This window comes from Microbacterium sp. M4A5_1d, assembly GCF_053345465.1.
Map to the genome: position 1 here is coordinate 559,145 of NZ_JBKFAD010000003.1, position 56,042 is coordinate 615,186.

General features: G+C 70.2%; 53 protein-coding genes and 1 riboswitch (1 of these 54 cut by a window edge). Of the genes, 35 read left to right on the forward strand and 18 right to left on the reverse strand.

The genetic code is table 11. The annotated features are described in order from the left end of the window. Positions 1-381, forward strand: partial view of a hypothetical protein gene (locus ACLBWJ_RS14540; RefSeq protein WP_447660621.1) — the 3' portion only. 72 nt of this gene lie to the left of the window's left edge; the window shows 381 of its 453 coding nt (coding positions 73-453); its start codon lies beyond the left edge, outside the window; the stop codon is at positions 379-381. 109 nt (positions 382-490) lie between these two features. Here the strand turns inward: ACLBWJ_RS14540 and ACLBWJ_RS14545 are convergent, their stop codons facing one another. Next, a complete protein-coding gene (locus tag ACLBWJ_RS14545; RefSeq protein WP_114588564.1) occupies positions 491-1,954 on the reverse strand; it encodes an NAD(P)H-quinone dehydrogenase in 1,464 nt (487 codons plus the stop codon). A gap of 68 nt (positions 1,955-2,022) precedes the next feature. On the opposite strand from ACLBWJ_RS14545, the gene ACLBWJ_RS14550 reads away from it, so the two are divergent. The 3 genes from ACLBWJ_RS14550 (at position 2,023) to ACLBWJ_RS14560 (ending at position 5,303) form a co-directional block, all read left to right on the forward strand. Further along, the gene (locus ACLBWJ_RS14550) at positions 2,023-2,856 is read left to right on the forward strand and encodes a purine-nucleoside phosphorylase (protein ID WP_112617398.1); all 834 of its coding nucleotides are present in this window, start codon (positions 2,023-2,025) and stop codon (positions 2,854-2,856) included. A gap of 80 nt (positions 2,857-2,936) precedes the next feature. Further along, positions 2,937-4,583 carry a phospho-sugar mutase gene (locus ACLBWJ_RS14555; protein WP_447660669.1) on the forward strand — a complete coding sequence of 549 codons (1,647 nt, stop codon included), beginning with the start codon at positions 2,937-2,939 and terminating at the stop codon, positions 4,581-4,583. A gap of 150 nt (positions 4,584-4,733) precedes the next feature. Continuing rightward, entirely contained in the window at positions 4,734-5,303 is a 570-nt protein-coding gene (locus ACLBWJ_RS14560) for a GNAT family N-acetyltransferase (RefSeq protein WP_274178911.1), read from the forward strand. Between the two features lie 10 nt (positions 5,304-5,313). Here ACLBWJ_RS14560 and ACLBWJ_RS14565 read toward each other — a convergent pair whose 3' ends face one another. After that, the gene (locus tag ACLBWJ_RS14565) at positions 5,314-7,233 is read right to left on the reverse strand and encodes a BglG family transcription antiterminator (protein WP_112617400.1); all 1,920 of its coding nucleotides are present in this window, start codon (positions 7,231-7,233) and stop codon (positions 5,314-5,316) included. A gap of 107 nt (positions 7,234-7,340) precedes the next feature. Here ACLBWJ_RS14565 and ACLBWJ_RS14570 point away from each other — a divergent pair, with 107 nt between their 5' ends. The 8 genes from ACLBWJ_RS14570 to ACLBWJ_RS14605 all read left to right on the forward strand — a co-directional run bounded on the left by ACLBWJ_RS14570 (position 7,341) and on the right by ACLBWJ_RS14605 (position 14,787). Beyond that, entirely contained in the window at positions 7,341-7,694 is a 354-nt protein-coding gene (locus ACLBWJ_RS14570; RefSeq protein WP_447660622.1) for a PTS sugar transporter, read from the forward strand. Continuing rightward, positions 7,691-7,963, forward strand: coding sequence for an HPr family phosphocarrier protein (locus ACLBWJ_RS14575; protein ID WP_023955516.1), 273 nt, complete (start codon positions 7,691-7,693; stop codon positions 7,961-7,963). Before ACLBWJ_RS14570 ends, ACLBWJ_RS14575 begins: the two co-directional genes overlap by 4 nt. A 50-nt stretch (positions 7,964-8,013) precedes the next feature. After that, positions 8,014-9,669, forward strand: coding sequence for a phosphoenolpyruvate--protein phosphotransferase (gene ptsP / locus ACLBWJ_RS14580; protein WP_112617402.1), 1,656 nt, complete (start codon positions 8,014-8,016; stop codon positions 9,667-9,669). A gap of 48 nt (positions 9,670-9,717) precedes the next feature. Beyond that, a complete protein-coding gene (locus ACLBWJ_RS14585) occupies positions 9,718-11,301 on the forward strand; it encodes a PTS mannitol transporter subunit IICB (RefSeq protein WP_447660623.1) in 1,584 nt (527 codons plus the stop codon). An 86-nt stretch (positions 11,302-11,387) separates the two neighbouring features. Then, positions 11,388-11,825 (forward strand): PTS sugar transporter subunit IIA, encoded by a 438-nt coding sequence (locus ACLBWJ_RS14590; RefSeq protein ID WP_023955519.1) that lies wholly within the window; start codon positions 11,388-11,390, stop codon positions 11,823-11,825. Continuing rightward, entirely contained in the window at positions 11,822-12,988 is a 1,167-nt protein-coding gene (locus ACLBWJ_RS14595; RefSeq protein WP_447660624.1) for a mannitol-1-phosphate 5-dehydrogenase, read from the forward strand. The genes ACLBWJ_RS14590 and ACLBWJ_RS14595 overlap by 4 nt, the downstream gene beginning before the upstream one ends. Continuing rightward, a complete protein-coding gene (locus ACLBWJ_RS14600; RefSeq protein WP_447660625.1) occupies positions 12,985-13,785 on the forward strand; it encodes an alpha/beta hydrolase in 801 nt (266 codons plus the stop codon). Before ACLBWJ_RS14595 ends, ACLBWJ_RS14600 begins: the two co-directional genes overlap by 4 nt. Positions 13,786-13,983: 198 nt before the next feature. Next, positions 13,984-14,787: an endonuclease domain-containing protein gene (locus ACLBWJ_RS14605; RefSeq protein WP_274178916.1), complete on the forward strand. Its 804-nt coding sequence runs from the start codon at positions 13,984-13,986 to the stop codon at positions 14,785-14,787. Between the two features lie 88 nt (positions 14,788-14,875). On the opposite strand, the gene ACLBWJ_RS14610 is transcribed toward ACLBWJ_RS14605, so the two are convergent. From ACLBWJ_RS14610 to ACLBWJ_RS14645, 8 genes are all read right to left on the reverse strand, one after another. Continuing rightward, complete coding sequence (locus tag ACLBWJ_RS14610) at positions 14,876-15,991, reverse strand: adenosine deaminase (protein ID WP_323986408.1); 1,116 nt, start codon at positions 15,989-15,991, stop codon at positions 14,876-14,878. A gap of 55 nt (positions 15,992-16,046) precedes the next feature. After that, positions 16,047-17,357, reverse strand: a complete 1,311-nt coding sequence (locus tag ACLBWJ_RS14615) for a thymidine phosphorylase (RefSeq protein WP_323986410.1) — start codon at positions 17,355-17,357, stop codon at positions 16,047-16,049. Continuing rightward, positions 17,354-17,755 carry a cytidine deaminase gene (locus tag ACLBWJ_RS14620; RefSeq protein WP_023955526.1) on the reverse strand — a complete coding sequence of 134 codons (402 nt, stop codon included), beginning with the start codon at positions 17,753-17,755 and terminating at the stop codon, positions 17,354-17,356. The genes ACLBWJ_RS14615 and ACLBWJ_RS14620 overlap by 4 nt, the downstream gene beginning before the upstream one ends. Before the next feature lie 7 nt (positions 17,756-17,762). Further along, positions 17,763-19,040, reverse strand: coding sequence for an ABC transporter permease (locus tag ACLBWJ_RS14625; RefSeq protein WP_114588571.1), 1,278 nt, complete (start codon positions 19,038-19,040; stop codon positions 17,763-17,765). Continuing rightward, the gene (locus tag ACLBWJ_RS14630) at positions 19,040-20,374 is read right to left on the reverse strand and encodes an ABC transporter permease (protein WP_274178918.1); all 1,335 of its coding nucleotides are present in this window, start codon (positions 20,372-20,374) and stop codon (positions 19,040-19,042) included. The genes ACLBWJ_RS14625 and ACLBWJ_RS14630 overlap by 1 nt, the downstream gene beginning before the upstream one ends. After that, positions 20,371-21,885 (reverse strand): ABC transporter ATP-binding protein, encoded by a 1,515-nt coding sequence (locus ACLBWJ_RS14635; protein WP_112617412.1) that lies wholly within the window; start codon positions 21,883-21,885, stop codon positions 20,371-20,373. The genes ACLBWJ_RS14630 and ACLBWJ_RS14635 overlap by 4 nt, the downstream gene beginning before the upstream one ends. Positions 21,886-21,970: 85 nt before the next feature. Next, entirely contained in the window at positions 21,971-23,083 is a 1,113-nt protein-coding gene (locus ACLBWJ_RS14640) for a BMP family lipoprotein (protein ID WP_114588573.1), read from the reverse strand. Between the two features lie 127 nt (positions 23,084-23,210). Further along, positions 23,211-24,326, reverse strand: a complete 1,116-nt coding sequence (locus ACLBWJ_RS14645) for a mannose-1-phosphate guanylyltransferase (RefSeq protein WP_323986416.1) — start codon at positions 24,324-24,326, stop codon at positions 23,211-23,213. A gap of 189 nt (positions 24,327-24,515) precedes the next feature. On the opposite strand from ACLBWJ_RS14645, the gene sdhC reads away from it, so the two are divergent. The 8 genes from sdhC to ACLBWJ_RS14685 are packed head-to-tail and all read left to right on the forward strand — an operon-like array spanning position 24,516 to position 31,705. Further along, positions 24,516-24,950 carry a succinate dehydrogenase, cytochrome b556 subunit gene (gene sdhC / locus ACLBWJ_RS14650; RefSeq protein WP_023955538.1) on the forward strand — a complete coding sequence of 145 codons (435 nt, stop codon included), beginning with the start codon at positions 24,516-24,518 and terminating at the stop codon, positions 24,948-24,950. Further along, complete coding sequence (locus tag ACLBWJ_RS14655; RefSeq protein WP_023955540.1) at positions 24,950-25,393, forward strand: succinate dehydrogenase hydrophobic membrane anchor subunit; 444 nt, start codon at positions 24,950-24,952, stop codon at positions 25,391-25,393. The genes sdhC and ACLBWJ_RS14655 overlap by 1 nt, the downstream gene beginning before the upstream one ends. Positions 25,394-25,439: 46 nt before the next feature. Continuing rightward, entirely contained in the window at positions 25,440-27,266 is a 1,827-nt protein-coding gene (gene sdhA / locus ACLBWJ_RS14660) for a succinate dehydrogenase flavoprotein subunit (RefSeq protein WP_447660626.1), read from the forward strand. Beyond that, positions 27,266-28,036: a succinate dehydrogenase iron-sulfur subunit gene (locus ACLBWJ_RS14665; protein ID WP_094260201.1), complete on the forward strand. Its 771-nt coding sequence runs from the start codon at positions 27,266-27,268 to the stop codon at positions 28,034-28,036. Before sdhA ends, ACLBWJ_RS14665 begins: the two co-directional genes overlap by 1 nt. 57 nt (positions 28,037-28,093) lie before the next feature. Continuing rightward, a complete protein-coding gene (locus ACLBWJ_RS14670) occupies positions 28,094-29,254 on the forward strand; it encodes a YihY/virulence factor BrkB family protein (RefSeq protein ID WP_447660627.1) in 1,161 nt (386 codons plus the stop codon). Between the two features lie 33 nt (positions 29,255-29,287). Beyond that, positions 29,288-30,127 carry an exodeoxyribonuclease III gene (locus ACLBWJ_RS14675; RefSeq protein WP_112617418.1) on the forward strand — a complete coding sequence of 280 codons (840 nt, stop codon included), beginning with the start codon at positions 29,288-29,290 and terminating at the stop codon, positions 30,125-30,127. A gap of 50 nt (positions 30,128-30,177) precedes the next feature. Continuing rightward, positions 30,178-31,182 (forward strand): tryptophan--tRNA ligase, encoded by a 1,005-nt coding sequence (gene trpS, locus ACLBWJ_RS14680; protein ID WP_112617419.1) that lies wholly within the window; start codon positions 30,178-30,180, stop codon positions 31,180-31,182. After that, positions 31,175-31,705 (forward strand): hypothetical protein, encoded by a 531-nt coding sequence (locus ACLBWJ_RS14685; RefSeq protein WP_274178923.1) that lies wholly within the window; start codon positions 31,175-31,177, stop codon positions 31,703-31,705. The genes trpS and ACLBWJ_RS14685 overlap by 8 nt, the downstream gene beginning before the upstream one ends. 490 nt (positions 31,706-32,195) lie before the next feature. On the opposite strand, the gene ACLBWJ_RS14690 is transcribed toward ACLBWJ_RS14685, so the two are convergent. After that, positions 32,196-33,077 (reverse strand): endonuclease domain-containing protein, encoded by an 882-nt coding sequence (locus tag ACLBWJ_RS14690; protein WP_274178924.1) that lies wholly within the window; start codon positions 33,075-33,077, stop codon positions 32,196-32,198. A gap of 402 nt (positions 33,078-33,479) precedes the next feature. Between ACLBWJ_RS14690 and ACLBWJ_RS14695 the strand changes: the two genes are divergently transcribed. From ACLBWJ_RS14695 to ACLBWJ_RS14730, 8 genes are all read left to right on the forward strand, one after another. After that, complete coding sequence (locus tag ACLBWJ_RS14695) at positions 33,480-34,043, forward strand: GNAT family N-acetyltransferase (RefSeq protein ID WP_447660628.1); 564 nt, start codon at positions 33,480-33,482, stop codon at positions 34,041-34,043. 74 nt (positions 34,044-34,117) lie between these two features. Next, positions 34,118-34,981 carry an Fpg/Nei family DNA glycosylase gene (locus ACLBWJ_RS14700; RefSeq protein WP_112617421.1) on the forward strand — a complete coding sequence of 288 codons (864 nt, stop codon included), beginning with the start codon at positions 34,118-34,120 and terminating at the stop codon, positions 34,979-34,981. A 56-nt stretch (positions 34,982-35,037) separates the two neighbouring features. Then, a riboswitch (FMN riboswitch) is annotated at positions 35,038-35,184 on the forward strand. 57 nt (positions 35,185-35,241) lie between these two features. Then, complete coding sequence (ribD, locus tag ACLBWJ_RS14705) at positions 35,242-36,324, forward strand: bifunctional diaminohydroxyphosphoribosylaminopyrimidine deaminase/5-amino-6-(5-phosphoribosylamino)uracil reductase RibD (RefSeq protein WP_354450005.1); 1,083 nt, start codon at positions 35,242-35,244, stop codon at positions 36,322-36,324. After that, positions 36,324-36,956, forward strand: a complete 633-nt coding sequence (locus ACLBWJ_RS14710) for a riboflavin synthase (RefSeq protein ID WP_112617423.1) — start codon at positions 36,324-36,326, stop codon at positions 36,954-36,956. The genes ribD and ACLBWJ_RS14710 overlap by 1 nt, the downstream gene beginning before the upstream one ends. Continuing rightward, a complete protein-coding gene (gene ribA / locus ACLBWJ_RS14715; RefSeq protein WP_114588578.1) occupies positions 36,953-38,272 on the forward strand; it encodes a GTP cyclohydrolase II in 1,320 nt (439 codons plus the stop codon). The genes ACLBWJ_RS14710 and ribA overlap by 4 nt, the downstream gene beginning before the upstream one ends. Continuing rightward, entirely contained in the window at positions 38,269-38,742 is a 474-nt protein-coding gene (gene ribH, locus ACLBWJ_RS14720; RefSeq protein ID WP_274178927.1) for a 6,7-dimethyl-8-ribityllumazine synthase, read from the forward strand. Before ribA ends, ribH begins: the two co-directional genes overlap by 4 nt. A 40-nt stretch (positions 38,743-38,782) precedes the next feature. Then, entirely contained in the window at positions 38,783-39,133 is a 351-nt protein-coding gene (locus tag ACLBWJ_RS14725) for a Fe-S protein (RefSeq protein WP_274178928.1), read from the forward strand. Between the two features lie 221 nt (positions 39,134-39,354). Then, positions 39,355-40,797, forward strand: a complete 1,443-nt coding sequence (locus tag ACLBWJ_RS14730; protein ID WP_269267903.1) for an MFS transporter — start codon at positions 39,355-39,357, stop codon at positions 40,795-40,797. Positions 40,798-40,871: 74 nt separating this feature from the next. Here ACLBWJ_RS14730 and ACLBWJ_RS14735 read toward each other — a convergent pair whose 3' ends face one another. From ACLBWJ_RS14735 to ACLBWJ_RS14745, 3 genes are read right to left on the reverse strand one after another with little or no spacing between them, the layout of a single operon-like run. Next, entirely contained in the window at positions 40,872-41,699 is an 828-nt protein-coding gene (locus tag ACLBWJ_RS14735) for an ABC transporter permease (protein WP_114588579.1), read from the reverse strand. Further along, on the reverse strand, positions 41,696-42,556 hold the full coding sequence (locus ACLBWJ_RS14740; RefSeq protein ID WP_354450000.1) for an ABC transporter permease: 861 nt from the start codon (positions 42,554-42,556) through the stop codon (positions 41,696-41,698). The genes ACLBWJ_RS14735 and ACLBWJ_RS14740 overlap by 4 nt, the downstream gene beginning before the upstream one ends. Continuing rightward, positions 42,553-43,494, reverse strand: coding sequence for an ABC transporter ATP-binding protein (locus ACLBWJ_RS14745; RefSeq protein ID WP_274178930.1), 942 nt, complete (start codon positions 43,492-43,494; stop codon positions 42,553-42,555). Before ACLBWJ_RS14745 ends, ACLBWJ_RS14740 begins: the two co-directional genes overlap by 4 nt. Positions 43,495-43,556: 62 nt before the next feature. Between ACLBWJ_RS14745 and ACLBWJ_RS14750 the strand changes: the two genes are divergently transcribed. Together ACLBWJ_RS14750 and rraA are read left to right on the forward strand one after the other, a co-directional pair. Next, positions 43,557-44,408 carry a sulfurtransferase gene (locus ACLBWJ_RS14750; RefSeq protein WP_447660629.1) on the forward strand — a complete coding sequence of 284 codons (852 nt, stop codon included), beginning with the start codon at positions 43,557-43,559 and terminating at the stop codon, positions 44,406-44,408. Between the two features lie 36 nt (positions 44,409-44,444). Beyond that, positions 44,445-44,912, forward strand: a complete 468-nt coding sequence (gene rraA / locus ACLBWJ_RS14755) for a ribonuclease E activity regulator RraA (RefSeq protein ID WP_274178932.1) — start codon at positions 44,445-44,447, stop codon at positions 44,910-44,912. A 4-nt stretch (positions 44,913-44,916) separates the two neighbouring features. Here rraA and ACLBWJ_RS14760 read toward each other — a convergent pair whose 3' ends face one another. Further along, positions 44,917-45,453: a hypothetical protein gene (locus ACLBWJ_RS14760; RefSeq protein ID WP_354449997.1), complete on the reverse strand. Its 537-nt coding sequence runs from the start codon at positions 45,451-45,453 to the stop codon at positions 44,917-44,919. A 95-nt stretch (positions 45,454-45,548) separates the two neighbouring features. Between ACLBWJ_RS14760 and ACLBWJ_RS14765 the strand changes: the two genes are divergently transcribed. Further along, positions 45,549-47,504: an ABC transporter ATP-binding protein gene (locus ACLBWJ_RS14765; protein ID WP_447660630.1), complete on the forward strand. Its 1,956-nt coding sequence runs from the start codon at positions 45,549-45,551 to the stop codon at positions 47,502-47,504. 84 nt (positions 47,505-47,588) lie between these two features. Here the strand turns inward: ACLBWJ_RS14765 and ACLBWJ_RS14770 are convergent, their stop codons facing one another. Beyond that, positions 47,589-49,487 (reverse strand): phosphoenolpyruvate carboxykinase (GTP), encoded by a 1,899-nt coding sequence (locus ACLBWJ_RS14770; protein ID WP_447660631.1) that lies wholly within the window; start codon positions 49,485-49,487, stop codon positions 47,589-47,591. A 118-nt stretch (positions 49,488-49,605) separates the two neighbouring features. Between ACLBWJ_RS14770 and ACLBWJ_RS14775 the strand changes: the two genes are divergently transcribed. After that, positions 49,606-51,048 (forward strand): helix-turn-helix domain-containing protein, encoded by a 1,443-nt coding sequence (locus ACLBWJ_RS14775; RefSeq protein WP_323986430.1) that lies wholly within the window; start codon positions 49,606-49,608, stop codon positions 51,046-51,048. A 125-nt stretch (positions 51,049-51,173) separates the two neighbouring features. Here ACLBWJ_RS14775 and ACLBWJ_RS14780 read toward each other — a convergent pair whose 3' ends face one another. Further along, positions 51,174-52,253 carry a winged helix DNA-binding domain-containing protein gene (locus ACLBWJ_RS14780; RefSeq protein WP_447660632.1) on the reverse strand — a complete coding sequence of 360 codons (1,080 nt, stop codon included), beginning with the start codon at positions 52,251-52,253 and terminating at the stop codon, positions 51,174-51,176. 292 nt (positions 52,254-52,545) lie between these two features. On the opposite strand from ACLBWJ_RS14780, the gene ACLBWJ_RS14785 reads away from it, so the two are divergent. Genes ACLBWJ_RS14785 through ACLBWJ_RS14795 form a run of 3 tightly spaced genes read left to right on the forward strand, consistent with a single transcriptional unit; the run spans position 52,546 to position 55,042 of the window. Then, entirely contained in the window at positions 52,546-53,400 is an 855-nt protein-coding gene (locus tag ACLBWJ_RS14785) for an ABC transporter substrate-binding protein (protein ID WP_112617438.1), read from the forward strand. A gap of 20 nt (positions 53,401-53,420) precedes the next feature. Further along, positions 53,421-54,266 carry an amino acid ABC transporter permease gene (locus ACLBWJ_RS14790; protein WP_023955608.1) on the forward strand — a complete coding sequence of 282 codons (846 nt, stop codon included), beginning with the start codon at positions 53,421-53,423 and terminating at the stop codon, positions 54,264-54,266. Beyond that, positions 54,263-55,042 carry an amino acid ABC transporter ATP-binding protein gene (locus ACLBWJ_RS14795; RefSeq protein ID WP_447660633.1) on the forward strand — a complete coding sequence of 260 codons (780 nt, stop codon included), beginning with the start codon at positions 54,263-54,265 and terminating at the stop codon, positions 55,040-55,042. The genes ACLBWJ_RS14790 and ACLBWJ_RS14795 overlap by 4 nt, the downstream gene beginning before the upstream one ends. An 85-nt stretch (positions 55,043-55,127) precedes the next feature. Here the strand turns inward: ACLBWJ_RS14795 and ACLBWJ_RS14800 are convergent, their stop codons facing one another. Continuing rightward, positions 55,128-56,009 carry a bifunctional methylenetetrahydrofolate dehydrogenase/methenyltetrahydrofolate cyclohydrolase gene (locus tag ACLBWJ_RS14800; protein ID WP_447660634.1) on the reverse strand — a complete coding sequence of 294 codons (882 nt, stop codon included), beginning with the start codon at positions 56,007-56,009 and terminating at the stop codon, positions 55,128-55,130. Positions 56,010-56,042: the final 33 nt, after the last annotated feature.

The window sequence follows — 56,042 nt, forward strand, 5'->3', positions numbered from 1 at the left end:
TCCGACACGGTCGACCTCGCGGCGGCCGACGGGTGGCTCGCCGCGGTCGCGGCCGAACAAGCCGGCGCGGATGTCGGCATCGGCACGACGAGCGGCCATACGATGCCGTTGGAGAACTCCGGCGACCGGAGCGCAGGGGTCATCCTGACGCTCGCCGAGCCGGCGCCGGCGAGTGTGGTCGAGGTGCGGTGCTTCGGCGGTCACACCGCGACGGTGTTCGTCGAGGCTTCGACGACGTCCGGCTCGCGTGGCGTGGAGACGAGCATCGACTGCGACGAGAAGCCGCACGCTCTCGAGCTCGTTGATGCCACCCGCACCACAGCCGTCAGGATTGCCGTCCGCGCCGAGCCGGAGACGCGCTACTACGCCGATGTGAGCTGACACGGCGCCGCATGACCGCGCGTGAGCGTCGGAGAGAGGCGCGTACATCGGAGCGATCGCCAGGATTACTCCGACTCCCGCGCGATTCTCCGACGCTCGTGCGCTCGGCTCAGGAGAGCGGGTCCTCGTCGCGCTGGACGAGGTGCATCGCGCGAGCGGCATCCGTGATGCTGCCCGTGAGCGAGGGGTACACCGCGAAGACCCGCGAGACCTGGTCGACCGTGAGACGGCGCTCGACGGCGATCGCGATCGGGTAGATGAGCTCCGAGGCGCGCGGCGCCACGATGACACCGCCGATGACGGTTCCCGAGCCCTCGCGCGCGATGATCTTCACGAAGCCGTCCTTGACGCCCATCATCTTGGCGCGCGGGTTCGCGGCGAGCGGGAGCTTGTGCACGTACCCGTTGACCAGGCCCGACTCGATGTCCTTCTGCTGCTGGCCCACCGTCGCGATCTCGGGCGCGGTGAAGATGTTCGCGGTGATGCGGCGACGCTCGAGCGGGATGACGGTGTCGCCGAGCGCGTGGAACACGGCCTGGCGCCCCTGCATGGCGGCGACCGAGGCGAGCGGCACGAACGTGGTGCAGTCACCCGCGGCGTAGATGTTCGGCACGGATGTGCGCGCGACGCGGTTGACCTGGATGTGGCCCGAATCCGTCAGCTGGACGCCCGCCTCTTCGAGACCGATGCCGGCGGTGTTGGGGATCGAGCCGACCGCCATGAGGCAGTGGCTCCCCTCGACCGTGCGCCCGTCCGAGAGGGTCGCCACGACGCCGTTCTCGGTGCGCTCGACCTTCTCGGCGCGAGACTTCGACAGCACCGTCATCCCGCCGCGCTTGAACACCTTCTCGATGACCGCGGCCGCGTCGACGTCCTCGCCCGGGAGCACCTGGTCGCGGCTGGAGATCAGCGTCACCTTCGCCCCGAGGTTCATGTAGGCCGAGGCGAACTCCGCTCCCGTCACACCGGATCCCACGACGATGAGGTGCTCGGGCAGCGACTTCATGTCGTAGAGCTGCGTCCAGGTGAGGATGCGCTCCCCGTCGGGCTTCGCACTGGGCAGTTCTCGCGGCGACGCCCCCACGGAGACGACGAGGGTGTCGGCTTCCACGCGGTCGAAGTCGGTGCCACCGGGACCTGTCGCCGCGATCAGGGCGTGCGTGCCGTCGAGGCGCCCGTGGCCGGAGATGATGCGCACGCCCGCTTCGACGAGCTGCGCGCGCATGTCGTCGGACTGCTGGCGAGCGAGAGAGAGCAGCCGGCGGTTGACGGCCGCGAGATTGATGGCGACCTCCGGCTTGAGCGGAGTGCCGGAGTCGGACCGCGCGAACAGCTGCACGCCCAGATCGGATGCCTCGCTGATGGCGACGGCCGCATCAGCCGTGGCGATCAGCGACTTCGAGGGGACGACGTCGGTGATGACGGCCGAGCCGCCCACGCCGGCGCGTTCGACCAGCGTCACCTCCGCACCCTGCTGGGCGGCGGCCAGGGCCGCCTCGTATCCGCCGGGGCCGCCGCCGAGGACGGCGACGCTTTGGGTGCGCTCGAAGCTGAGAGGCGACATGGTCTCCATTCTTCCTCAGCCGCGGAGTCGGTCGCGCACGCCTGCGTCCGGAGGGTCGCGAGTCTTAGAGTGGGGGGATGCTTGACTCCTCCGCGCACCCGCTCGACGATCCCGCTGTCGACCCGCTCGATGTGGCCCGCGAGGCTGCGGCCGACATCGCCCGTATCAGCGGCGTCGAGCGCCACGACATCGCGCTCACCCTCGGCAGCGGCTGGGGTCGCGCAGCCGAGCTCATCGGCGAGACCACGGCGACCATCCCCGCCACCGACGTCACCGGCTTCAGCAAACCCGCACTCGAGGGGCACGTCGGGACGCTGCGCAGCATCCTGACCCCCGAGGGCAAGCGCATCCTCGTCATCGGCGCCCGCACCCACTACTACGAGGGGCACGGCGTTCGCCGGGTCGTGCACAGCGTGCGCACCGCCGCCGCCACCGGCGCGAAGATCATGGTGCTGACCAACGGCGCGGGCGGCATCAAGCCGACGTGGCGGCCCGGCCAGCCGGTGCTCATCAGCGACCACCTGAACCTCACCGCCGACTCGCCCCTCGAGGGCGCGACGTTCGTCGACCTGACCGATCTGTACTCCTCGCGACTGCGCGACATCGCGCGCTCGATCGATCCCACGCTGGACGAGGGCGTGTACACGCAGTTCCGCGGCCCGCACTACGAGACGCCGGCCGAGGTGCGCATGGCTCGCACGCTCGGCGGCGACATCGTGGGCATGTCGACGGCGCTCGAGGCCATCGCGGCCCGCGAGGCCGGCATGGAGATCCTCGGGTTCTCGCTCATCACGAACCTCGCCGCCGGTATCCAGGAGACCCCGCTCAGCCACGCCGAGGTGATCGAGGCCGGGCGCGAGGCCGAGCCGGTGATCTCGGCGCTCCTCGCCCGCGTGATCGAGGCGCTGTGACCGGCGCGGACGAGCCGGTCACGGGCGTGAATGTCGACGCGACGACGCCGGCGGTTCCCTGGGACGCTGCGCGCGCCTGGATGGCCCAGGACCCCGACTCCGACACCCGCGATGAGCTGGCCGCCGTCATCGCCGCAGCCGAGTCAGGCGACGAAGCGGCCGCGGCCGACCTCGTCGACCGCTTCAGCACGCGCCTGGCCTTCGGCACCGCGGGACTCCGCGGCCGCCTCGGCGCCGGCAGCAACCGCATGAACCGCGTGCTCGTCACGCAAGCAGCCGCGGGGCTCGCGGCGTATCTGCTCGAGAAGGCCGGACCGGATGCTCCCCCCGTCGTCGTCATCGGCTACGACGGCCGCCGGGGCTCAGCGCGGTTCGCACGAGACTCGGCCGAGATCTTCGCGGGGGCGGGGCTGCGCGCCATCCTGCTGCCGCGGCTGCTCCCGACGCCGGTTCTCGCGTTCGCGGTGCGGCACCTGGGCGCCGACGCCGGTGTGATGGTCACGGCGAGCCACAACCCGCCCGACGACAACGGCTACAAGGTGTACCTCGGCGGGGCCGACGACGGCTCGCAGATCGTCCCGCCCGCCGACGGCGAGATCGCCGCGCACATCCAGCGGGTGGCGGACGCCGGCGACATCTCGGTCCTCCCCCGCTCCGAGCAGTACGAGACCGCCGACGACACCGTCGTCGAGGCGTACGTCGCCGCGACGGCGACCGTCGCCCCGGCGCCCGCGGGCGCGAACGGGATGCGCTGGGTCTACACCGCCATGCACGGTGTCGGAACCGAGACCATGCTGCGCATCCTCGACGCTGCGGGCTACCCGCACCCGGTCCCGGTCGCCGAGCAGGCCGAGCCGGACGGCCGATTCCCGACCGTCGCGTTCCCGAATCCCGAGGAACCGGGCGCGATGGACCTGGCACTCGAGACCGCCCGCGCGAACGACGCGGAGTTCATCCTCGCGAACGACCCCGACGCCGATCGCCTCGCCGTCGCCATTCCGGATGCCGCCGTCGAGGGCGGCTGGCGGCGACTGACCGGCAACCAGATCGGGCTGCTGCTCGGCTGGCGCGCGGCACGTCGAGCCGCGGAGGGCGGCGTCGCCGAGGGCGCGTCGCTGGCCTGCTCGCTCGTATCCTCGCCGGCGCTCCAGGTCGTCGCCGAGCGCCACGGCCTCGGCTTCCACGCCACCCTCACCGGCTTCAAGTGGATCTCGCGTGCCCCCGGACTCGTCTTCGGCTTCGAAGAGGCACTCGGCTATCTGGTGAACCCCGAGACCGTGAAGGACAAGGACGGCATCTCCGCCGCCATCGCGATCCTCGGCCTCGCCGCCGAGGCGCGCGAACAGGGTCGGACGCTGGGCGATCTCCTCGCCGAGTTCGACGCCGAGTTCGGCAGCTTCGCGAGCGGGCAGGTATCGGTCCGGGTCGACGATCTCGCGGTCATCGGACGCATCACCGCAGCGCTCCGCGCGGCACCGCCGACCCGCATCGGCGACGCGGCAGTCGTGTCGTTCGAGGATCTCGCCGCTCCGGTATCGGGTCCGCCGCTCGGCGACATCCTGCGCCTGTGGCTCGAGGGCGACGCCCGTATCCTCGTGCGCCCCAGCGGCACCGAGCCGAAGCTCAAGCTGTACCTCGATGTTCGCGGAGACTCGGCCGCCGACGCAGCATCCCGGCTCGCCGCGCTCGAGGCCGGCGTGCGCGAGCTGCTCGCGGCCATCGGCTGACACCCGCCCTCCGGCGCGCACGGTCCCGCGCTTCTGGCGATACATTCGTCGGACGCGCGGGGCCGATGTCGCCTCGAGCAACCCCGGACACCCCACCAGCACCACCCGTCCGACGTCTGTATCGCGTATCCGCGCCGCTAGGCTTCGGGAGTGCTGCTGACGCAACCTGTGGAGCTCGCTGACGACCACGTGAGACTCGTCCCGCTCGACCTCGACCACGCCGACGACCTCGCGCGAGCCACGGCCGGCCTCGAGTACGCCTGGTACACCTCGGTTCCCGCGTCCGTTCCCGCTGACATCGCGCAGCGTCTCGCCTGGCGCGACGAGGGCCACATGAACCCTTTCGCCGTGCTGCGCGACGATGTCGCGGTGGGGATGACGACGTTCTGCAACATCGACCAGCCCAACCGCCGCGTCGAGATCGGGCACACCTGGCTGTCGCCGTCGGCGCAGCGGACGGCGGTCAACACGGCCGCGAAGCGTCTGCTGCTCGGCCACGCGTTCGAGAGCTGCGACGCCATCGCGGTGGAGTTCCGCACGTCGTGGCACAACCGCCAGTCGCGCGCGGCGATCGAGCGTCTCGGCGCGAAGCAGGACGGTGTGCTCCGCAACCACCGGCTGGGCCCGCAGGGGACGCTCCGCGACACGGTCGTGTACTCCGTGCTCCCGCACGAGTGGCCTGCGGTGAAGCTGGGGCTCGAAGCACGACTCGCCCGCTGAGCGCGAGCGATCAGCCGTCGACGACCGCGACGAGCTCGTCGAGGAAGGCGCTGAAGGTGGTCCCCCGTCGCACGATGCGCTGCACGCTCTCGCGCTCGCTGAACACCTCGACCAGCTGCTCGAAGACCGTCTGGAACGCGGCGCGGTCCGACTCCGAGAAGGCGACCATCGCGACGACCTGCACCCGGCCGTCACCCCATGCGATCGAAGGGTCGGCGATCCCGAGCGAGATGGCCGTACGCGTCGCGGTCATCCCGATGGCGTGTGGGACGGCGAGCGCGTCGGTGAAGGCTGTGGACGAGAGCCGCTCGCGCTCGATCGTGCGCTCGATGTAGTCGTCGTCGATGACGCCTTGATCGACCAGCAGCGAGCCCAGCCGGCGGATCGCGGCCTCTTCTCCCCCGTCGCCGTCGAGCCCGCGGATGAACGCGGACGGATCGAAGTAGCGCTCCAGCTCGGCGCGCAAGCGCGTCAGGCGCCGGGCCCGGCGGAGCCGCGCGGCGGCGGTCTGCACCCGATCGATGTCGGCGTCGGTGAGGAAGGGCTGGATGTGGACGATCCGGTCGCTCATGACCGGAGGCGCGATGGTCGACAGGATGAGGTCGGTGTCGATGGAGGCCCAGTCCGGGTCGACGCGCGTCTCGACGCCCACCACGTCGAGTGCCTGTCCCAGCGAACGGTCGACGCTCGAGCGCAACAGCTCGTGCAGCTCGTAGTACCCGGGGCACACGATCGTCGCTGTCAGCGCCTGCGCCGAGAGCCGGCTGCGTTCGAGGCGCCCGCCGACGTGCATCGCGATGTAGGCGATCTCGTCGTCGAGGAGCGGGATGCCGAGGAGACCCCGCAGCGCGTCGGCGATGTACACGGCGACCTCGAAGATCATCGGATACGTCGTCTTCAGCGATCGTGTGAGCGGGTTGCGCGACCACGCCTGCTCGCGTGCCCGGTGCTTGAGGTTCTGCACGTGCAGCGACAGGCGCAGCACGAAGTCCTCCTGGTCGATGTCGACGAGGAACTCCGCGGCCGCCCGCCGCACGACGTCCCGGACGGCGGTCGCGACGTCCGGGTCGATGCGCTCGCGGATGAGCGCCGCCGGCTCGGTCGCACCGGGCGCCACGACGCGCGTGAGCACGAGGGCGGCGAGATGCTGACGGTCGCCCGACCCGAGCACGACGCCGAGGTGCCGGCGCGTGAGGCGGTCGAGGATGTCGCCGACCTCGGCGCGGAACGCGGCGTCGTCGGCCTCCGCCACTTCGAGAGCCCGACCCCGCGTGATCCGGTCGGCGGCGATGGCGATGTGCATGACGACATCCCCGATGCCGAACTCGTTGACGAAGTAGCCGAGCTCGGTCAGCTCGGTGACCAGGTCGTCCTTGAAGGGGCCGAAGGCGACCGCCCCGACGGACCGTTCGCCGAGAGTGCGACGGAGGCTGTCGAGGTCGAAGGAGCCGTCATCGGTCTCCTCGTGGGCGAGCCTGCTGAGCAGCCGTCGCTGGGCCATCTCGGTGCCGCGCAGCCGTGCCCGCGACGACGTGCGTTCCAGGCTGAGCTCGGTGCCGCCGAGCAGCCCGCGCACCCGGCTGAGATCGGCATCGATCGTGGCGGGGCTGACGAAGAAGGCCTCGGCCGTCTCGAAGACGTCGATTCCGTCCGGGGAATCGAGCAGCGCGCGCACCAGACGGTGCAGCCGGTCGCGCGGAGTGCCGGCGTCGCCCACATGCACCGCCGCGGCGCTCTCCGGCCCCGCGCGGTAGCCCTGCGGTCCGGACTCGACCACGACGCCATCCGGCACCCGGGCGTTCAGGGCCGTGACGTAGCTGCGGATCGAGCGCGGCGTGACCCCGATCGCATCCGCGAGCGCCGCTGCGGTCACCCAGTCGCCGTCGCGCGCGAGAATCGCGAGGACGCGGTCCTGCCGGCTCCTGGTCACGCTCCCATTCCATCATGGCCCGGCCGACCTTCCGCCCCTGCGGAAGCAGGAAGACCTTGTCGCCTCTCAGGGGTCTCACAACAATGGGGAGAGGAGGAGGCGGGTCGATGAGGATCCTGGTCGTATGCGGCGCGGGCGCGTCGAGTACTTTCGTCGCACAGCGGGTGCGCGATGCGGCGCAGACGCGTGGCCTGGACATCACCGCCACCGCCGGAACCGAGCAGTCACTGCCGATCGATCTCGACGCGGCGGACATCGTCCTCGTCGGCCCCCAGCTCATCCCGAAGCTGGACCGGATCACCGAGGCCGCGGCTGCCCGCGGAACGCGCGTCATCCTGATGCCCGCCGACATCTTCCGAGATCTCGACGGGAGCCGGACGCTCGCGCTGATCACCGCTCCGGCCACCACCACGACACGTTCCAGCACCGACATCCCTTCAACGGAGAGGACCCCCTCATGAGCGAGGCATCGCGTACCGTCCGCATCGGATCGTCCAACGGGCTCCACGCCCGTCCCGCGAAGCTGTTCGCCCAGGCGGTCAAGCAGTCGGGTGCCAACGTCACGATCGCGAAGGGCTCGGGCTCTCCCGTGAACGCCGCGAGCATCCTCGGAGTCATCGCGCTCGGCGTCGAGTACGGCGATTACGTCACCCTCACGGCCGACGGCGACAGCGCCGAGAGCGTCCTGGACGAACTCGCCGACCTGCTCGCCACCGATCACGACGAGTGACCACGAACGACCATCGATACGAACACGGACGATACGAAGGAGATCGAGCAATGAGTGAGCTTCGCGGAGTGGGCATCGGCCTGGGAGTCGCGCAGGGACCGATCGCACGGATGGCGGAGCCGCTTCCCGCGCCGAAGGACGAGAAGTCGGAGCTGTCGCTCGACGAGGAGACGGCGCGCGTGAAGGATGCCGTCGCCGCTGTCGCGCGCGAGCTCGAACAGCGTGGCGCACAGGCGGGCGGCGCCGCCCGCGACGTGCTCGAAGCGCAGGCCATGATGGCCGAGGACCCGAGCCTCGAGGCCGAGGTCTCGACCCGCCTGCAGGCCGGCAAGACCGGCGAGTTCGCCGTGTACGACGCCTTCGCCTCGTTCCGCGACCAGCTGTCCGCGATGGGCGGCTATCTCGGCGAGCGCGCCGCCGACCTCGACGACGTCGCGCAGCGCGTCATCGCTCACCTCCGCGGCGTCCCCGCACCGGGTGTCCCCGAGCCGGGCCACCCCTTCGTGCTGGTCGCCAAGGACCTCGCCCCCGCCGACACCGCGCTGCTCGACCTCGACATGGTCCTGGCGCTGGTGACCTCCGAGGGCGGGCCCACCTCGCACACCGCGATCCTCGCCCGCGAGAAGTCGATCGTCGCCGTCGTCGGCGTCACGGACGCCGCCAGCCTCTCCGAGGGCGAGACGGTCATCGTCGACGCCGCGAAGGGCGTCGTCACGACCGACCCGAGCGAGGACGAGCTCGCACAGGCGCAGAACCGTGCCGACGAGCGCAAGTCGGCGGCATCCGCCCCGATCACCCCCGGCGCGCTCGCCGACGGCACCGCCATCCCGCTGCTGGCGAACCTCGGCAAGCCCGAGGGCGCGGCACAGGCCGTCGAGCTGGGCGCCGAGGGCGTCGGCCTCTTCCGCACCGAGTTCCTCTTCCTCAGCTCGTCGCAGGCGCCCACCGTCGCCCAGCAGCGCGAGGCCTACACGAAGCTGCTGCAGGCGTTCCCGGGCCAGAAGGTCGTCGTCCGCGCGCTGGATGCCGGCGCCGACAAGCCGCTCGCGTTCCTCAACGACGCGCACGAGGAGAACCCGGCGCTCGGCCTCCGCGGTCTCCGCGCCCTGCGCGCCAGCGAGGACATCCTGCGCGAACAGCTCACCGCGCTCGCCGAGGCGGATGCCGCGACCGAGGCCGACCTGTGGGTCATGGCGCCGATGGTCTCGACCGTCGAGGAGACCGAGTACTTCGTCGGCATCGCCCGCGAGTACGGCATCAAGACCGCGGGTGTCATGGTCGAGGTGCCGTCGTCGGCGCTGCTCGCTGACCACGTCCTCAAGGTCGCCGACTTCGCCTCGATCGGCACCAACGACCTCACCCAGTACACGCTCGCCGCCGACCGCCTGCTCGGTTCGGTGTCGTCGTTCCAGGACCCCTGGCACCCGGCTGTGCTGCGTCTCATCCATGAGACCGGCAAGGCGGGCCAGGCCAACGGCAAGCCCGTGGGCATCTGCGGCGAGGCCGCAGCTGACCCGCTGCTGGCCGTCGTGCTCGTGGGCCTCGGCGCCACGAGCCTGTCGATGGCGCCCACCGCGCTCGCCGACGTTCGCGCCACCCTGCTCAACCACACCCTCGACGACGCCCGCCGCATCGCCGAGGCCGCCCTGACCGCGACCGACGCGGCCTCGGCACGTGCCGCCGCCCAGACCGCCGCCGGCATCTGATCAGCACCAGCACCCGCACCACACACTGCACCAGAAGGAGAACCAGAAATGACAACGACGTCAACACCACCCGCGGGAGGTGGGGTCCGGGTCCGCGTCCAGCGCTTCGGAACCTTCCTCTCGGGAATGGTCATGCCCAACATCGCGGCCTTCATCGCATGGGGTCTGATCACCGCTCTGTTCATCGACACGGGATGGGTCGGACAGGACGGGCCGATCGAGGCCTGGCAGTGGGCCGACTCCCGCATGCTCGGCGGCGGGGTCACCCCTGACGGCACCGAGTGGACCGGCCTTGTCGGTCCCATCATCACCTACCTGCTGCCCACCCTGATCGCCTACACCGGTGGCCGCATGGTCTTCGGTGTCCGCGGCGGTGTCGTCGGCGCCGTCGCGGCGATGGGCGTCATCGTGGGCGCCTCGGGGACCATCATGTTCCTCGGCGCGATGGTCGCCGGTCCCCTGACCGCCCTGGCACTCAAGTGGATCGAGAAGCTGTGGGCGGGCAAGGTCCGCGCCGGATTCGAGATGCTCGTCGACAACTTCAGCGCCGGGTTCGTCGCATTCTTCGCCGCGCTCGCAGCCTTCTTCTGGCTCGCCCCGGTGATGAAGTTCGTCACCGACGTGCTCGGTGGCGCCGTCGGCTTCCTCGTCGACCGCGGCCTGATCCCGCTGGCGAGCATCATCGTCGAGCCCGCGAAGGTTCTGTTCCTCAACAACGCCATCAACCACGGCGTGTTCACCCCGCTCGGAACCCAGGAGTCGCTCGAGACCGGGAAGAGCCTGCTCTTCCTCGTCGAGGCGAACCCCGGCCCGGGTGCCGGCCTCCTGCTCGCGATCTCCGTCTTCGGGGTCGGCATCGCGCGCGGTACCGCACCGGGTGCGTTCATCATCCAGTTCTTCGGAGGCATCCACGAGGTGTACTTCCCGTACGTGCTGGCGAAGCCCCTCCTGATCGCCGCGCTCATCGCCGGCGGCGCCAGTGGTGTTGCCACGAACGCCATCTTCAACTCCGGCCTGGTCGCCGCGGCCTCGCCGGGATCCATCTTCGCGGTGCTCATCCAGACCGCCCCGGGCAGCCACCTCGGCGTCATCCTCTCGGTGATCATCTCGGCCGGTGTGACGTTCGCGGTCTCGGCGGCGATCCTGCTGGCGAGCCGCAAGCGCGACCTCGCTCGCGAGCAGGCCGGTGAGGGCACCTTCGAGGACGCGATCGCACGCACCGAGGCCAACAAGGGCAAGAGCTCGGAGGCCCTGTCGGGTCTGCGCGCATCGGGTGCTGCCGCCGCCACCGGTGCAGCAGCCGAGACCGGCGCCGCCACCGCGACGGCGACGAAGCCGATCCAGTCGGTCGTGTTCGCTTGCGACGCCGGCATGGGCTCGTCCGCGATGGGCGCGAGCGTCCTGCGCAACAAGTTCAAGAAGGCCGGCATCGAGGACGTCACGGTCGTCAACAAGGCGATCGCGAACCTCGACGGCACCGCCGACCTGGTCATCACGCAGCAGCAGCTGACCGACCGCGCCAAGGCGCAGAACCCCGACGCGGTTCACGTGTCGGTGGACAACTTCATGAACTCGCCGAAGTACGACGAGGTCGTGGAGATGGTCCGCAAGCAGCACGACGCCGACGCGTAGGCTCGAAACCCAGACCCGGGGCCGGGGCGGTCCATCCGCCCCGGCCCCGCGTCATCCCCCAGCAACATCATTCGAAGGAGACAGACATGGCACGTGAGGTCCTGAACATCGGTCAGATCCGCATCCACTCCGGAAGCGCCACCCGCGAAGAGGCGATGAAGGAGGCCGCTGACCTGCTCGAGTCCGCAGGTGCCGTGACCTCCGCGTACTTCGACGCCATGCAGCAGCGCGAGCAGACCGTGTCGACGTACATGGGCAACGAGCTCGCCATCCCCCACGGCACCAACGAGACCAAGGACGCGATCCTCGACTCGGCGCTGTCGTTCGTCCGCTACGACGGCGGTGTCGACTGGGGCGGGGAGCCGGTCTCGTTCGTCGTCGGCATCGCCGGCAAGGGCGACGAGCACCTCGACATCCTGTCTCAGATCGCCCTCCTCTTCTCCGAGGAGGACGACGTCGCTCGCCTGAAGGCCGCGCAGACCCCCGATGAGCTCTACGCCCTGCTCGCTTCGGTGAACCAGTGAGCACCGCGGTCCACTTCGGAGCCGGCAACATCGGCCGCGGCTTCGTCGGCCTCCTCTTGAACGAAGGCGGCTACGAGCTCGTCTTCTCCGACGTCGCCGCTCCCCTGGTCGACGCCATCAACGCCGCCTCCGAGTACACCGTCCACGAGGTCGGCGAGGGCGGTGTCGACCGCACCGTCACCGGTTTCCGTGCGCTCAACAGCGCGGCGGACCCGCAGGCCGTCGCGGATGCCGTCGCGACCGCGGACGTCGTCACGACCGCGGTGGGTCCGACCGTTCTGAAGTTCATCGCGCCCCACATCCTCGCCGGCCTCGCCCTGCGCGACCCGGCCGCGGCACCGCTGGCCGTGATGGCGTGCGAGAACGCGATCGGTGCGACCGACCTGCTGCGCGACGAGATCCGCGCCCAGGCGGGCGACGCGTGGGAGGCCGTCTCGGGCCGAGCGATCTTCGCCAACACCGCCGTCGACCGCATCGTGCCCGCGCAGCCCGCCGGTGCCGGCGTCGACGTCACGGTCGAGCCGTTCTACGAGTGGGCGATCGAGTCCGGCCCGTTCGGCGGCGAACTGCCGAACATTCCCGGTGCGCACTTCGTCGAGGACCTCGAGCCGTACATCGAGCGCAAGCTCTTCACGGTCAACACCGGTCATGCCACGACCGCGTACTTCGGCGCGCAGGCCGGCACCCCGACCGTGGCCGAAGCCCTCGCCGTGCCGGAGATCGCCGCGAGCGTCTCGGCCGCGCTCGAAGAGACCTCGGCGCTCCTCGTCCACAAGCACGGTCTCGACGCCGGCGAGCTCGCGGACTACCGCGCCACGATCCTGCGGCGCTTCGCCAATCCCGAGCTGCCCGACACCGTCGGACGTGTGGGGCGTCAGCCACTGCGCAAGCTCTCCCGGCACGAGCGCTTCGTCGGCCCGGCCGCGGAAGCAGCCGAGGCCGGCCTGTCGGTCGATGCGCTGGTCGCGGCGATCGGTGCCGCCCTCGCGTTCGACGACCCGGAGGACCCGCAGTCCGTCGAGCTGCAGCAGCGCCTGCGTGCCGAGGACGCGGCATCCTTCACGGCATCCGTTACCGGACTCGAGCCCTCGCACCCGCTGTACCCGCGGGTCGAGCGCGCCGTCTCCGAACGTCAGGCGGCGATCGGCTCCGACGCTCGATGAGCGACGCGGCAGCGGTGCGGGCGACGGGTGACGAGCCCGCTCGCCCGCATCGTCGCTCGCGACGGCGTCGGATCGTCCTCGTCGTCGTTCTGTCGGTCGTCGGGATCGTCGTGGCCGCGGTGATCGGCATGCTGGTCTGGAGCCAGGTCGGAGTCATGGACGCCGAGGCCGGGCCGCTCGACGCCGTCCGCGCCGACGAGCGCATCGTCATGTCGGAGGCAGGCGGCAGTCTCGTGCTCGAACCGGCTGCGGGACCGGCAGAGGTCGGACTCGTCTTCGTGCCGGGTGCGAAGGTGCAGGCCGAGGCATACGCCGCGATCCTGGCCGATGTCGTCGCCGACGACGACGTCAGCGTGGTGATCACCCGGCCGTGGCTGAACCTCGCCTTCTTCGACCCTCGCCCGCTCTCGTCGTTCACCGACCTCGTCCCCGGTGTGGACACCTGGCTGGTCGGTGGGCATTCGCTCGGCGGCGTACGGGCCTGTCAGCTGGCCGCGGATGCCGACGGGCTCGTCCTGTTCGCGTCGTACTGCGCGACCGATCTGTCGGCGTCGGGGCTGCCGGTGCTCAGCCTGTCCGGCTCGGAGGACGGCCTGACGACCCCTCAGAAGGTCGACGACAACCGCCACCTCCTCCCCGCGGATACGACCTTCGTCGAGATCGACGGCGCCAGCCACGCATCCTTCGGCGATTACGGCCCGCAGGCCGGCGACGGCACCCCCACCATCTCCGATCCCGACATGCGCGCCGAGGTTGCTGCGGCTCTGTCGGACCTCGTGGCCTCTCTCCCCCGCTGACCCGGTGGCCCGGGCGGCATAACTCCTCAGATGTGGGCGCCGAAGACGCCCGAGACTGCAGCGGGTCCTGCGGAGGTTGAAAAACTGAGGAGTTGATGCCGGGGCAGCGGATCCTCCCCCGAGCTGATTCCGGGGCCTGCTGTCCACAGCAGCGCACTACGCCCCCCGCAGGAGGCACGGAGTTCGCATACTGCCGGAGTGCTGCCGACGGATTGGAAGAGCGCGACAGACCTCGGTCTCCGCCGTTCAGAGATCGACCGCGCGCTCGCGGAGGGAACGCTGGTCCGTGTCCGCCGCGGCCGTTACCTTCCCGCCTCGACTCATCACGATCTCCTGGCGGCGGCGCGTCTGGGCTGCCGTCTCGACTGCGTGTCGCTGCTGAAAGCTGTCGGCGTGTTCGTCCTGGATCGACACTCTTTGCATGTGAACGCCCGCGTCGGGTCCAGCAGGCTTCCGGCGGCGCCCGACGGCGTCATCCGGCACTGGCGAATCGATGACGACCCGCCGACTTCGGTTGCCGCCGATCTCGTGTCGGCCCTTGCGCAGGCCTGCCGCTGCCAAGATCCGCGCGCAGCGGTCGCCACTCTCGACAACGCCTGGCACCAGCGCATGATCGACGCGGAGGACATCGAGGATGTCTTTCAGAGATTGCCGCGCCGCTACCGACGCCTCCGTCCACTGCTCGACCCCTCAGCAGAATCTGGTTCCGAGTCGCTCCTCCGCCTCATTCTCCGGTCGATCGGGTGCCGCTTCGAGAGCCAGGTCGTCATCCCCGGGGTAGGCCGCGTCGACTTCCTCGTCGAGGGGTGGCTGATCATCGAATGCGACAGCGAGGCCCACCACTCGGGCTGGGATGCCCAGAAGCGCGACAAGCGACGAGATCTCGCAGCCGCGACCCAAGGGTACATGACCATTCGTCCGCTCGCCGAGGACATCTTCCACCACCGCGACCGGCTGGCGCACCAGCTCCGAGCTGTGGTGTCGAACCGTCCGGCGCGCTAACTCCTCAGATCCAGCTTCAGGGCCTCGGTGGAACGCGCAAACTCCGCGCAATCGGCACAAATCTGAGGAGTTGGGTCCCAGTTCGGGGTCAGGCTCCGAAGCCCTCGGCGATGACCTCGATCAGCTCCTCGCGCTCCTCGACCGAGAGGAAAGCACCGGCGGCGGCGTTCAGCTGGAAGGCCTGGAGGTCGTCGAGGTCGTAGTCGAAGGTCTGCGCCAGAGTCGCGAGTTCTCGCGTGAGCGAGGTGCGGCTCTGCGTGCGGTTGTCGACGTTCACGGTGACCGAGAAGCCCAGCTGGTACAGCAGGTCGAAGGGGTGGTCCTCCCACTGCGTGCCCCATCCGGCGATGGCTCCGGTCTGCAGGTTGGACGAGGGCGACAGCTCGAGCGGGATCTCGCGGTCGCGCACCCACCGGGCGAGGTCGCCGAACTGGACGAGCACCTCTTCGCCCTCACGCGAGACGACGTTGAGGTCCGACGCGATGCGCACGCCGTGACCGAGGCGCAGCGCCCGGCCGTCGATGAGCGCCGATCGGATCGAGTCGAGTCCCGCAGCCTCGCCCGCGTGCACCGTCACCGGGAAGAACTCCGAGGCGAGGTAGTCGAACGCCTCGCGGTGCTGTGCGGGGAGGAAGCCGTCCTCGGGTCCCGCGATGTCGAAGCCGAAGACTCCGCGACCGCGGTTGTCGACCGCCAGACGCGCGATCTCGAGCGAGCGGTCGGCCTGACGCATCGCCGAGAGGATCTGACCGACGCGGATGTCGTGACCCTTCGCCTCGGCGGCATCCTCGCCCTCCTCGATGCCCTCCTGCACGGCGTCGACGGTCTCCTGGAGCGACAGTCCGCCGCGCAGGTGCTGTTCGGGCGCCCACCGCACCTCGCCGTAGACCACGCCGTCGGCGGCGAGGTCGGTGACGAACTCGCGCGCGATGCGGCGCAGTCCCTCGCCGGTCTGCATGACCCCGAGCGTGACCTCGAAGGTCTTGATGTAGTCGACGAGCGAACCCGAGTCGCTCTGCTCCTCGAACCAGTCGGCGAGGTCGTCGGGGTCGGTCTCGGGCACGTCGAGCCCGAGTTCGTCCGCCAGTTCGACGATGGTCGCGGGGCGGACACCGCCGTCGAGGTGGTCGTGCAGCGACACCTTCGGCAGCGACCGGACGGAAACGCCCTGCAGTTTGACGTCGGCGTGCTGTTCGATCGGCATGACGGGCTCCTCCGGAAGAAACGGGCGGGTGGACGGACGGGGTGTGCCGGCGGGCTCAGGCTGTGATGCGCTCGAGGACGAGCGGCCCCGCAGGCGGGGCGTCGTCGTCGATCTCCCACGCGCCGTGCAGCGCGTCGAGAGCGCGGTCGAACCGCGCACCATCATCGGCCAGCAGGGTGAAAAGCGGCTGACCGGCTGCCACCTCGTCGCCCGGCTTGACGTGCAGGTCGATGCCCGCGGCGTGGATGACGGGGTCCTGGGCACGCGCACGGCCGGCACCGAGACGCCAGGCGGCGATGCCGAAGGGCAGCGCCTCAAGGCGAGAGACGACGCCGGCCGTCGGCGCGGTGATCGTGTGCGTCTCGCGGGGCGTCGGGAGTGCGGCATCCGGGTCGCCGCCCTGCGCCTGGATCATGCGGCGCCAGACGTCCATGGCCCGGCCGTCGGCGAGGGCGGCCTCCACGTCGGCGTCGGGCTGGCCCGCGAGCGCGAGCATCTCGCGCGCGAGCGCGACGGTCAGTTCGACGATGTCGGCGGGGCCGCCGCCGGCGAGCACCTCGACCGATTCGCGGACCTCGTTCGCGTTTCCGATCGCGAGACCGAGCGGGGCGTTCATGTCGGTGAGCAGCGCGGTCGTCGCGACCCCCGAGTCTGCGCCGAGCGCGACCATCGTGCGGGCGAGCTCGCGAGCCTTGTCGACGTCCTTCATGAAGGCGCCGGAGCCGAACTTCACATCGAGCACGAGCGACTCGGTGCCCTCAGCGATCTTCTTCGACATGATGCTCGAGGCGATGAGCGGAATCGCCTCGACCGTGCCGGTGACGTCGCGGAGCGCGTACAGCCGCTTGTCGGCGGGCGCGAGGCCCGATCCCGCAGCGCAGATCACGGCGCCGACGTCGCGAAGCTGCGCGAACATCTCGTCGTTCGACAGCGCGGCACGCCAGCCGGGGATGGACTCGAGCTTGTCGAGCGTGCCGCCGGTGTGGCCGAGGCCGCGGCCCGACAGCTGCGGCACGGCGACGCCGAACGCGGCGACGAGCGGCGCGAGCGGCAGAGTGATCTTGTCGCCGACACCGCCGGTGGAGTGCTTGTCGACCGTGCGCTTGCCGAGACCGGCGAAGCTCATGCGCTCGCCCGAAGCGATCATCGCGTCGGTCATGACGCGGATCTCGTCGCGCTGCATCCCATTGAGCAGCACGGCCATCGCGAAAGCCGCCATCTGCGAGTCGGCGACGTACTCGCGCGTGTACGCGTCGATCATCCAGCGGAGCGCGTCCTCAGGGACGGCACCCCCGTCACGCTTGGTGCGGATGACGTCTACGGCGTCGAACGCCTCGACAGCGGATGCGGTGGACTCGGCGCTCATCGGGCGGCCTCCTCGAGGTCGCGGGGCCCGAACGCATCGGGCAGCACCTCGTCGATCGTGCGGATGCCCGAGACGGTCTCGAGCAGCATTCCGGGCAGGGCGAACTCGTTCAGCAGCTGGCGGCACCGACCGCACGGCATGATCGTCTGCCCGTCGTTGTTGACGCACACGAAGGCGACGAGCTGTCCGCCGCCCGACATGTGCAGGTCGCCGACGAGGGCGCACTCGGCGCACAGCCCGACGCCGTACGACGCGTTCTCGACGTTGCATCCCGAGACGATGCGTCCGTCGCTGACGAGCGCTGCCGCGCCCACCCGGTAGCGCGAGTACGGCGCGTAGGCGCGCGTCATGGCTTCGGTCGCGACGGCGCGCAGCTCGTCCCAATCGATGTCTGTCACAGCGGTGTCACCCCTTGATGTACGGCTTGCCGGCGGCGGCCGGCCCACGGATGTGCCCCGCGAACCCGGCGACCGCGAGGATCGTCACGAGGTAGGGCAGCATGAGCATGAACTCGCTGGGGATCGGCGTCCGCAGCACCGTCAGAAGGTTCTGCAGGTTCGTCGCGAACCCGAACAGCAGCGCCGCGAGGGTGGCGCGGATCGGGTCCCAGCGTCCGAAGATCACGGCGGCGAGGGCGATGAAGCCCAGGCCCGCGGTCATCTCCTTGGTGAAGGTCGGCACCGACACCAGCGTGAAGTACGCACCACCGGCGCCGGCGATCGCACCGGCGAGGCTGACGTTCCAGAACCGGGTCGGGTTCACCTTGATGCCGACGGTGTCCGCGGCCTGCGGGTGCTCGCCGACGGCGCGCAGGCGCAGGCCCCAGCGGGTGCGGTACAGGCCCCACGCGACGAGACCGACCGTGACGTACATCAGGTAGACGATGAACGTCTGGTTGAACAGCACGGGTCCGATGACGGGGATGTCGCTGAGCAGCGGGATCGGCAGGCGCTGGAAGGTCGTCGCACGGTTGAGCGTCGCCTCGTTCGGCGCGAGGAGCGCTCCGAAGAGGAAGCCGGTGAGGCCGGTCACCAGCACGTTCAGCACGACGCCGACGATGACCTGGTCGACGAGGTAACGGATCGAGAAGACCGCGAGGACGAGGCTCACCAGCACGCCGCCGACCATGGCGGCGATCAGTCCGATGAACGGGTTGCCGGTGATGCTGCCGACGAGCACCGCGCCGAAGGCGCCGAGCAGGAACTGGCCCTCGATGGCGACGTTCACGACGCCGACCCGTTCACCGATGACGCCGCCGAGGGCGCCGAAGATGAGCGGGACCGACAACGACACCGCACCGAACAGCAGACCGATGACGGGCACGAGTCCCTCGGCCGCGGCCCAGACGAGGAAGGCGAACACCCCCACGAAGCCGGCCACCGCGATCAGCCAGGTGCGAGGGCGGCGATAGGCGAGGGCGTCCCACGCCGCGACGGCCGTGATGACGGCCATCAGGGCGAGCAGCGTCCAGCTGGTCGGCCCCGTCGGGAGGGCGACGTCCGGGATCGGGATCGTCGACCCGCCGTCGGCGAGACGGAACGTGCTCGTGCCGCCACGCGGGACCAGGGCGAACAGCAGTGCCAGCAGCACGGTGGCGACGCCGAGGGCGATGGCCGGCTTGAGGTGGCGGACCTTCACCGCGGCGGGGGCCGCGGCGGCGGAGGTCAGATCGGTCGTTGCCATCAGGCACCCGCCTTCACAGCGGCGCGGCGCGACGAGTTCTTCGTGCGGCCCGACGCGCGCTTCTCAGCTTCGGTCTTGGGAAGGAAGAAGATCGTCCGGACGAGCGGCGGGGCTGCGATGAACAGGACGATGAGCGCCTGCACCACGAGCACGATCTCGACGGGGATGCCCTCGGAGCCCTGCATCGTGAAGCTGCCCGCCTTGAGCGCGCCGAGCAGGATGCCGGCGGCGAAGACGCCCCACGGACGCGAACGCCCGAGCAGGGCGACCGTGATCGCGTCGAATCCGATGCCCGCGTCGATCGAGCCGGTGAAGCCGGTGGTGACCTGGCCCTGCACCTGGTTCATGGCCGCGAGGCCCGCGAGCCCGCCGGCGAAGAGCATCGCGTAGATGTACATGCGCTCGACCGAGATGCCCGCGGCGCGTGCCGCGTGCGGGTTCTCGCCCACGGCGCGCAGGCGCAGCCCGAGGCTGGAGCGCTCGATGACCCACCACACGACGATCGTCGCGATGATGACGACGATGAAGCCCCAGTCCAGCAGCGGATACTGCGGGCCGAGCAGCTCGGGGAACTGCGCGGAGTCCGGGGTACGCAGCGAGATCGACTGCGTCGTGCCGGTCTGCTGCAGCAGCGAGGGGGTGCGCACCATCCAGCTGACGAGGTAGTAGGCGATGTAGTTGAGCATGATCGTGAGGATCACCTCGTGCGCGCCGGTGCGCGCCTTCAGCAGTCCCACGAGCCCGCCCCACAGGGCCCCGCCCACGATGCCGGCGATCAGGGTCAGCGGCAGGTGGATGAACATCGGCAGGTCGAGGTTGAACGTCACGAGGGCCGCGAACGCAGCGCCGATGAGGATCTGGCCGCGGCCGCCGATGTTGAACAGACCGGCTCGGAAGGCCAGCGCGACACCGAGACCCGCCGCGATCAGCGGCGCTGCGAAGCCGAGCGTGTTCGTGAGCGGACGGATCTGCGTCGCGAAGCCGTCGACGCGCGTGTTGAACACGGCGCCGCGGAACAGGGCGTCGTATCCGCCCGACACCGACTGCCAGATCGCGACCAGCGTGTCGCCCGGGCGGGCGAAGAAGTAGCCGGATGCCGCGGCCACGCGCTCGTCCGTGACGGCCATCATGATGCCGCCGACGATGAGCGCGAGCACGATGGCGAGCACGGTGATGACGCCGCTGCTGCGCATCACCTCGCTGATGATGCGGTTCGTCGTCGGCGGCGGGGCCACCTCGGGCTTGCCGGTCAGGGGTCCGCCGACGGGGGGCAGTTGCGAGTCCGCGGGCTCGACGGGGAGGTCGGGGCCGGGACCGGGGGTGGGGGTGGTCATGCTGCTGACTCCTCGGGGACCTCGCCGGCCATCATCAGGCCGAGCACGTCGCGCGGCGTCGTCGCCGGGACGACGCCGACGATGCGACCGCGGTACATCACCGCGATGCGGTCGGCCAGGGCGACCACCTCGTCGAGCTCGGTCGAGACGACGAGGACGGCGACGCCGGAGTCACGGGCCTCGATGATGCGCTTGTGGATGAATTCGATGCTGCCCACGTCGACGCCGCGCGTGGGCTGCGCCGCGACGAGCAGACGCAGCGGGCGGGCCATCTCGCGTGCGATGACGACCTTCTGCTGGTTGCCGCCCGACAGGGTGCCGACCGCCGTGTCGGGGCCCTGCGTGCGGATGTCGTACTCGGCGATGCGCTCACGCGCGAACGCCTCGAGGGCGCGGCGGTCGATCGTGCCCGCACGAGTGAAGGCGCGGTCGTCCGAGCGGTCGAGGATGAGGTTCTCCTGCACGGAGAACGCTCCGACGAGACCGTCCTCCTTGCGATCCTCGGGCACGAAGCCGACACCGCGGTCGAGGATCGCGCGCACGCTGCGCCCGCCCAGCTCGTCGCCGTCGAGGCGGATCGAGCCGTGGTCGATCGGCAGCAGCCCGAGGATCGCTTCGACGATCTCGGTCTGGCCGTTGCCCTGGACGCCCGCGATCGCGACGACCTCGCCCGACTGCACCTGCAGGTCGACGTCGTCGACGACGACGATCCCCGAGGGCGTGACGACGCGGATGCCGTCGAGCACGAGGCCGCCCTCCCCCACGTTCGGAGCGCCCTTGGCCACGACCATCTCGACGGGCCGGCCGACCATGAGCGCCGCCAGCTCGGCGTTGCTCGCCGTCGGCGAGGCCTCGCCGACGACCTTGCCCAGCCGGATGACGGTGATGCGGTCCGCGACCTCGCGGACCTCGCGCAGCTTGTGGGTGATGAAGACGATCGAGGTGCCCTCGTCGCGCAGCTGGCGCATGATCGCCATGAGCTCGTCGGTCTCCTGCGGAGTGAGCACGGCGGTGGGCTCGTCGAACACGAGCACTTTCGCCTCGCGCGAGAGGGCCTTGATGATCTCGACGCGCTGCTGCACGCCGACGGGCAGATCGCCGACGACGGCATCGGGATCGATCTGGAAGCCGAAGCGGTCGGCCACGGCACGCACGTGTGCGCGGGCCGCGGCGAGGTCGAGGACGCCGAGGCCCTTGGTGTTCTCGTGACCGAGCATGACGTTCTCGGCGACGGTGAAGACCGGGACGAGCATGAAGTGCTGGTGCACCATGCCGATGCCCGCGCTCATGGCGTCGCCGGGTCCGCGGAAGTCCTGGACGACGTCGTCGAGGAGGATGTGGCCCTCATCGGCCTGATAGAGGCCGTAGAGGACGTTCATGAGCGTCGACTTGCCGGCGCCGTTCTCCCCGAGGAGAGCGTGGATCTCGCCCGGCCTGACGACGAGGTCGATGTGGTCGTTGGCGACCAGGGTGCCGAAGCGCTTGGTGATGCCCCGGAGTTCGAGCTTCATGTCGGCCAATCTATGCGACGGATGGTGGGTGGACAGCGGTCGGGGCCGGGGAACTTCCGTCCCCCGGCCCCGACGACTCATGAGCTCACGGAGAGTTCGGCGAGTCCACGGTGATGTCACCGGCGACGATCGCCTCCTGCAGGGCGGTCAGCTCGTCGGCGAGACCGGCCGGCAGACGCGACTCGAAGTCGTGGAAGCTCGACAGCTTGACACCCTCGTTCTTCAGCGTGCCGACGTACGGGTCGGTCGTGAAGTCGCCGCCCTGCGCCGCGACGGTGGCGTCGTAGACGGAGACGTCGATCGCCTTCTGGATCGACACGAGCGTCAGGTCGGCGACCGTGTCGTCCGAGACGGCGAGGTCGCTGTCGACGCCGAGCATGACGACGTCGCGGTTGCCCTCGCGGATGGCCTGCGCGGCGCTCTGGTAGATCGGGCCGCCGACGGGCAGGATCACGTCGACACCCTGGTCGAGGATGCCCTGAGCGACCTGCTTCGCGGTGTCGTTGGCGGTGAAGCCGCCCGTGAAGTTGCCGTCCTGAGCGGTGATGTCCCAGCCGACGACGCCGACGTTCGCGCCCTTGTCCTCGTTGTACTTCTCGACACCGAGCTGGAAGCCGTCCATGAAGACGGTGACCGAGTTGAACTTGTCGCCACCGAAGGTGCCGACCTTGTTCACGCCGGCCTCAGCCGACCACGAGGCCGCCGCGTAGCCGCCGAGGTAGGCGGCCTCCGCGGTGTTGAACACCAGCGGCTTGATGTTGGGGGCGTCGGTCTTGCCGTCGAAATCGGTGTCGGCGTAGTCGTCGATGATGGCGTAGTCGATGTCGGGGTTCGCGGTGGCCGACGCGACGGTGGCCGGGGCGAGCTTGTAGCCGACGGCGACGATCAGGTCGCAGCCCTCCGAGACGAGCGTCTCGAGGTTCGGCGCGTAGTCGTTCTCGGTGGTGGACTCGACCTCGATCGATTCGACGCCGAGCTCCTTCGCCGCGCGGTCCATGCCCTCCTTCGCCGACTGGTTGAACGAACGGTCGTTCCAGCCGCCCTCGTCGGAGACCAGGCAGGGGGTGAAGTCCGAGCCCGCCTCGGGTGCGGCGGATCCGCCAGCCTCATCGGGTGCGGCTCCGCAACCGGCGAGGGCGACGAGAAGGCCCGCGGCAGCTGTGATGCCGACGAGCTTCTGGGGGGTCGAGAGTGTCAATGCAGCCTCCACATTGAAGGCGCCGCGGACTTCGCGGCGGCTGGAAAGAAGTTACCTACTGTTTCGTCCGGGTTGCACCCCGGACGCACCCCGCCCCGCGAATGGTTACAAAGACGCAATGTGCGCGTCACAGAACGTCGCCGCGTCCCGTCAGCTTGAGGGCGTCGACCACGTGCTTGACGCGCTGCGCGTTCTCGCTCGTGGTCACCAGAAGCGCGTCGGGAGTGTCGACGACGACGATGTCCTTCACTCCGATCAGGCTGATGACCCGCGAGGTGTGGCTGACCACGATGCCGCTGGCCGCGTCCGAGAGGATGCGGGCGTTCTCGCCGAGGATGGCCAGGTCGTTCTTGCGTCCGTTGGAGTTGAGCTTCGCGAGGCTCGCGAAGTCGCCGACGTCGTCCCAGTCGAAGTGCCCCGGCACGACGGCGAGCTTGCCCTTCTCGGCGGCGGGCTCGGCGACGACGTAGTCGATCGCGATCTTCTTCAGCTGCGGCCAGATGCGGTCGACGGCGGGACCGCGCCGGTCGCGATCGTCCCAGGCCTCGGCGAGCTCGAGCAGGCCCGCGTGCAGTTCGGGGCTGTTCGCCTCGATCTCGGCCAGGAGGACATCGGCCCGCGAGATGAACATGCCCGCGTTCCAGAGGTACGACCGGTCGGAGACATAGGCTCGCGCCGTCTCGAGGTCGGGCTTCTCGACGAAACGCTCGACGAGAGAGGCGTCGCGAGCGCCCTCGACGATCAGTTCGCCGCCGCGCTTGATGTAGCCGAAGCCGACAGCGGGCTCGGAGGGGGTGATGCCGATCGTGCAGATGTAGCCCTCGCGCGCGACCTCGACCGCGTCGCGCACGGCGAACTCGAAGACCCGGCTGCCGCGGATCACGTGATCGGCCGCGAACGACCCGATGATGACGTCCGGATGACGCCGGTGCAGGATCGCGGCGGCCAGACCGATCGCCGCCGCCGAGTCGCGGGGCTCGGACTCGAGGAACACGTTCTTGTCGGGGATGCCGGGCAGCTGGGCCTCGACCGCCGCGCGGTGAGCGCGTCCCGTGACCACCGCGATGCGGTCGGGCCCTGCGAGCGGCGCGAGCCGGTCCCAGGTGTCGCGCAGCAGCGAGTGGCCCGATCCGGTGAGGTCGTGCAGGAACTTCGGCGCGTCGGCACGCGACAGCGGCCACAGCCTGCTGCCCACGCCGCCGGCGGGGATGACGGCGTAGAAGTCCGGGATCTCGTCGATCATGCTCCGAGCGTACCGGGACGCGGCCGCAGCCCCCGGCGCAAGAACCCGCTTTCTTTAGGGTGCCCTTCGTCGCCCCGCGTCATTTTCCCGGCCTAGAATCGATGTGCGCCCATGTGACGCCGGGGGTCAATTGCCCCACCGGGGCATCGATCGCCCCCACGAACCGTGTTCGATCCAGGGAGGACGACCGTGTCTGCACCAGCACGCGTCACACCGTCGGTAGCCCAGACCACATCCAAGACCCCGCGCGGCACGCTGTACCGCGGCAACGAGGGCATGTGGTCGTGGGTGCTTCACCGCATCACCGGCGTGGCCATCTTCTTCTTCCTCTTGGTCCACGTGCTCGACACCGCGCTGATCCGCGTGTCGCCCGAGGCCTACGACGCCGTCATCGGCACCTACAAGAACCCGATCATGGGTCTCGGCGAGGTCGCCCTCGTCGCCGCGATCGTCTACCACGCCTTCAACGGTCTGCGCATCATCGCCGTCGACCTGTGGCCGTGGGCGACGCGCCACCAGCGCCAGCTGTGGTGGGGTGTCCTCGCGGTCTGGGCCGTCACCATCATCGGTTTCGCGGCTCGTCACGTGCCCATCGTTCTCTCCGAGATTGGAGGGGGTCACTGATGACCGCCGACACCCTTGCCGCTCCCCGCAGCCCGCAGGTCCGCAAGAAGGGCGCCAACCTCGAGAAGTGGGGCTGGGTCTACATGCGCGCCTCCGGCGTGCTGCTGGTCGTCCTGATCTTCGGCCACCTCTTCGTCAACCTCATGCTCGGCGAGGGCATCAAGGGCATCGACTTCGCTTTCGTGGCCGGAAAGTTCGCCAGCCCGTTCTGGCAGTGGTGGGACGTGCTGATGCTCTGGCTCGCCCTGATCCACGGCGCGAACGGCATGCGCACGATCGTGAACGACTACGTCACGGGTGCGACGGCGCGGAAGGTCCTCGTGTGGGCCATCTGGCTCTCGGCAGGTCTGCTGATCCTGCTCGGCACCCTGGTCGTGTTCACCTTCGACCCCTGCCTCGGAGTGACCGCGGACAGCATGCTCTGGGAGACCTGCCAGGGCTGACCCTGCGCTCCGACGACGTGAATCACAGCAACGAAAGGCTCGCCCCGTGAGCACCCAGACCGAAGAGGTCGTCGTCAAGGACGGCATCCACTACCACCAGTTCGACATCGTCATCGTCGGCGCCGGCGGCGCCGGCATGCGGGCGGCGATCGAAGCCGGTCCGGGTGCCCGCACCGCGGTGATCTCGAAGCTGTACCCGACCCGCTCGCACACCGGTGCGGCGCAGGGCGGCATGGCGGCGGCGCTCGCCAACGTCGAAGAGGACTCGTGGGAGTGGCACACTTTCGACACCGTCAAGGGCGGCGACTACCTCGTCGACCAGGACGCGGCGGAGATCCTCGCCAAGGAGGCCATCGACGCGGTCATCGACCTCGAGAACATGGGCCTGCCCTTCAACCGCACCCCCGAGGGCAAGATCGACCAGCGCCGCTTCGGCGGCCACACCGCCGACCACGGCAAGTCGCCGGTGCGCCGCGCCTGCTACGCCGCCGACCGCACGGGCCACATGATCCTGCAGACGCTGTTCCAGAACTGCGTCAAGCTCGGCATCAACTTCTTCAACGAGTACTACGTGCTCGACCTCATCACGGTGACCGCGCCCGACGGCTCGACCCAGACGGCGGGCGTCGTCGCCTACGACCTGGCGACCGGTGACCTGCACGTCTTCCACTCGAAGGCCGTCATCTTCGCCACCGGCGGCTTCGGCAAGATCTACAAGACGACCTCGAACGCCCACACCCTCACGGGCGACGGCGTCGGCATCGTCTGGCGCAAGGGCCTGCCGCTCGAGGACATGGAGTTCTTCCAGTTCCACCCGACCGGCCTCGCCGGTCTCGGCATCCTGCTCACGGAAGGCGCACGCGGCGAGGGCGCGATCCTCCGCAACGCGTCGGGCGAGCGGTTCATGGAGCGCTACGCGCCCACCATCAAGGACCTCGCTCCCCGCGACATCGTCTCGCGATGCATGCAGCAGGAGGTCGCCGAAGGCCGCGGCGCCGGTCCCCACCGCGACTACGTGCTGCTCGACTGCACGCACCTGGGCGCCGAAGTCCTCGAGACCAAGCTCCCCGACATCACGGAGTTCGCCCGCACCTACCTCGGCGTCGACCCCGTCGTCGAGCCGGTGCCCGTCATGCCCACGGCGCACTACGCGATGGGCGGCATCCCCACGAACGTCGAGGCCGAGGTGCTCGCCGACAACACCACCGTCGTGCCGGGCCTCTACGCCGCCGGCGAGTGCGCGTGCGTCTCGGTGCACGGCTCGAACCGCCTCGGCACCAACTCGTTGCTCGACATCAACGTCTTCGGCAAGCGCGCCGGCCGCAACGCCGTCGAGTACGTCAAGACCGCCGACTTCGTGCCGCTGCCCGCGGACCCCGCCAAGGACGTGCGCCAACTCATCGAAGGCGTGCGCAACAACCCCGGCACCGAGCGCATCGCGGTCCTGCGCAAGACGCTCCAGGACGAGATGGACAAGGGCGCCCAGGTGTTCCGCACCGAGGAGTCGCTCCTGCACGTCATGGACGTCATCGCCGACCTGCGCGAGCGGTTCAAGAACATCCACGTCGACGACAAGGGCAAGCGGTTCAACACCGATCTGCTCGAGGCGGTCGAGCTGGGCTTCCTGCTCGACATCGCCGAGGTCGTCGTGGTCGCCGCTCGCAACCGCAAGGAGAGTCGCGGCGGCCACATGCGCGATGACTTCCCGACGCGTGACGACGAGAACTACATGAAGCACACGATGGCCTATCTGTCGGGCGACCCCCACTCGTCGCACGCCGAGGACCACATCCGGCTCGACTGGAAGCCCGTCGTGTTCACCAAGAACGAGAACGGCGAACTGCGGTACCCGCCGCTGGAGAGGAAGTACTGATGACGATCGTCGAAACCGATGCCGCGGCCCCTGCCGAGGCGGCGAACGACACCGGCATCCAGTCGTTCCTGGTCACCTTCATCATCCGGCGCTTCGACCCCGAGGTCGACAGCGAGCCGAGGTGGGTCGACTACGACGTCGAGCTCTACTCGACCGACCGCGTCCTCGACGCCCTCCACAAGATCAAGTGGGATGTCGACGGGTCGCTGACCTTCCGCCGCTCGTGCGCGCACGGCATCTGCGGGTCCGACGCGATGCGCATCAACGGGCGCAACCGCCTGGCCTGCAAGACGCTGATCAAGGACCTCGACATCTCGCAGCCGATCTACGTCGAGGCGATCAAGGGCCTGCCGCTGGAGAAGGACCTCGTCGTCGACATGGAGCCGTTCTTCGCCTCCTACCGCGACGTGCAGCCCTTCCTCATCGCCAACTCGAAGCCCGAGGCCGGCAAGGAGCGCATCCAGTCGATCGCCGACCGCGAGATCTTCGACGACACCACCAAGTGCATCCTCTGCGCCGCGTGCACCTCGTCGTGCCCCGTGTTCTGGACCGACGGCCAGTACTTCGGCCCCGCCGCGATCGTCAACGCGCACCGCTTCATCTTCGACTCGCGCGACGACGCGGGCGACGTGCGCCTCGACATCCTCAACGACAAGGAAGGCGTGTGGCGCTGCCGCACGACCTTCAACTGCACCGAGGCCTGCCCGCGCGGCATCGAGGTCACCAAGGCGATCGCCGAGGTCAAGCAGGCGGTTCTCCGCGGGCGTTGAGCCGGCCGGGCTCGCGCCCGATCAGCTCGCGCCGCCGCTGCCGATAGATTCGACGACGTGGATCCCGACCCTTCCGCGACAGATGCGCTGCGCGAACGGTGGGATGCGTCTCGGCTGCGCGAGCGGCTCGACCAGCCCATCGAGCGTGCGACGACGATCACGCGTCGCACGCTCGGCTGGTTCCCGATCCGGGTATGGCGCCACTTTCTGCGGCACAACGGCTTCCTCCTCGCCGCGAGCATCAGTTACCAGTCGCTCTTCGCCCTCTTCGCCACCATCTACACGGCGTTCGCCGTCGTCGGGCTGTGGCTCGGGGGATCGCGCATGGCGATCGACGCCCTCATCGACGTCGTCAACAGCTACATCCCGGGGCTGATCTCCGGCAGCGGTCCGGTCTCCCCCACCGACGTCGCCGACATCGCCCGCAACAGCGGCAGCGTCCTAGCGGTGACGGGTGCCGTCGCCCTCGCGGTCGCGATCTGGACGGCCATCGGGTTCGTGACGTTCACGCGCCGCGCGGTGCGCGATATCTTCGGCCTGCCCTTCGACACGCGCAACTACCTGCTCCTGAAGCTGCGCGACTTCGGCGCAGCCCTGCTGTTCGGCCTCGCGCTCGTGCTCGGCGCCGCACTGGGTCTGGTGGCGGGCGGCATCGTTCGGCAGGTGTTCGACCTCTTCGAGATCCCGTACGAGTCGACCACGATCGACGTGCTCAGCCGACTCGCGTCTGTGCTGGTCGCGATCGTGATCAACGCGGCCGCCCTCACCGCGCTCATCCGGTTTCTGACCGGGACCGCGCTGCCCTGGCGCAAGATCATCCCCGGATCGATCTTCGGCGGCGTCGCGCTGAGCGTGCTGCAGCTCGGCGCCGGCTTCCTCGCCGTCTACTCCCCCACCAACCCGCTCCTCGCGACGTTCTCGGTGCTCATCGGATTCCTCCTCTGGCTGCGCCTCGCGGGCATCGTCATCCTCGTCGCGGCGTCGTGGGTGGCCGTGTCGGCGGCGGATGACGGCATCCCGCTCGAGGTGAGGACCGAGGAAGAGAGGCGCGAGGGCGAGCGGCGCGCCCTGCGTGTGGTCGCCGAGGCACAGCTGCGCGACGCCGAGCACGCCCTCGCCGAAGCCGGGTGGTGGCGGCGAGTTCCCGCCCGCCGGGATGTGAAGCGGGCGCGCGAGCTGCTGCGACGTCTCGACGCGGAGCAGCGCGCCGCGCGGTGAGCCCTGTCGGAGGTCGCGGTTACGCTGGCAGACGTGTCACGTCGTCTTCGCATCGCCTCCGTCAACGTCAACGGCATCCGCGCCGCCGCCCGCAAGGGAATGCACGAGTGGCTCGAGACCGCCGACGTCGACATCCTGACCCTCCAAGAGGTCCGCGCCCAGGCCTCCGACCTCGCCGCTGCCCTGCCGAACTGGCACTTCGTCTCCGACGAGGCGCTCGCGAAGGGGCGCGCAGGTGTCGCTATCGCCGCCCGTGAGCCCCTCGACGTCTGGCGCATCGAGCTCGGCGACGACGATCTCGACTCGAAGGGACGCTGGGTCGAGGCCGACATCGAGGTCGCGGGCGAGCACCTCACGGTCGTCAGCGCGTACGTCTTCACCGGCGAGGCCGACACCGAGAAGCAGGTCGCGAAGTACGCCTTCCTCGATGCGATGGAGAAGCGGATGCCGCAGCTCGGCGAACTCGCTGTCATCACCGGCGACCTGAACGTCGGCCACCGTGAGTTCGACATCCGCAACTGGCGCGGCAATCGCAAGAAGGCCGGCTTCCTCCCGCGCGAGCGGGCCTATTTCGACCGGTTCACCGCGCCCGCCGGCGTCGAGATCGACACCGTCGACGGCGAGCGGGGCACCGGCCTCGGGTGGGTCGACGTGGGACGTCGGTTCGCCGGCGAGGTCGACGGTCCCTACACGTGGTGGTCCAACCGCGGAAAGGCGTTCGACACCGACACCGGGTGGCGAATCGACTACCACCTCGCCACGCCGCAGCTCGCGGAGCGCGTCACCGACTACCGTGTCGTGCGCGCGCCGTCGTGGGACACCCGGTGGAGCGACCACGCCCCCGTCGTCGCCGACTACGTCTTCCCGGGCTGATCGAGGCGACGGGGCGACGGCCCGCGGGGCGACGCCCGTAGACTCTTCTGGTGACCAAGCCCCGCCTGTACTCCGGAATGCAGCCGTCCGCCGATTCGCTCCAGATCGGCAACTACATCGGGGCTCTCATGCAGTGGCGCGACCTGCAGGAGACCTACGACGCGTTCTTCTCCGTCGTCGACCTGCACGCCCTCACTCAGCCGAATGACCCCGCCGAGCTGCGGGCGAAGACCCGGCGCACCGCGGCGCAGTACATCGCGGCGGGCATCGAACCCTCGCGCTCGACGCTGTACGTGCAGTCGCACGTCCGCGCGCACGCCGAGCTCGCCTGGGTGCTCTCGACCATCACCGGGTTCGGCGAAGCCGGCCGGATGACGCAGTTCAAAGACAAGTCGCAGCGCTACGGCGCCGACGCCACCAACGTGGGGCTCTTCACCTACCCGGTGCTCATGGCCGCCGACATCCTGCTCTACCAGACCGACATCGTGCCCGTCGGCGACGACCAGAAGCAGCACGTCGAGCTGACGCGCACCCTGGCCGAGCGGTTCAACTCGCGCTACGGCGAGACGTTCCGCGTGCCGATGCCGGTCATCCAGCAGGACACCGCGCGCATCTACGACCTGCAGAACCCGACCTCGAAGATGTCGAAGTCCGCCGAGTCGGATGCCGGCGTGCTGTGGCTGCTCGACGACCCGAAGGTGTCGGCGAAGAAGGTCATGCGGGCCGTCACCGACTCCGAGGGCTCGGTTCGCTACGACCGCGAGAACAAGCCCGGCGTCTCGAACCTGCTCGTCATCTACGCCGCGCTGACGGGCCGCCAGATCCCCTCGATCGAGGACGAGTACGCCGGTCGCGGCTACGGCGACTTCAAGAAGGGACTGGCCGAGGTCGTCGTCTCCGAGTTCGGACCGGTCCGCGAGCGTGCCCTCGAGCTGCTCGACGACCCGGCCGAGCTCGACCGGGTGCTCGCGTCGAACGCCGCGCGCGCCGACGAGGTCGCCGACCGCACGCTCGCTGACGTCTACGACAAGTTGGGACTGCTGCGTCGTGTCTGACAACGAATCGACCGCGCCCGACGCCGGACTGTCCGCTGCGACCGACGGCAACCAGAACGCGGCGCCGGCGACCACCGCACCGGAGATGCCGGTCGAGCCCGCGCCCGAGCTGATCGAGGCGCTCGACGAGGCGGCGGCCGCATCGAAGGCCTCCCCCGCCGACGCCGCCGTGCAGGAGCGACTCTGGCGCGCCGCCTTCGCGCTCGACCGCTGGCTCTTCATCGCCCGCGGCTCCGACGACGAGCCCACCCCGTTCGCGCTGCGCTCGGACGAGGGCGCCGTGATCTTCGCGTTCTCCACCGCCGACCGCGCCCATGAAGCCGCCCTCGGTTTCGGCCTGCCCGAAGAGGAGGCATCGCGCCTCCTCGCCGTGCCGCTCCCGTCGGCCGCGGCGTGGGTCGCGTCCTACGCCGAGGCCGGCGTCGAAGCGATGGTCTTCGACGCACCCGGCAACGGTGCGATGGCTCCCCTGACGAACCTCGCCGCGATGGCGGTCTACATCTCGCAGAACCCCTCTGCCTGATCCCGGGACGGCCCCGTCCTCGCCGCTGGGGGGCCCGTCCGCTGCGGGCGGCCCCGTCCCGACCGGCGGGGCTGCCGGAACCCCCGTCGCCACCGACGGGCCTACCGGCACCGTCCTGCGGGGCAGCCGTCCCCGTCCTGCGGGGTAGCCGTCGCGTCGGCGCCCCATCTTCGAGCCGTCCCCGTCCCGTCAACAGGCTCAGCGCCCCACCCGAGCCCCTACGCCCGACCGCGAGCCGTTTCAGCCTGCGCACGGCACGCGGAACAGCAGGCATCCGCACTCCGGTCGCCCGGTCGGCGCGTCGAGCGAGACCTGTCGACCCACCGAGCGAGAACCGCCCCACGGGCCGGGCGGGCCGGAGAACAGCCCTGTCTTCGCGTCATCTCCCCGTCAACAGGCTCAGCGCCCCACCCAAGCCCCTACGCCCCACCGCGAGCCGTTTCAGCCTGCGCACGGCACGCAGAGCAGCAGGCATCCGCTGGTAGAAGCGTCAGCGCACGCGAGCCGGCCGCACACCGGATGCGAGAACGCCGCGCACGGCTTCGAGGACCCGATCGGGTCGCCACATGATGTCCGCCGCCATCGGTCGTAGCGTCAGGTAGCCGAGGGCTGCGGCCGCGAGGTCGCGCGCGCTGTCTCGTCGGCGCGCGTCGAGCCCGGAATGATGAGCATCGCTGTCGCACTCCACGATCAACCAACCATCGACGAGCAGATCGACTCGTCCGACTCCAGGTATGCGCACCTGCACCTCGACCGTCTTGGCGATTCCGCGCAGGAGGAGCCGCATGAGCGTCTCTGGTCCGGATTCGGCCCGCCCGTCAATCAGACGCCGGATCGGGCGGTATCGGAGAGGCAGGGCCGCGAAGACGCTGTCGAGATCCGCGGCCTGGAGAAGCCCGAGATGAAGCGCGCTGTCGAGCGTCGCGACGGCAGCTCGGGGTGACTGGCACTGCACCGCGCGGACCAGCGCGTCGATGATGCTCGAGCACGCGAACCATCTGGGGCGCGGAGCGATGGGAGGTGTCCAATGCAGCACCGACTTCGACCCCGCGAGGGTCTCGCGCGTCGGCACGCGCGAGGCCGTCCGCGGTAGCTGCACATGCGGCCCGGCCGGCTCGAGGACGAACACCCCGAGAAGGCGCAACAGGCTCACACAGGTGAGACGACCGCCGAGCGAGACCGCGACGACGACGGTTGGTGGCGCATCCGCGACGAGGTACGAGCCCCGCAGGGGCCTCACAAGTCGCCCGGCGGAGACGGCATCCGCGATGTCGCGCTTGCGGAGACCACCCGCGCGCAGATCGGACGTCGACCAACGACGCAACTCCATGATCTCTGCGGGAAGCCAGGCTGACGAGGCGTGAGGGTCCATGCCGACACGGTGTCGTCCGTGGTCCCGTGCATGGCCTGCGCAGGAGGAAATTGTGAACAGCCAGACTCGCCCGCTGCCTGTGCGGAAGTCGCTGATCCGTGCCACCGACAGGCTCAGGCGCCGCGTTCCGCGCGATGAGAGGCGCCATGGCGCCGCCAGCCTGTTGACGGCACGGCTGGACGCCGCCTGGCACGCACACGACGAGGAGTCCTCCGTCCCGGCGCGGGATGTCGGCTGACCGGAGCTCGATCCCCGGAACAGCTGAAACGCGTGCCGTCAACAGGCTGAGAGCGGGCCCCGGGGGCGCGAGGCACGGCGACACCGGGCTGAGCCTGTTCGCGGCACCGCGACGAAGGCTGGGCACGACCCGAACCGGCCGGCCCGCCTCGGTAGGGTCGGGGGATGGAACCGGTGGCCCTCCGAACCGCGCGGCTCGAGCTGTCGACGCCCACTCTCGACGACGTCGACGCGATCACCGCTGCGGCGCAGGATCCCGAGGTCCCGCGCTGGACCACCGTGCCCTCTCCCTACACGCGCGAGCACGCCGAGGAGTTCATCGCGAAGGCTGCGGCCTGGTGGGACGAGCAGTCCGAGCTGACGTGGGGCATCCGCCGGGACGGCCAGTGGATCGGCATGATCGGCCTGCACCGCGTGAGCCCGGAAGGTGCCGCGGAGATCGGGTTCTGGATGAGCGTATCGGCGCGCGGGCACGGCTACCTGAGCGAGGCAGCCCGCGCGGTCATCGACTTCGGCTTCGCCGAGCCGCTGTCGCTCGCGCGCATCGAATGGCGGGCGATCGTCGGCAACGTCGCATCGGCGCGCACCGCGCGCAGCCTCGGTTTCCGGTACGAAGGGATGCTGCGGCGCGGGCTCCCGCACCGCGACGCCCGCCACGACGGCTGGATCGCCGGCATCCTGCCCGACGACGACCGCGCGCCGCAGCCCTGGCCGATCCTCGCCGACTGAACCACGCCTGAACCAGGCCGCGGTCCGGGCGCAAGCCCGTGCCGCGTGGGGGTGGTGCGTGCCAGGATGACGCCATGCCCGAGATGCCGGAAGTGCAGGGACTCGTCGACTACCTCGGCGGTCGCCTCGCCGGACGCCGCATCACGAAAGCCCGGGTCAGCGCGATCTCCGCGCTGAAGACGTACGACCCGCCGATCGAGACGCTCGAGGGCGCGACGGTGACCGCTGCATCCCGTCACGGCAAGTTCGTCGACCTGGCCACCGACGGCGGCACGCACCTGGTCTTCCACCTGGCCAAGGCGGGGTGGCTGCGCTGGTACGACGCGCTGCCGTCGACCATCATCCGTCCCGGCAAGACCCCGATCGCGCTCCGCGTCGGCTTCGACGACGACTCGGGGTTCGATCTGACCGAGGCCGGCACGAAGAAGTCGCTCGCGGTCTACGTCGTCCGTGATCCGGCCGAGGTGCCGGGCATCGCCCGGCTCGGTCCCGACCCGCTGGATCCCTCGTTCGACCGCGACACCCTGGCGGGCCTGCTGGCGGGCCGCCGCACCCAGATCAAGGGTGTGCTGCGCGATCAGTCCATCGTCGCGGGGATCGGCAACGCGTACTCCGACGAGATCCTCCACGCGGCGAAGATGTCGCCCTACGCGCTGGCCGCGAATCTGGACGACGCGGAGGTCGACCGGCTCTACACCGCACTCAGCGCGACGCTGGCCGAGGCCGTCGCCGCGGCATCGGGCAAGCCTCCTGCCGACCTGAAGGACGCCAAACGCCGCGGGATGCGGGTGCATGGGCGCCGCGGCGAGGCGTGCCCGGTCTGCGGCGATGAGGTGCGCAGCGTCTTCTTCGCCGACAACAGCCTGGAGTACTGCCCGACGTGCCAGACCGGCGGCAAGCTGCTCGCGGATCGCCGACTCTCCCGCCTGCTCAAGTGACGGCGGAAGTCGGGAATGCCGCAGGCAGCGCCGCGTTGAGTACGATCGGAGTATTGAACGTGCTCCGGGGTCGGTGAGAATCCGAACCGGCGGTGAGAGTCCGCGACCCTCGAGGCCCTCGGGCCGAGAGGTTGATCCGGTGGAATTCCGGGACCGACGGTGATGCGACGCGAGTCGCTAGTCCGGATGAGAGGAAGCACGGCAGCGTTCGCGCTGCGCGCGCCCGCCCGCGTCCCCGGAGACTGACCGAAGGACGAAGGATGCCGGGCACCACCGACCGCGAGATCGCCGCGATGCGTCGCGCTTTCGAGCTCGCCGGCAACGGTCCGCGCGGGCTGAACCCGCAGGTCGGCGCCGTGCTCCTGGCACCCGACGGGTCCGTGCTCGCCGAGGGCTGGCACCGTGGCGCGGGCACTCCCCACGCCGAGGTCGACGCTCTCACTCAGCTCTCCGCCGGCGCGGCCCGCGGCGCCACCGCCGTGGTGAGCCTCGAGCCCTGCAACCACACCGGCCGCACCGGCCCGTGCGCGCTCGCGCTCATCGAGGCCGGCGTGGCGCGGGTGGTCTACTCCGCGTCCGACCCGGGCGACGCATCGGCCGGCGGCGCGCAGCGCCTGCGTGATGCCGGGGTCGACGTCGTCGGCGGGGTGCTCGCCGACGACGGTCACGCGCTCATCCACGACTGGCTCACCGTGCAGCGCCTCGGCCGGCCGCACGTCACCGTGAAGTGGGCGCAGTCGCTCGACGGTCGCGCCGCGGCACCCGACGGCACGAGCCAGTGGATCACCGGCCCCGCCGCACGAGCAGACGTCCACCGCCGGCGCAGCGAGGCCGACGCCATCGTCGTGGGCACGGGCACCCTGCTCTCCGACGATCCCGCCCTGACGGCGCGGCGTCCCGACGGCACTCTCTACGAGCGGCAGCCGATGCCCGTCGTCCTCGGTCAGCGTGCCGTGCCCGACGACGCGCTCGTGCGTCGACACCCGCTGCCCCTCCTGCACCGCGACGGCGAGAACCTCGGCGGCGAGAGCGCGAACGAGCCCTCGCTGATGACGCAGTTGCGTGAGCTCGGGGTGCAGCGCGTCTTCGTCGAGGGCGGCCCGACCATTGCCAGCGCCTTCATTCGGGCAGGGCTCGCCGACGAGATCCTCGCCTACATCGCCCCGACCCTCATCGGCTCCGGCACGGTCGGCGACGACCGCCCGGCGCTGCGTTCGCTCGGCGTCGAGACGATCACCGACCAGCGACGTCTGCGCGTGCGCTCGGTCGAGACCCTGGGCGACGACCTGCTGATCGTCGCCTCCCCCGCGCCCCCGACATCCCCGTCCGAAGGAGACGCCTGATGTTCACCGGAATCATCGAAGAGATCGGCGAGGTCGTCGCCGTCGAGCCGTCGGGCGACGGCGTGCGGATCACCGTGCGCGCGCCGAAGGCGGTGTCGGATGCCGGCCACGGCGACTCGATCGCCGTCAGCGGTGTCTGCCTCACGGTGGTCGACCAGGGCGACGACTGGTTCACGGCAGACGTCATGCGCCAGACCCTCGACGTGTCGAGCCTCACCGGGATCGAGCCGGGCCGGGCCGTCAACCTCGAACGCGCGCTCGCGGCGCACACCCGGCTGGGCGGGCACATCGTGCAGGGACACGTCGATGGACTCGGCCACGTCCTGGAGGTGCGCCCCGGCGAGCAGTGGCGCGTCCTGCGCATCTCCGTGCCCGCCGACCTCGCCCCGCTCGTCGTGGACAAGGGGTCGATCACGGTCGACGGCGTCTCCCTGACCGTCAGCGCCGTGAGCGCCGCCCACGTCGCGGAGGCCTGGCTCGAGGTCTCCCTCATCCCCGAGACGCTCGCCGCGACGACCCTCGGCGACCGGATCGCCGGCGACGCGGTCAACCTCGAGACCGACATCCTCGCCCGACACGTCCAGCGGTTGCTGGCATTCACCACCCTCTCGAACGAAGGAGGCTCCCGATGAGCCTTTCTCCCCTCTCCGAGGCGCTCGACGCGCTGCGGGCCGGAAAGCCGATCATCGTCGCCGACGATGAGAACCGCGAGAACGAAGGCGACGTCATCCTGTCGGCCGCGCTCGCCACACCCGAGTGGATCGCGTGGACGGTCCGTCACTCGAGCGGTTTCATCTGCGCGCCGATGCCCGCCGAGTGGGCCGACCGGCTGGATCTCCCGCCGATGGTCGAGACGAACGAGGATGCCCGCGGCACCGCCTACACCGTCTCGGTCGACGCCGCCGACGGCGTGACCACCGGCATCAGCGCGGCCGATCGCGCCCGCACCCTCACGGTGCTCGCCGATCCCGCGTCGACGCCGGGCAGCGTCATCCGTCCGGGCCACATCCTGCCTTTGCGCGCCGTCGAGGGCGGTGTGCGCGAGCGCAGCGGTCACACCGAAGCGGCGGTCGAGCTGATGCAGCTCGCCGGTCTCGAGCCGGTCGGCGCGATCGCCGAGATCGTCGCGGACGACGGCTCGATGATGCGGATGCCGGGCCTGCTCGAGCTCGGCGAGCGCGACGGCATCCCGGTCATCACGATCGAGCAGCTCATCGCGCACCTCGACGAGACCGACCCGCGTCCCGCCGGCGGCGCCGCTTCGAACCGGCGCCGCGTGAGCCTGCGTGCCGAGGCGCAGGTGCCGACGTCGCACGGCACGTTCCGCTTCCTCGCGTACAAGGACCGCGTCACCGGCACCGACCACATCGCCGTCGTCTCGGGCGACCTCGCAGATGCCGCCCCACTCGTGCGTGTGCACTCGGAGTGCCTCACGGGCGAGGCGTTCGGCTCGCTCAAGTGCGAGTGCGGCCCGCAACTCGATGCCGCCCTCGACGCGATCGACCGCGACGGCGGGATCGTCATCTACATGCGCGGTCATGAGGGTCGCGGCATCGGGCTGATCAACAAGCTCCGCGCCTACCAGCTGCAGGAGCGCGGGCTCGACACCCTCGACGCGAATCTCGCGCTCGGGCTTCCCGCCGACGCCCGCGACTACGCCGCGGCGGCCGGCATCCTCGCCGATCTCGGCGTGGGCAGCATCCGCCTGCTGACGAACAACTCCGACAAGGTGTCGCAGCTGCGCGCGCTCGGCCTCGACATCGCCGAGCAGGTTCCGCTGCTCGTCGGCGTGGGCGCCAACAACCACCAGTACCTCGCCACGAAGCGCGACCGCATGGGCCACATCATCGACGACGCCGAGCTGAGCGCGGCGCTCGCCCGCGGCACCGTGGCGGCCCCCGCGGACGAGACCACCGACCCTCGACAGAACTCGGAGAACATCGCATGAGCGGACACGGCGCTCCCGAACGCCAGAACATCGACGCGGGCGACCTGAAGGTCGTCGTCGTCGCCGGCCAGTGGCACGACGTCATCACCGACGGACTCATCGCCGGCGCCGAGCGCGTGCTCGAGGAGTCGGGTGCGGCCTGGCGGCTCGTGCGCGTGCCGGGATCGTTCGAGCTCCCGGTCGTGGCGAAGGCCGCGCTCGATTCCGGAGCGGATGCCGTCGTCGCCCTCGGCGTCATCATCCGCGGCGGAACGCCCCACTTCGACTTCGTGTCGTCGGCGGCCACCGACGGGCTGACGCGCGTCGCGATCGACACGGGCAAGCCGGTCGGTTTCGGCGTGCTCACCCTCGACGACGAGCAGCAGGGCATCGACCGGGCGGGTCTGCCCGGCTCGAAGGAGGACAAGGGCGCGGAGGCGGCGGATGCTGCACTGCGCACGGCGCTGACGCTGCGCTCGCTTCGCGGCTGACACTGTGTCGGCACCCCATACCTTCAGCTAGGCTGAGGGTATGGAAACCCTCCGCGGAATCGTCCTCGTCGTCCACCTCATCGGTTTCGCCACGCTCTTCGGCGCCTGGCTCGTCGAAGCCCTCGGCGCCCGCCGCATCACGCGGGTCATGAGCTACGGCCTCCTCGTCGCCGGTGTCGCCGGGCTCGCCCTGGCAGCACCGTGGGGAACCGACCACGAGTTCAATTACGTCAAGATCACCGTCAAGCTCGTCATCCTGCTCGTGATCGGTGCGCTGCTGGGCATCGGCTCGGCCCGCCAGAAGCGCACCCAGGCGGTTCCCGCCGCCATCTTCTGGCTGATCGGAATCGGCACGGTGGCCAACGTCGCGATCGCGGTGCTCTGGCGCTGACACCCCCGGACTGCGGTCCACCACGCGCGGATGCCGCGTCTCGGAACACCGGGTCGCGGCATCCGCCGTAGAATGGACGATCGTGCGTCGCCGACACCGTCGACGCCGCCGGTGATCCCCGCGTCGAACGTCCGCCGCACCACCCCGCCTCGGACGTCCGCCCACCGGCACGCTCCCACGAGGGCGCTCACCCGTTCTCCCAGACAGGCATCACACCGCACATGTCATCCGCCACCGCGGCTCCCACCGCGCCCGCGAACCCCCGTTCCCGCGTCATCACCGCCAGCCTCGTCGGCACCACGATCGAGTTCTACGACTTCTACGTCTACGCGACCGCGGCGGTCCTGGTCTTCCCGATCCTCTTCTTCCCGAGCGACGACGACACCGCGTCGCTCCTCGCCTCGTTCGCGGTCTTCGGCGCCGCGATGATCGCGCGTCCCATCGGCGCCGTCGTCTTCGGCCACTTCGGCGACAAGTTCGGCCGCAAGGCGACCCTCGTCGCCTCGCTCCTCACGATGGGCATCGCGACGATCCTCATCGGATGCCTCCCCACCTTCAACGACATCGGCTGGTGGGCGGCGCTGCTGCTCCTCGTGCTGCGTCTCGCGCAGGGCTTCGCCCTCGGCGGCGAATGGTCGGGAGCGGCGCTCGTCGCCACCGAGAACGCCCCGAAGGGCAAGCGCGCCTGGTACGGCACCTTCCCCCAACTGGGCGCGCCGATCGGTTTCATCATCGCGAACTCGGTCTTCCTCGTGATCTACTTCGCGCTGCCGCACCCCGACGGCCCGGCCCAGCGTTCCGAGGAGTTCCTCGCCTGGGGCTGGCGCGTGCCGTTCCTGTTCTCCGCCGTCATGGTCATCGTCGGCCTGTGGGTGCGCCTCAAGCTCGTCGAGAGCGAGACGTTCTCGAAGGCGGAGAAGACCGGCGCCATCCGCAAGTTCCCGCTCGGATCCGTCATCCGCGGACACTGGCGCGCGCTGATCCTCGGCACCTTCATCATGCTCGCGACCTACGTGCTCTTCTACCTGATGACGAGCTTCACCCTCGCGTACGGCACCAAGCCGACCCTCGAGACCGCGCAGGCGACCGCCGAGGCATCGGGCGCGGCCTTCGACGCGGCGGCCTACGTTCCGGGCCTCGGGTTCGGGTTCACCGACTTCGTCATCATGCAGATCGTCGGCGTGATCTTCTTCGGCATCTTCACGCTGCTGTCGGGCCCCGTCGCCGACTCGATCGGCCGCCGCAAGCTGCTGCTGTGGGTCACCGGCGTCATCGCGGTGTTCGGCCTGCTGTTCGCGGTCTTCCTCGCACCGCAGCTCGACCCGAAGTTCACCGGGGCGCTCGTCCAGGCGTTCCTCGTGCTCGGCTTCATGCTCATGGGCGCGACGTTCGGCCCGATGGGCGCGCTGCTCCCCGAGCTGTTCCCGACCAACGTTCGCTACACCGGCTCGGCCATCTCTTACAACGTGGCGTCGATCCTCGGTGCCGCCGTCGCGCCCAGCATCGCGACGACCCTGTGGGCGCTCGCTGGCGGCTCGACCTGGCTCGTCGGCGTGTACCTCACGGCCTCCGCCGTGCTCACCTTCATCGCCCTGTGGCTGTCGAAGGAGACCAAGGACTCCGAGTACGACGCGAACATCGGCGAGGCGGCAGCCACACGCTGATCCCCGCCTCGGACGACGGATGCCGCGGGCCCTCGGGCTCGCGGCATCCGTCGTCTCTGCGCGGTCGCGGCGCGTCAGTCGAGGAACAGGGCGCGCAGCCGCTTGGTCGTGAATACGAGACCGAGCGCGATCATCACGACGAAGTAGAGCACGTGCCACAGCATTCCGGCGGAGAGGATGCCGGTTGTCAGCCCGCGGATCAGCTCGACGCCGTGCCACAGCGGCAGCGCCTGCACGATCACCTGCACCCACTCGGGATAGACCGTGATCGGGTAGAAGGTCGCCGAGAACAGGAACATCGGCAGCAGCACGAAGTTGATCCAGTCCATGTGCTGGAAGGTCTTCATGTAGCTCGTGACGGCCATGCCGATGCTCGCAAACCCGAAGGCGATGAGCAGCACCGCCGGGAGGGCGAGCACGGCGGTCCATGCGAGGTTCAGCCCCAGCACCTGCATGATGATCATGAAGCCGGTGGCGTAGACGAGACCGCGAAGCAGCGCGTACAGGATCTCACCGAGGGCGACGTCGAGCGGCCCGAGCGAGGTCGACAGCATCCCCTCGTAGAGCTTGCCGTAGTTGAGCTTGAAGAAGACGTTCCACGTCGAGTCGTACACGGCACCGTTCATCGCCGAGACCGCGAGCAGCGCGGGAGCGATGTACGCCGCGTACGGGACCTCGGCTCCCGACGAGGTCTCGACCTCGCCGATGAGGGCGCCGAGCCCGATGCCGAGAGACGCGAGATAGAACACGGGCTCGAAGAAGCCCGAGAGGACGACGATCCAACTCGACGAACGAGCCGCGATGAGACCGCGCTGCACGACCGCGCCCGGGTTGCCGGCCCACAGTGCGCGTACGCCCCCGCGGCGGCCCGTCGGCGTCTCCGGCGCGATCACGGCGCTCATTTCGCGAGCCTCTCGGTGAAGACACGGCGGCCCCAGAGGTAGCCGACGGCGGCGAGTGCGAGCAGGTAGAGCACGTGCACGGCGATCATCCCGACGCCGATGTCGGCCCCGTAGGTCGCCGCGCGCCCCAGCTCGGCGCCGTGCCACAGGGGCGAGATCCACGCGATCCACTGCAGGCCGACCGGAAGTGTCTCCACGGGGTAGAAGGTGCCCGAGAAGAGGAACATCGGCATGAAGATGAAGCGCTGCACGAGGGCGAACTGCCCCTTGTCGTCTTGGATGGAGCCCGCATACGCCATGAGCGGGATGCCGAAGGCGATACCGGCCGCGACACCGGCGAGGATCGACAGCCAGCCCGTCGCGGGGTTCGGGACAGCGCCGAACGGCAGCAGCCAGATGAAGAGGTAGTAAGCACCGACGGCGACGATCATCCGCGCCGTCGCACCGATGATGACACCGTTCGCGATCTGCGGGCTCGACAGCGCCGACGCGTTGAATCCGTAGAAGTAGCGGCGCCACTTGAAGCCCGCCATCACCGGATAGGTCATCTCCTCGGAGGCCACGGCGATCGCGGCGGTGACGAGCAGCGCCGGCGCGACGAACGGGAGATAGCCGACCTCCTGGCCGTGGGAGGAGATCGGCGCGGTGATGAGCGCCGCGAGCCCGACGGCCAGCCCGAGCAGATACATGATCGGCTGCCCGACCGCGCCGACGACGATCGTCCAGCCGTAGGCGCGCATCGCACGGACCATGTGCTCGGCGACGTACCAGGTGCCGTAGCGCCGGGGCTTGCGCCCACCGGCCATCGCCTCGGCCCGGAGATCGTCGAGCGTGGGGTGCGCGGTCTGGGTGCTCATTCGATCAGCGACCGTCCGGTCAGGCGCAGGAAGACGTCTTCGAGGCTCGATCGGCGCACAAGGCTCGTGAGCGGCGTGAGCCCCACCGCCGAGACACGCTCGAGAGCCGCCTCACCGTCGTGGGCGTAGACGAGGATGCGGTCGGGCAGCACCTCGACGCGGTCGCCGATGCCCCGCAGCTGAGCGGCCGCGGACTCGTTGCGGTCGGACCCGAAGCGCACCTCGAGGACTTCACGGCTCGAGTGCTCGCGGATGAGCGAGGCCGGCGTGCCCTCGGCCATGATCCGCCCCTTGTCGACGACGATGAGTCGGTCGCACAGCTGCTCGGCCTCGTCCATGTAGTGGGTCGTGAGGACGAGCGTCGTGCCGCGCTCCTTCAGACGGAACAGCCGGTCCCACAGCACGTGGCGGGCCTGGGGGTCGAGGCCCGTCGTCGGTTCGTCGAGCAGCAGGATGCGCGGGTCGTTGATGAGGCCGCGCGCGATCGTGAGGCGCCGCTTCATGCCGCCCGACAGCTGATCGACCTTGTTCTTCGCCTTGTCTTCGAGCTGCGCGAACGCGAGCAGCTCGTCGGCCTTCTCGTGGCAGACCTTGCCCGGAAGACCGAAGTACCGCCCGTAGATGTAGAGGTTCTCGCGGGCGTTCAGCTCGCCGTCGAGGTTGTCCTGCTGGGGCACCACCCCGAGCCGGGATCGGATCTCGGGGCCGTAGCGATCGGGATCGAGCCCGAGGATCTGCAGGTCGCCGCCGCTGCGGGTGGACACCGCGCCGATCATCTTCATCGTGGTCGACTTTCCCGCGCCGTTCGGGCCGAGCAGCCCGAAGGACTCTCCGGGCGCCACCTCGAACGACAGGTCGTCGACCGCGACGAAGTCGGGCTTGCTCTTCACGGCATAGGTCTTGCGCAGCCCACGGGCGGAGATGACGGATTCTGGCACGCGACAACACTAGCGACGACGTCCGACGACGACCGGGGCCGCGGTGCGCGAGAATCGCACGCATGGACCGCATCCTCACCACTGCCGCTGAACTCCGGACCGCCATCGGGGCGGGCCGCTACCCCGACGGCGGCCCCGTGCGGGTGCTCGACGTCAGGTGGTGGCTCGACCGCCCCGACGGACGCCCGGCGTTCCGCGCGGGCCACATCCCCGGCGCGCGCTACGCCGACCTCGACACCCAGCTCGCCGAGCACGGCGAGCCGACGGAGGGCCGGCATCCGCTGCCCTCCCCCGAGACGCTGCAGGCCGCCGTGCGCGACTGGGGCATCGACGAGGGCGACACCGTCGTGGTCTACGACGATGTCGCCAACCTGGCGAGCGGCCGCGCCTGGTGGGTGCTGCGGGATGCCGGTATCGCCGACGTCCGGGTGCTCGACGGCGCCCTCGCCGCCTGGATCGACGCGGGGTTCGACCTCGAGGAGGGCGACGCGGCAGACGTGCGTCCGGGTACCGCGGTCGTCTCGCCCGGCGAGTTACCGGTGCTCGGGATCGACGACGTCCTCGATCAGGCCCGCACCGGCCTGCTGCTCGACGCCCGCGCCGGCGAACGGTTCCGCGGCGAGGTCGAGCCGATGGACCCGCGCGCCGGCCACATCCCGGGCGCGGTGTCCGCGCCGACGACGCAGAACAACGATGAGTCGGGGCGGTTCCGGTGCTCGGATGAGCTGCGCGACCGGTTCGCAGCGCTGGGCGCAGAACCCGGCGCGACGGTCGGCGTCTACTGCGGCTCGGGCGTCAGCGCCGCGCACGAGGCCATCGCCCTCAGCCTCGCGGGATACCGGCCGGTGCTCTACCCCGGCTCGTGGAGCCAGTGGTCGCAGCATCCCGATCGACCCATCGCGACGGGCGCCTGACGGCTTGGACTCGGCGGTCGCCGCTACCCTGTCGACATGACGACCGCCACCGCAGACCTCTATGACGAACGCGGCGACGAGCTCGACTCGCTCGGCGTCCAGTTCCTCGACCTCGGCGGCCGGACCTCCTTCGCGGGACCGATCCGCACCGTGCGCTGTCATCGCGACAACGCGCTCGTGAAGCGCGTGCTCGCGACGCCGGGCGGCGGCGCCGTGCTCGTCGTCGACGGCGGCGGATCGCTCGAGTCGGCTCTCGTGGGCGACCTGATCGCCGCGTCGGCGGTCGAGAACGGCTGGGCGGGCATCATCGTGAACGGGGTGATCCGCGATCGTGTCGCGATCGCGTCGCTCGACCTCGGCGTCAAGGCGCTCGGCTCGAACCCCCGCAAGAGCGCGAAGGACGGCCGCGGCGAGGTCGACGTTCCGGTCACCATCGGCGGCGTGGTCTTCACGCCGGGCCGACACGTCTGGGCCGACGCCGACGGCGTTCTCGTCGAGCGCTGAGGGGCTAAGCAGTCCGCTCCAGCGAGAGCGCGTAGATGGTGGGGTCGCCGGCGAGGTCCATGGTGACGCTCACGCCCGGCTGCTCGACGGTCACGTCGAAGGCGATCGTGCTGTTGTCGCACGTCACGGGATCGCCCGATGCCGCGCTGTCGATCGGGCCCGCGGTCACCGTGATCGTGCCGGCACCGCGGCACGCTACCTGCGCCTGGTACGTCCCGGCGGGGAGCGACGAGAACTGCGACGTCTGGTGTGCGGACGTGTGCTGGCTCAGCCACCCCGACAGCGTCCCCATGCCGGTGGTGTCCGAAGACCGGGGCACCGCTGTCTTGGCCCAGTCCGCGATCTCATCGACCGGCAGGGGCAACTGCTGCTCGTCGGTGCGCGCGTCGGATGTCGGGGTGGGAGATGGCGTGGAACCGACGGATGCCGACGGCTCTGCCGCTTCGCCGTCTGCAACCGGGCCGGTGCAGCCGGCGAGCGTGAGCACGACGAACGCGGCCGCGGCAAGCGGTGCCGCCTGACGTTTCGTGATCGAACGCATCCGGGCACTCTTCCATCGATACCGCGGACGGACAACCACCCTCGATGAAAGAAGTACGGTCGAAGGAGAGAGCTTCGCCGAACCGAGGGAACCGCATGTCCGACACCCGCAGCCGCATGCGCGGCAGCCGCCGCCGCACCGACGAGGGCCCGCGCGCCCGCCTGTCGCAGCTGCTCCCGTACCTGTTCGAGCACAAGGGCGTGCTGGTGGCGGTCGCGGTACTCAGCATCGTCGAGGCGGTGGCCACGCTCGGCCAGCCGCTCGTCGTCGGGCAGGTCATCGAGCGTGTGCAGGTGGGTGACACCCTCGGCATCCTCGTGTGGGCGCTCGTGATCCTCGTCGTCGTCTCGTCGGCCATCGGCGCTTTCCAGCACTATCTGCTCCAGCGCACCGGCACGGCGGTGGTGTTCTCCAGCCGCCGCCGGCTCATCGCACGCCTGCTCCGACTGCCGATCTCGGAGTTCGACGCCCGACGCACCGGCGACCTGGTCTCGCGCGTGGGCACCGACACGACCCTGCTCTACGCCGTGCTCACCCAGGGGCTGGCCGACTCGGTCGGCAACGCGCTCATCTTCGTCGGCGCGATCGTCGCGATGCTCTTCATCGACCCGCTGCTGCTGCTGCTCATCGTCATCGTGATCGGAGCCTCGGTCGCCGTCGTCGTGGGTCTCAGCACCCGCATCCGTCGCGCCACGCGCGAACAGCAGGAACGGGTCGGCGAGCTGGCCTCGGGTGTCGAGCGGGCGATCGGATCGATCCGCACGATCCGCGCCGCCGGAGCGACCGAGCGCGAGGAGGCCGCCGTCACGGGGGCCGCACGCCAGGCTTATGACGCGGGCGTGCGCGTCGCGAAGGCGTCGGCCCTCGTCGTGCCCGTCGCGGGCGTCGCGCTGCAGCTGTCACTGCTCGTCGTGCTCGGCGTCGGCGGATACCGCGTCGCCTCGGGCGCCATCTCGATCGCGAGCCTCGTGACGTTCGTGATGTTCCTGTTCTTCCTCGTGCAGCCGCTCGCGTCGTTCCTCGGGGCGATCACCTCCGTCAATCAGGCGCTCGGCGCGCTCGGCCGCATCCAGGAGGTGCTCGACCTGCCCACGGAGGAATCGGCCGATCCGGATGCTGCAGCCACCGTAGCCGTCTCGGGCGACAGCGATGTCGCGATCGAGTTCCGAGACGTGCACTTCCGATACCCCGAGGCCGTCGTCGCCGCCCGGCGCTCGGCATCCGACGAAGCGCTGCGCACCCTCGCGGACGCACGCGTCGACACCTCGGCGGTCGCTGCGGTCACGGCCGATGAGACGGGTTCGCCGGCGAACGGCGCAGACGCCGCCGCCTCGTCCGCAGCGACAGCCGGAGCGACCGCCGTCCCCGAGGGCGAGGTGCTCCGCGGCGTGAGCTTCCGCGTTCCCCGCGGTGCGCGCGTGGCCCTCGTCGGTCCCTCGGGTGCGGGCAAGTCGACGACCCTCGCCCTGATCGAGCGGTTCTACGACGTCACCGGCGGAGCGGTGCTCGTCGGGGGTGACGACATCCGGTCCCTCCCCCGGGCCGAGCTGCGCGCGCAGCTCGGCTACGTCGAGCAGGACGCCCCCACCCTCGCCGGCACGATCGCCGACAACCTGCGCCTCGCCTCGCCCGGGGCTACGGACGCGGAGTGCGAGCGTGTGCTGCGCGCCGTCAACCTCGGCGATGTGCTCGAGCGCAGCGAGCTCGGTCTTCAGGCGCCCGTCGGCGAGGCGGGCGTCATGCTCTCGGGCGGCGAGCGTCAGCGCCTCGCGATCGCCCGCGCGCTGCTCGCTGCGCCCCCGATCCTGCTGCTGGACGAGTCGACGTCCTCGCTCGACGGACTCAACGAACAGCGGATGCGCGAGGCGATCGACGCCGTCGCGACGGGCCGCACCCTCGTGGTCATCGCGCACCGGCTCTCGACCGTCGTCGACAGCGACGTCATCGTGGTGCTCGACCACGGCCGGGTCGTCGGCCAGGGCACGCACTCCGAGCTCGTCCCCACGGTCCCGCTGTACCGCGACCTCGCGAAGCACCAGCTCTTGGTCTGACGCCGAGAACGCACCATCGCCGCGAACGCGCACCCTTTCCGGTGCGTTCTCGCGGCGACGGTGTGTTCTCGTGGCGGGCCGGGGTCAGGCCCGGTGGCCGAGGCGGTAGCGCAGGGCCTCGAGCTCGGCACGCAGGGCCGCGGGCAGCCGGTCACCGAAGGTGTCGTAGAACTCCTCGGTGAGGTCGGCCTCGCGCAGCCACGAGTCCGTGTCGACCGCGAACAGCTCATCGAGATCGCGCTGCGACACCTCGATGCCGTCGAGGTTGAGGTCCTCGGCGCGCGGGAGTCGTCCGATCGGGCTGTCGACCGCGTCGACCTCGCCATTCAGGCGCCGCACGATCCAGTCGATGACGCGCGAGTTGTCGCCGAACCCGGGCCACAGGAAGCGCCCGTCGCTGCCCTTGCGGAACCAGTTCACCTGGAAGACGCGGGGGGCCCGGTCGAACCGCAGCTTCTGCCCGACCTTCAGCCAGTGGGCGAAGTAGTCGCCCATGTTGTAGCCGCAGAACGGCAGCATGGCGAAGGGGTCGCGGCGCAGTTCCCCTAGCGTCCCCTCGGCCGCCGCCGTGCGCTCCGACGAGATGTTCGAGCCGATGAAGACGCCGTGCGTCCAGTCGGTCGCCTCGACGACGAGGGGGACGTTCGTCGCCCGGCGACCACCGAAGAGGATGGCGTCGAGTGGCACGCCCTCGGCGGCATCCCAATCCGACGCGATCTGCGGGCACTGAGCGGCGCTGACGGTGAAGCGCGAGTTGGGGTGCGCGGCCGGTCGGCCCGAGTCGGGGGTCCAGGGCTTGCCCTCCCAGTCGATGAGCTCGGCGGGCGCCTCGTCGGTGAGCCCCTCCCACCAGACGTCGCCGTCGGGACGCAGCGCCACGTTCGTGAAGATCGTGTTGCCCCACAGCGTCTCGACCGCCGTGACGTTGGTCGACTCGCCGGTGCCCGGCGCGACGCCGAAGAACCCGGCCTCGGGGTTGATCGCCCACAGCCGCCCGTCGGATCCCGGACGCAGCCACGCGATGTCGTCGCCGAGGGTCTCGACGCGCCAGCCCGGGATGGTGGGGCGCAGCATGGCGAGGTTCGTCTTGCCGCAGGCCGAGGGGAACGCCGCGGCCACGTGGTACGCCTTGCCGGCCGGGTCGATGACCCGGATGAGCAGCATGTGCTCGGCGAGCCAGCCCTCATCGCGGCCGATCACCGACGCGATGCGCAGCGCGAAGCACTTCTTGGCGAGGATGGCGTTGCCGCCGTAGCCCGACCCGAACGACCAGACCTCGAGGGTGTCCGGGAAGTGGACGATGTACTTCTCGTCGTTGCACGGCCACGCGACATCCGCCTCGCCGGGCGCCAGCGGTGCGCCGACCGAGTGGACGGTCTTGACCCAGGGCTTGCCGCCGGCGATCTCGTCGAGCACGGCCGCCCCGACGCGGGTCATGATGCCGGTCGACGCCACCGCGTAGGCGCTGTCGGTGACCTGCACGCCGATGTGCGAGAGCGGGCCGCCGACCGCTCCCATCGAGAACGGCACGACGTACATCGTGCGCCCGCGCATCGAACCCGCGAACAGGGGCGTGATGGTCGCCCGGATGTCGTCGGGTGCGACCCAGTTGTTGGTGGGGCCGGCATCCTCCTCGCGCTCGGACGCGATGAAGGTCCGCGCCTCGGTGCGGGCGACGTCGCTGGGGTGCGAGCGCGCGAGGTACGACCCGGGCCGCCACTCGGGGTTGAGCTTGATGAGCTTGCCCTCGTCGACCATCTCGCGCAGCAGCGCGTCGTTCTCGGCCGCCGACCCGTCGACCCAGTGGATCCGATCGGGCTGCGTGAGCGCGGCGATCTCGTCGACCCAGGCGACGAGATCGCCGAGAGGACCGGATGCCGCCGACGGCCGGGCGCCGAGGTCGGGCCGCGCGCGGAGGGGAGCGGCGCCCGCTGCGGTTGTGCCGGTGACGGCGGGGCGGGTGAAGAGGTCGGCGATGGCCATGTCGGTCTCCTACGTCGGCGGCGAGATCGGTGATACCTGACGATTCCAACGCACGAACACCCCGTCTTGCGGCGTTCAATGCCTTCAAGAAACCCGATTCTTTCCCTATGATCAAGGAATGGCCGCATCCGGAATCGAACTCGCAACCCTCGGGCACCGCATCCGCCATCACCGTGTCGCCCGCGGGCTGACACTCGACGAGCTCGGCGCTCAGGTCGGCGTCGCCGGCAGCCAGCTGAGTCTGATCGAGAACGGTCGACGCGAGCCGAAGCTCTCGCTGCTGCAGGCGATCGCGTCGGCGACCGGCACCGACGTGACCGACCTCCTCTCCCCGGAGCCCCCGAACCGCCGGGCCGCCCTCGAGCTCGAGCTGGAGCGGGCGCAGGCCAGTTCCGTCTTCCGGCGACTCGGCATCGCACCGGTGCGCGCGGGCAAGACGATGAGCGACGACACGCTCGAGTCCATCCTCGGACTGCATCGCGAACTGCAGCGCCGCGAGCGCGAGGCGATCGCGACCCCGGAGGAAGCCCGGCGTGCGAACACGGAGCTGCGCCTGCGGATGCGCGAGGTCGCGAACTACCTCCCTGACATCGAGCGCCTCGCCGAGAAGCAGCTCAAGGCGGCCGGACACACCTCGGGTGCGCTGACGCACCGCACCGTGAGCATCATGGCCGAGCAGCTGGGGTTCGAGCTGCTCTACGTCGCCGACCTTCCTCACTCGGCCCGCTCGGTCACCGACCTCGAGAACGGGCGCATCTACCTTCCGCCGGCCTCGATCCCGGGCGGTCACGGCCTGCGGTCGATGGCGCTGCAGGCGATGGCGCACCGCTTGCTCGGCCACACTCCCCCGAGCGACTACGCCGACTTCCTGCAGCAGCGCCTCGAGATCAACTACTACGCCGCGTGCTGCCTCATGCCCGAGACGGCCTCGGTCGCGTTCCTGTCGCAGGCGAAGAAGGACCGCAACCTCGCGGTCGAGGACTTCCGCGACGCGTTCGGGGTGACGCACGAGGCAGCCGGGATGCGCATGACGAACCTCATGACCCTGCATCTCGGCATCCCGCTGCACTTCCTGCGCGTGGATGGCGCGGGGGCCATCACGCGGGTCTACGAGAACGACGGCCTGCCGCTGCCGATGGACGTCACCGGCAGCGTGGAGGGCCAGGTCGTGTGCCGGGCCTTCTCGGCGCGGTCGGCGTTCGAGGAGCAGAACCGCACGGTCGAGCACTACCAGTACACCGACACCCCGGGCGGGACGTTCTGGTGCTCGAGCCAGACCGGGACCACCGCCGAGGGCGAGTTCTCGATCACCGTCGGCGTGCCGTTCGACGACGCCCGCTGGTTCCGCGGCCGCGAGACGCAGAAGCGGGCGACATCCACGTGCCCCGACGAGTCATGCTGCCGGCGGCCCGACCCCGACCTGACGTCGCGATGGGAGGGCAAGGCCTGGCCGAGCGCCCGCGTGCACATGCAGATGTTCTCGCCGCTGCCGCGCGGCAACTTCCCCGGTGTCGATGACGGCGAGGTCTACGCCTTCCTCGACCGCCACGCCGCCGGCTGACTCGCGGCCGGCGCGCCATAACTCCTCAGATTCACGCCGTCGGCAGGCCGGAATCACGAGCTCGCGCGGGTGCGGACGTATGGCCGCCGCGGGTGTGAGGAGTTAGCGCACCGCCACGCGGGAGCTCAGCCGGCGAGGAAGCGTGAGACCCGGGCGAGCGACGCCTCGATCGCGGATGCCGCGACCGCTGGGTCTGTCACGAGCGCGGGCTCAGGTGGCAGATGGTGCCGCCCGGCGGCGACGGAGTGGCGCCACGTGCCGATCACCTGTCCCCGGGAGACCAGGATCGGCGCGACCTGACCGTTCAGGGTGGGGCCGATCCGAGCCGCGAGGTCGGGGGCGCAGACGGTCGTCCGGTCGGCGTAGGAGAGGAAGTACTCGTCGAAGGCGGGGAGGGCGACGACATCCCCGCTGTCGCACTCCGGGTCTACCCCGGCAACGGATGCCGGCACGCCGGGCCCCGCGCCCGGTGCCGCGAACAGTCCGGCCTCGATCTCGACCACGCGGTCGCCGGCCGCCTCGGCCGCACGTTGTGCCATTCCGATCGGCAGCCCCGCCCACCAGCGGAAGTCCTCGACGCGGGCCGGTCCGTGCGAGCGGATGTAGCCGGCGAACATCTCGGCCAGCGGATCATCGGGCACCCGTCCGGACGGCAACTCGTCCACGGCGACCAAGAACTGGTCGCGGGTCGGTCCACCCTCGCGCGGCACCACCGGGCCGAAGGCGAGCACCCCGCGGACGGCGAGCGCCGAGAGGATGTGGTTGCCGCGCGAGCGCTCGGTCCCGATGCCGGCACCGCGCAGGAGGTCGGCGAACTCGTCGCGCGTGAGCCGGTTCCCGCCGCGCAGTGCCTGTCGGGCGGCACGCTCAGCCGTCGCCAGCACCGCCTCGTCGATCGCGAGCCCGCGCAGGATGCCCGCCGCGGCACGCTGTTGCCGGTCGGCGGTCACCGCAAGCATCCCGGCGAGGTCGACCGAGCGCACGATGTGCAGGGTGCCGCGTTGGGTCCATGAGCGCACGAGCGTGCCGTCCTCGAACGCGGCATCCACCTCGCTCAACGAAGGGTCGCCGGCAGTACGGAGGGCCAGCGCCCATCGACCCGACCAGAACTCCTGCGCCTGTACGGCGAGCATGTGGGCCCCGGCCTCGCCGAGTGACGACGCGGGTTCGCTCAGCTGGTGCGAGCGCAGCCGCTGCGTCGTCATCGCCCCCGCTCCCCTGCACCCTCCCCCACCGCCGTCGTCTCGCACGCCGCCGATCCTGCCCGACCCCACCCCCGCGGGTCCACCCCCTGCGAGGTCCCACTTGGGCCGGGTGTGAGCCGCGCTTACCCGGCCCAAGTGGGGCCTCGCGGGGGTCGGGGCCGCAGCCGGGCCCGCAGGGAGGCCGCGTAACACGACGACCCGCGCGCGCCGCGGCATCCCGGCCGGGTGAGAATGGATGCAGCCGCCGGTGACAGCACGCCGATGCGCGGCATCCGCACCCGGAGGTTCCCCGATGTCCCGCTCTCTCGTCCGCGCCGCCTCGATCGGCGTCGCCGCTCTGGCGATCGTCCTCGCCGGCTGCTCGTCCTCGCCCGCGCCCGCCGCCTCGGGCGATGCCGCGTCGGGACCCGCTGCCGAGGACTACGTCACCCCCGGCAAGCTCACCTTCGCCACGGGCGAGACGGCCTACGAGCCGTACTTCGTCGACGACGACCCCGAGTCGGGCGAGGGGTTCGAGGCCGCCGTCGCCTACGCCGTCGCCGACAAGCTCGGGTTCGCACCGGACGACGTCGTGTGGGTGCGCACGAGCTTCGAGGCCGCGATCGCGCCGGGTCCGAAGAGCTTCGACATCAACGTCCAGCAGTACACGATCACCGACGAGCGCAAGCAGGGCGTCGACTTCTCCTCGCCCTACTACTCCGCGAGCCAGTCGATCGTCGCGATCCGGGGCGGCGCGGCCGACGGCGTCTCCGACATCGCAGGGCTGACCGACCTCACGATCGGCGCGATGGCCAACTCCACGAGCGCGCAGACCCTCGCAGAGGTCGCGCCCGACGCCGAGGCTCGCCTGTACAACTCGAACGAGGATGCCGTGGCCGCGCTCGGCGCGGGACAGATCGATGCGATCGTGCTCGACACCCCCACCGCCTACCTCGCGGTCAACTTCTACATCGAGAACTCGTTCTTCGTCGGCGAGCTGCCGAAGGCGGGCATCGAGGACGAATGGGGCCTGCTGCTCGCGAAGAACTCGCCGCTCACCCCCGCCGTGACGGCCGCCGTCGACGAGCTGCGCGAGGACGGCACCCTCGCCGAGCTCGAGCAGAAGTGGCTCTCGGGACTCACGGAGGGCGTGACGCTCCTCCAGTGAGGGCGCGCTAGCGTCTATCCGTGACCACCTCCGTCCCGAGCGCGCTCGAACTCGAGCGCCGAGCGTATCGGCGCGGCCGCGAGCGCCGGTCGGTCCTGATCGCCGTCGCTTCGACACTCGCCTTCGCCGCGGTCGTCTGGGTGACCGTGATCAACACGGAGGGCTGGGCGACCGTCCAGCGGAGCTTCTTCGACCCCGCCGTCGCGCTGCAGGCCCTCCCCGAGGTGTGGCAGGGCTTCCTCGTGAACCTGCAGGTGCTCGCCATCTCGGTCTTCACGGTCGCCGCGGTGGCGCTGGTACTGGCGCTGCTGCGGACCCTGCGCGGACCGGTGTTCTTCCCGCTCCGGCTGATCGCCGCGGCCTACACCGACCTCTTCCGCGGTCTGCCCTTCGTCATCGTGCTCTATCTGATCGGATTCGGGCTGCCGACGATCCTGAACACCCGCATCGATCCGGTGCTTCTGGGAGTCCTCGCCATCACGCTGACGTACTCCGCCTACGTCGCGGAGGTCGTGCGGGCGGGCATCGAGTCGGTGCATCCGTCGCAGCGTCTCGCCGCCCGCGCGCTCGGGCTCAGCTACCCGCAGACCCTCGTGCGGGTCGTGCTGCCGCAGGCGCTGCGCAAGATGACCCCGCCGCTCATGAACGATTTCATCTCCATGCAGAAGGATGTCGGACTGATCTCGATCCTCGCGGCGTTCGACGCGATCGCCGAGGCGCGGGGCGTGGTCGCGACGACCTACAACTTCACCCCGTACGTCGTGGCAGGCGTGCTGTTCGTGCTGCTCGCGATCCCGACGATCCGACTGACGGACTGGTACACCGCGAGGCTCCGACGCCGCGAGCAGACGGGATCGATCCTGTGAGCCGGAATCGACCCGGCAGTGCGCTCGACACCGAGCCCGGCAGCGTCGCCGACGTGCTGCGCGCCCGCGGCATCCGCAAGTCGTTCGGCGACAAAGAGGTGCTGCGCGGCGTCGATGTGTCGCTCGCCCGGAACGAGGTCGTTGCCCTCATCGGTGCTAGCGGTTCGGGCAAGTCGACCCTGCTGCGCTGCCTCGGGCTGCTGGAGCCGATCGACGACGGGCAGATCCTGCTCGCCGGCGACGACATCTCCGACCCCCGCGTCGACGCGAACGCGGTGCGGGCACGGCTGGGCGCGGTGTTCCAGAGCTACAACCTCTTCCCCCACCTGTCCGTGCTCGACAACGTGACCCTCGCCTCGCGGGTCGTGCACCGCGTGCCCCGGCGCGAGGCGGAGGCGCGTGCGCGGGACTTGCTCGCGCGCATCGGGCTCGCCGACAAGGCCGGGGAGCACCCCGACCGGCTCTCGGGCGGTCAGCAGCAGCGAGCGGCGATCATCCGCGCGATCGCCACGGATCCCGAAGTGCTGCTGCTCGACGAAATCACCTCGGCGCTCGACCCCGAACTCGTCGGGGAGGTGCTCGAGCTCGTCCGCGACCTCGCGGTGGCCGGCTCGACGATCCTCATGGCGACGCACGAGATGGCGTTCGCGCGGGATGTCGCCGACCGCGTCGTCTTCCTCGACCAGGGCGTCATCGTCGAGGAGGGCGCGCCGTCGGAGGTGTTCGGCGCTCCCCGCGAGCCCCGGACCCGCGCCTTCCTCTCCCGCTTCCTCTGAGCTCCCGTCGACTCGCCAGAGAACGCGGATCCGGGCGGGCCGGCATCCGCACTTTCTGGCGAGTCGACGGGTGGAGGAAGCAGGGTCAGGCGGTCGCGCGCTCGGCGGCCTCGACGACGTTGGTCATCAGCAGGGCGACCGTCATCGGGCCGACGCCGCCCGGGTTGGGCGAGAGGAAGCCCGCGACCTCGGCGACATCTGGCGCGATGTCTCCGTAGACCTTCGACTTGCCGGTCTCGGGATCGTTCTCGCGGGTCACGCCCACGTCGAGGACGGCGGCGCCTGGCTTGACGTCCGCGGCGGTGACGAGGTGCTTCACGCCCGCGGCACCCACGATGACGTCGGCCTCGCGCAGGTGCGCGCCGAGGTCGGCGGTGCCGGTGTGAGTCAGGGTCACCGTGGCGTTGATCTCGCGGCGGGTCAGCAGCAGACCGATGGACCGGCCGATCGTGACACCGCGCCCGACGACGACGACGTTCTTGCCCGCGAGGTCGTATCCGTTGCGCTGCAGCAGCTCGATGACGGCACGCGGCGTGCACGGCAGCGGCGTCGTGATGGGGTCGTTGACATTGAGCACGAGACGCCCGAGGTTGACGGGGTGCAGGCCGTCGGCATCCTTCGCGGGATCGATGCGCTCGAGAACCCGGTCGGTGTCGAGGTGCTTGGGCAGCGGCAGCTGCACGATGTAGCCGTGGCACGTCGGGTCGGCGTTGAGGCGGTCGATGACCTCCTCGACCTCCGCCTGCGTCGACTCGGCCGGCAGCTCGATCTGGATCGAGTTCATGCCGATCGCCTCGGACTCGCGGTGCTTCATCCCGACGTACAGCTGGGATGCCGGGTCGGCCCCGACGAGCACCGTCGCGATACCCGGGGTGACTCCGCGGGCCTCCAGCGCGGCGACGCGGTCGGCCAGTTCGGTCTTGATGGCAGCGGCGGTGGCCCGCCCGTCGAGCTTCTGCGCGGTCATGTCGTTCTCCGTTCGAGAGGGTCGCGGTCGCCG

Excerpts from the sequence above, each read along its gene's own strand:
- ACLBWJ_RS14545 (WP_114588564.1), bottom strand. The coding sequence starts at position 1,954 with ATGGAGACCATGTCGCCTCTCAGCTTCGAGCGCACCCAAAGCGTCGCC.
- ACLBWJ_RS14550 (WP_112617398.1), top strand. The coding sequence starts at position 2,023 with ATGCTTGACTCCTCCGCGCACCCGCTCGACGATCCCGCTGTCGACCCG.
- ACLBWJ_RS14555 (WP_447660669.1), top strand. The coding sequence starts at position 2,937 with ATGGCCCAGGACCCCGACTCCGACACCCGCGATGAGCTGGCCGCCGTC.
- ACLBWJ_RS14570 (WP_447660622.1), top strand. The coding sequence starts at position 7,341 with ATGAGGATCCTGGTCGTATGCGGCGCGGGCGCGTCGAGTACTTTCGTC.
- ACLBWJ_RS14575 (WP_023955516.1), top strand. The coding sequence starts at position 7,691 with ATGAGCGAGGCATCGCGTACCGTCCGCATCGGATCGTCCAACGGGCTC.
- ptsP (WP_112617402.1), top strand. The coding sequence starts at position 8,014 with ATGAGTGAGCTTCGCGGAGTGGGCATCGGCCTGGGAGTCGCGCAGGGA.
- ACLBWJ_RS14585 (WP_447660623.1), top strand. The coding sequence starts at position 9,718 with ATGACAACGACGTCAACACCACCCGCGGGAGGTGGGGTCCGGGTCCGC.
- ACLBWJ_RS14590 (WP_023955519.1), top strand. The coding sequence starts at position 11,388 with ATGGCACGTGAGGTCCTGAACATCGGTCAGATCCGCATCCACTCCGGA.
- ACLBWJ_RS14600 (WP_447660625.1), top strand. The coding sequence starts at position 12,985 with ATGAGCGACGCGGCAGCGGTGCGGGCGACGGGTGACGAGCCCGCTCGC.
- ACLBWJ_RS14610 (WP_323986408.1), bottom strand. The coding sequence starts at position 15,991 with ATGCCGATCGAACAGCACGCCGACGTCAAACTGCAGGGCGTTTCCGTC.
- ACLBWJ_RS14615 (WP_323986410.1), bottom strand. The coding sequence starts at position 17,357 with ATGAGCGCCGAGTCCACCGCATCCGCTGTCGAGGCGTTCGACGCCGTA.
- ACLBWJ_RS14625 (WP_114588571.1), bottom strand. The coding sequence starts at position 19,040 with ATGGCAACGACCGATCTGACCTCCGCCGCCGCGGCCCCCGCCGCGGTG.
- ACLBWJ_RS14630 (WP_274178918.1), bottom strand. The coding sequence starts at position 20,374 with ATGACCACCCCCACCCCCGGTCCCGGCCCCGACCTCCCCGTCGAGCCC.
- ACLBWJ_RS14635 (WP_112617412.1), bottom strand. The coding sequence starts at position 21,885 with ATGAAGCTCGAACTCCGGGGCATCACCAAGCGCTTCGGCACCCTGGTC.
- ACLBWJ_RS14645 (WP_323986416.1), bottom strand. The coding sequence starts at position 24,326 with ATGATCGACGAGATCCCGGACTTCTACGCCGTCATCCCCGCCGGCGGC.
- ACLBWJ_RS14655 (WP_023955540.1), top strand. The coding sequence starts at position 24,950 with ATGACCGCCGACACCCTTGCCGCTCCCCGCAGCCCGCAGGTCCGCAAG.
- ACLBWJ_RS14665 (WP_094260201.1), top strand. The coding sequence starts at position 27,266 with ATGACGATCGTCGAAACCGATGCCGCGGCCCCTGCCGAGGCGGCGAAC.
- ACLBWJ_RS14690 (WP_274178924.1), bottom strand. The coding sequence starts at position 33,077 with ATGGACCCTCACGCCTCGTCAGCCTGGCTTCCCGCAGAGATCATGGAG.
- ACLBWJ_RS14695 (WP_447660628.1), top strand. The coding sequence starts at position 33,480 with ATGGAACCGGTGGCCCTCCGAACCGCGCGGCTCGAGCTGTCGACGCCC.
- ACLBWJ_RS14700 (WP_112617421.1), top strand. The coding sequence starts at position 34,118 with ATGCCCGAGATGCCGGAAGTGCAGGGACTCGTCGACTACCTCGGCGGT.
- ribD (WP_354450005.1), top strand. The coding sequence starts at position 35,242 with ATGCCGGGCACCACCGACCGCGAGATCGCCGCGATGCGTCGCGCTTTC.
- ACLBWJ_RS14710 (WP_112617423.1), top strand. The coding sequence starts at position 36,324 with ATGTTCACCGGAATCATCGAAGAGATCGGCGAGGTCGTCGCCGTCGAG.
- ribA (WP_114588578.1), top strand. The coding sequence starts at position 36,953 with ATGAGCCTTTCTCCCCTCTCCGAGGCGCTCGACGCGCTGCGGGCCGGA.
- ribH (WP_274178927.1), top strand. The coding sequence starts at position 38,269 with ATGAGCGGACACGGCGCTCCCGAACGCCAGAACATCGACGCGGGCGAC.
- ACLBWJ_RS14725 (WP_274178928.1), top strand. The coding sequence starts at position 38,783 with ATGGAAACCCTCCGCGGAATCGTCCTCGTCGTCCACCTCATCGGTTTC.
- ACLBWJ_RS14730 (WP_269267903.1), top strand. The coding sequence starts at position 39,355 with ATGTCATCCGCCACCGCGGCTCCCACCGCGCCCGCGAACCCCCGTTCC.
- ACLBWJ_RS14735 (WP_114588579.1), bottom strand. The coding sequence starts at position 41,699 with ATGAGCGCCGTGATCGCGCCGGAGACGCCGACGGGCCGCCGCGGGGGC.
- ACLBWJ_RS14740 (WP_354450000.1), bottom strand. The coding sequence starts at position 42,556 with ATGAGCACCCAGACCGCGCACCCCACGCTCGACGATCTCCGGGCCGAG.
- ACLBWJ_RS14750 (WP_447660629.1), top strand. The coding sequence starts at position 43,557 with ATGGACCGCATCCTCACCACTGCCGCTGAACTCCGGACCGCCATCGGG.
- rraA (WP_274178932.1), top strand. The coding sequence starts at position 44,445 with ATGACGACCGCCACCGCAGACCTCTATGACGAACGCGGCGACGAGCTC.
- ACLBWJ_RS14760 (WP_354449997.1), bottom strand. The coding sequence starts at position 45,453 with ATGCGTTCGATCACGAAACGTCAGGCGGCACCGCTTGCCGCGGCCGCG.
- ACLBWJ_RS14765 (WP_447660630.1), top strand. The coding sequence starts at position 45,549 with ATGTCCGACACCCGCAGCCGCATGCGCGGCAGCCGCCGCCGCACCGAC.
- ACLBWJ_RS14770 (WP_447660631.1), bottom strand. The coding sequence starts at position 49,487 with ATGGCCATCGCCGACCTCTTCACCCGCCCCGCCGTCACCGGCACAACC.
- ACLBWJ_RS14775 (WP_323986430.1), top strand. The coding sequence starts at position 49,606 with ATGGCCGCATCCGGAATCGAACTCGCAACCCTCGGGCACCGCATCCGC.
- ACLBWJ_RS14780 (WP_447660632.1), bottom strand. The coding sequence starts at position 52,253 with ATGACGACGCAGCGGCTGCGCTCGCACCAGCTGAGCGAACCCGCGTCG.
- ACLBWJ_RS14785 (WP_112617438.1), top strand. The coding sequence starts at position 52,546 with ATGTCCCGCTCTCTCGTCCGCGCCGCCTCGATCGGCGTCGCCGCTCTG.
- ACLBWJ_RS14800 (WP_447660634.1), bottom strand. The coding sequence starts at position 56,009 with ATGACCGCGCAGAAGCTCGACGGGCGGGCCACCGCCGCTGCCATCAAG.